Raw genomic sequence first — 56,685 nt, forward strand, 5'->3', positions numbered from 1 at the left:
TGATTGCCGGCGGCGTCGAAAGCATGAGCCGCGCCCCCTTCGTCATGCCCAAGGCCGACTCGGCCTTCTCCCGCCATGCCGAGATCCACGACACCACCATCGGTTGGCGCTTCGTCAATCCAGTGATGAAGAAGCAGTATGGCGTCGATTCCATGCCCGAGACCGGCGAGAACGTCGCAGAGGACTTCTCGGTCAGCCGCGCCGACCAGGACGCCTTTGCCGTGCGCAGCCAGAACAAGGCCGTCGCCGCGCAGGAAAACGGACGTCTCGGCAAGGAGATCGTTCCGGTCACCATCCCGCAGCGCAAGGGCGATGCCATCGTTGTCGCCAAGGACGAGCATCCGCGCGCCGGAACCACCATCGAGACGCTGGCCAAGCTGCCGACGCCGTTCCGCCAGGGTGGCACGGTGACCGCGGGCAACGCCTCCGGCGTCAATGATGGCGCGGCAGCGCTCATCGTCGCCTCGGAAGCGGCGGTGAAGAAATACGGCCTGACGCCGATCGCCCGCGTTCTGGGCGGCGCGGCGGCGGGCGTCGCCCCCCGCATCATGGGCATCGGCCCGGCGCCGGCGACCAAGAAGCTATGCGCCCGTCTCGGCATCCGCCCGGCCGATTTCGACGTCATCGAACTCAACGAAGCCTTTGCCTCCCAAGGCATCGCCGTGCTGCGCGAGCTTGGCATCGCCGAGGACGCCGGGCACGTGAACCCGAATGGCGGGGCCATCGCACTGGGCCATCCGCTGGGCATGTCGGGCGCCCGCATCGCCGGTACCGCGGCGCTGGAGCTCGGCCTGCGCGGTGGCAAGCTGGCGCTTGCCACCATGTGCATCGGTGTCGGTCAGGGCATCGCGGTCGCGCTCGAGCGCGCCTGATCCTTGTCCGCTCCGATCATGCAAACGCCCGGCATTGCCGGGCGTTTTGGTTTGGTCAGCCGATCAGGCTGATCAGGAAGCGCAGGCTGATCAGGAGCAGGAAGATACCGAAGGCGACTTCGAGCTTGCGCTTCGACAATGCGTGCGCCAGGCGGGCGCCCATGGGCGCGGTCAGCACGCTGGTCGGCACGAACAGGATCAGGCCGACAAGCGAGACATAGCCGAGCGACAGCGGAAACTGCAGCGCGGCCACGTCGGGATACTCCGCCGCGCGCGGCCAGCCGGCATAGATGTAGCCCAGCGCGCCGGGGATCGAGATCAGCACGCCGAGGCCGGACGACGTTGCCACCGCCTGGTGGATCGGCCGGCCGTAGAAGGTCATGAACAGGTTCGAAAGCTGCCCGCCGCCGATGCCCATCAGGCTCGACAGCACGCCGATCAGCCAGCCATAGGCGTTCATGATGAGCTTGCCGGGCATGTCGAGGCCGAGGCGCCACGAATCCTTGCCGAACAGCAGCCGTATCGCCGAAATGCCGGCGACGACGACGAACACCAGCTTGAACAGGTCCGGCGAGGCATAGCGGGCGATCACGCTGCCCATCAGCACGCCGAGCACCACGGGCACTGCCCACTGCTTCAGGATCGTCATGTCGACCGCGCCCTTGGCCCGATGTGCGCCAAACGAGCGGATCGAGGTCGGGATGATGATCGCAAGCGAGGTGCCGACGCAGAGCGGCATGCGCACCTCTTCCGGCACGCCGACCATGCGGAACAGCTCGTACAGCACCGGCACGATGACCGCACCGCCGCCGACGCCGAAGACCCCGGCAAGCAGGCCCGTGACGGCGCCCGCGCCCAACAGGGCGGCGCCAAGCCAGATGACTTCGAACATGGTGATGCCGGACATTTCGGGGAACTCGTGTTGGCGTGGCTGAACGGACAGGGTGTCGCCGGACACAAGGTGCCACGTCTGCATGCCCCAAGGTGAGAACGACACATATGGCATGAACCGGCGAGCCAGTCTCCCCCTACTGCAAGGTCAACCGGGCAACCTTCGAGAATGCTGCAACAGTTTTGCTGAAAACCACCCGGATGGGTGGTTGTGCCGAGAGTGCTATATACGTATGAATATAACGAATCCGCGGCCGGGCTGCGGCGTGCCAATCAGGGAGAGAATGACGATGTTCACGCGTAGGGGATTTGGTTTGCGGCTTGTCGCAGCTGCGGGCGGCCTGGCAGCCTTGCTGTCGCTCGGCCTGCCTTCGGCGCGTGCCGATGGCGACGTGGTCGTGTTCGCTGCCGCCAGCCTCAAGAACGCGCTCGACGCCGTCGATGCCGCCTGGAAGGCCGAGAGCGGCAAGTCGGCGACCGTGTCCTATGCCGCCAGCTCGGCGCTCGCCAAGCAGATCGAGGAAGGCGCTCCCGCCGACGTGTTCATATCCGCCGACCTCGACTGGATGAAGTACCTCGCAGACAAGAAGCTCATCAAGGACGGCTCGGACGTCAGGCTGCTGGGCAACCGCATCGTGCTGGTTGCGCCCAAGGATTCGGCCGCCAAGACCGACATCGCTGCGAATTTCGACCTTGCCGCGCTGCTTGGTGACGGTCGTCTTGCCATGGGCGACGTCAAGGCTGTGCCCGCCGGCAAATACGGCAAGGCCGCGCTCGAGAAGCTCGGCGTCTGGTCGTCGGTCGAGGGCAAGATCGCCCAGGCCGAGAACGTGCGCGCCGCCCTCAAGCTTGTATCGACGGGCGAAGCCCCGCTCGGCATCGTCTACCAGACCGACGCCGCGGCAGAGCCGGGCGTGAAGGTCGTCGGCGTGTTCCCGGAAGAGACGCATCCTCCCATCGTCTATCCGGTCGGCGTGACGGCGGACTCGAAGAACGCGGACGCGGCGGCGTACGTGAAATATCTTCAGTCCGCCAAGGCCAAGGAGCTGTTCGAGGCCCAGGGCTTCACCATGCTCGCGCCGGTGGCGTCCAACTAGAGCAATTCCAGGAAAAGTGTGCAGCGGTTTTCCGTCCGGAATTGCGCAAGAACAAGAGCATAGAGCGTTTTCGCGTTTCGAAGAAAAGCGGAAACCCTCTAGGGAGTGGTTTACCGCTTCTCGGCTAGGCTATCGCCACAAAGCAACATCCGTCCCATCCCGCACGGCGGGATGGGACGGGCTTTTTGAGGGAATGCGACCTGGAAATGCTGGACCTCACTCCGGACGAATGGAATGCGGTCCGCCTGTCGATCAAGGTCGGCCTGTGGGCGATGGCCGCCAGCCTGCCTTTCGGCATCGCCATTGCCCTGCTGCTGGCGCGCGGAAAATTCTGGGGCAAGTCGCTGCTCAACGGCATCGTCCATCTGCCGCTGATCCTGCCGCCTGTCGTCACCGGCTACCTGCTGCTCCTGAGCTTCGGTCGCCGTGGCCCCATCGGCTCGTTCCTCGACGAATATTTCGGCATCGTCTTCTCGTTCCGCTGGACCGGTGCCGCCCTTGCCTGCGCCGTCATGGGCTTCCCCCTGATGGTGCGCGCCATCCGGCTGTCCATCGAGGCGGTCGACCGGCGGCTCGAAGCCGCTGCCGGCACGCTCGGCGCAAGCCCGATGTGGGTCTTCCTCACGGTGACGCTGCCCTTGATCCTGCCCGGCATCGTCGCCGGCATGATCCTGTCCTTTGCCAAGGCGATGGGCGAGTTCGGCGCCACCATCACCTTCGTCTCGAACATTCCCGGCGAAACCCAGACGCTGCCGTCGGCGATCTACACCTTCACACAGGTGCCGGGCGGCGATGCCGGGGCGATGCGGCTGACGCTGATCTCCATCGCCATCTCGATGGCAGCACTCGTGGTGTCCGAGATGTTTGCCCGCCGCATCGGCCAGCGCATGGATTTCGAATGACGCTCTCCGTCGCCATCCGCCACCGCCTCGGCGCGCTCGACCTCGAAGCCGGCTTCGAAAGTGCCGGTCATCTGACGGCACTGTTCGGACCGTCGGGCTCGGGCAAGACCTCGCTCATCAACATCATCGCCGGGCTGATCCGTCCCGAGACCGGCCGCATCGTCATCGGCGGCCGGACCCTGGTCGACACCGCAAGCCGCCTTTTCGTTCCCGCCCATCGCCGCCGCGTCGGTTTCGTCTTCCAGGACGCCCGGCTGTTCCCGCATCTGACGGTGCGCTCCAATTTGCACTATGGCCGTTGGTTCACGCCGCAAGGCGAGCGCTACGCCGAATTTGGCCGCGTGGTCGAGATGCTCGGCATCGGCCACCTGCTCGATCGCCGACCGGCCCTGCTGTCGGGCGGCGAAAAGCAGCGTGTCGCCATTGGCCGCGCGCTGCTGGCGAGCCCTCGGCTTTTGCTCATGGACGAGCCGCTGGCTTCGCTCGACGATGCCCGCAAGTCCGAGATCATGCCCTATCTCGAACGTTTGCGCGACGAGACCAAAATCCCGATCGTCTATGTCAGCCACTCGATCGCCGAAGTTGCCCGCCTCGCCACCGATGTCGTTGTGATGGCCGACGGCAAGGTCGCCGCCGCCGGCCCGACGACCGAGATCATGCAAAGGCTCGACCTGTTGCAGCCGGAGGAAGTGGGCGAGGGCGGTGCCGTGCTCGACATGAAGGTGCTGCGCCACGATGAAAGCTTCGGCATGACCGTGCTCGGCGCCGCCGCCGGCGAAATGCGCGTGCCGCGCGTCGCGCTTGCCGAGGGCTCTGTCGTGCGCGTCCGGGTCCGCGCGCGCGACGTCATGATCGCGACCGAACGGCCTCACGGCCTCAGTGCGCTCAACATCCTGCCGGCGCGCATAGCCGAGATTGGTACGGTCAACGGCGCGCAGGTCGATCTTCGCCTCGACTGCAAGGGCGACATCCTGGTCTCGCGCATCACGCGCCAGTCGCTCGAAACGCTTGAGCTGGGCGTCGGGCGCGACGTGTTCGCGGTCATCAAGACTGTTGCCTTCGACCGTGCCAATCTATCTCCGGGGGCGCCGCCTGTGCTAACCAGCTGAGGACTGGAGTAGCCGATGCCGTCCCTGACCTTGCGCCTCTACCTCGACCCGAAGGGCCGCCTTGGCCCTGGCAAGATCGAACTTCTCGAACAGATTGCCGCCACTGGCTCGATCTCGGCGGCCGCGCGGGCCATGGAGATGTCCTACAAGCGTGCCTGGGACCTGGTCGAGGAGATGAAGGAGATGTTCGGCAAGCCGCTGGTCGCTGCCAAGACCGGCGGCAAGCATGGCGGCGGCGCCGAACTCACGCCTGTCGGCGAAGATGTCATCCGTCAGTTCCGCGACATGGAGCGCGCTGTCAACGAGGCGGCAGCGCCCCACATCCGGGCGCTGCAGGCCGAGGCCGAAACCCGATAGCTACTTGCCGAGCTCGATGGAGCGCAGCCGTGCCGCCTCGACGGCGTCGGTGAGCAGGTTCTTCAGGCGGTCTTCGCCCATAAGCACGTCGAGCGCCGCTGCCGTCGTGCCGTTCGGGCTGGTGACCTGGCGGCGCAGCACGGCCGGGTCCTCGCGGCTTTCCGCGGCGAGGCTGGCTGCGCCATAGACCGTCTGCATCGCCAAAAGCGCCGCCGTCTTCGGCGGCAGCCCGGCATTCTCGGCGGCAGCCGTCAGGCACTCGATGAAGTGGAAGATGTAGGCCGGTCCCGAGCCGGAGACGGCGGTCACCGCGTCCATCAGGCCCTCGTCGGCGATGGTGGCGACTTCGCCGCTGGACGACAGCAGGTCGCCGACGAAGTCCCTGGCCTTGTCGGTAACATGGTCGTTGCAATACAGCACCATCATGCCCTTGCCGATGGCGGCGGGCGTGTTGGGCATGCAGCGCGCGATCGGGGTCTGTGCGCCGAGGATTTCGCTGAAGGTGGCGACCGAGGTGCCCGCGGCGACGCTGACGAACGTCGCCCGGCCATTGCCGAAGCGGCGGTAGCCGGAGGTCACCTCGCGAATGACCTGCGGCTTGACCGCGATGACCACGACTTCGGGGTCGGCGTCTGCCGGGATGCCGCCGACTTCCGAGGCGACACGGCTGCCGAGTTCGGCGGCGCGGGCGCGCAGTTCGGCATTGGGTTCGACGACGAACGTCTCCGCGGGCCTGAGCTTGCCCGATTTCAGCCAGCCGGTGAGCATGGCGTAGCCCATGTTGCCGCAGCCGGCGAGGATCAGTCTGATGGTCATTCAAAGCCCTCCGAACATCCTGACATAGACCGTCTCGCGGCCATGCGGAAGGGCGGAAACGCCACTTCAGCGTGTGTCGTCCAGCCTCTTGCTGAAGGCGTTGGTGAAGCTGACGCTGCCATGCGCCCCGGCCTCGGCCAGCGCGACGTCCATGAAGCCGTTTGTGACCCGGACTACGGCAAAGCCGCCCATGTAGCCGGCCTTGGGCTTGAACAGGTCGAGCCCGTCGCGCCTGTAGACCATCGGCGTCTCGTGCTGGTGGCCGTGGAAGACGCCGATCACGTTCGCCCCGCCGATGACGGCCAGCAGGTCGCGCCGGTCGCCGTCGCTCCACCAGTGCGGCTTGCCGCTCCCGGCGTCATCGAACTGGCGGGCGCTCGGGTCCCATCTCTCGATCGAGAACGGATCCCAGCCATAGTGCTGGAACAGGATCACCGGCCTGCCGTCGCCGGCAAAGGTCTTGAGGTCCCGCTTCAGCCAGCCGAGCGCGCTCGGGGCATCCTTGGCCGTGTCGCCGGCGAACCTGTGCGTCTGCACGAGATGCAGCCCGCCCCAGTCCCAGGAATAGCAGTCGGACGGCGCGTCATAGTTGGTAGCGGGCACCGGTGGCTTGAAGAACACGCTTGGACGGTGGTTGATCTCGACATAGTCGCGCAGCTCGCGCCGGTACCAGTCGACCTGCGGCGGCGGCCCGTCCTGGTCCAGGTCGTGATTGCCGAGCCCGACATAGACCGGCACATGCACCCGGTCGGGGCCGCTGCCTTCCTGGTAGCGGTGGCTGAACTGCAGCAATTGGGTGCCTTCATGGGGTTGGGTCACCTGGCCGCCGCCGTCGTCGGTCATGTCACCGCCGACGACCAGGCCGAGCGGCCGGCCGATGCGCTGGCCGGCGCCTGCAAGGCCCGATTTCGCGCCGCCGATCTCGCTCGGCCAGTTCAACTCGCCCACCTTGTTCAGGGCAGCGATGTGCCGGCGCAGATTTTCGTCCGTCTTGCCTTCGGCCTGGCAGTTGGGGCTGAGCCCGCTTGCCATGCGGCAGGCATGGATGTCGGCGGCAAACAGGAATGTCGCGTCGGTCTTCGGCCAGGTGGCACCGCGCGCCGGCAAGCTCCGCAGCATGGGCAACATGGCCGCTCCGAGCGACCCGGCGAGCAACTGGCGTCTGGAAACGGCGGTGGCCATGGCGCGAGAATGTCGCGCCCGCCGGCCGGGATCAAGGGCCCAGGATCACGCCTTGCGGATCACGACGCGCGACACCAGCCGCAACCCCAGCACGCCGAAGACGAAGAACAGCCAGACCGGGTCGGCGCGGCGAAAGAAGAAGCTCTCCAGGAAGGCATTAAGCGCGGTGAACAGCACCACCATCATGAACATGTCGCCCAGGAAGACATTTTCCTTGGTCAGCGGAATGCGCATGTAGTCGCGCAAGGGGGCGATCAGGAAAGCGTAGATCGCCGTGACCAGCGCCGGGATGCCCATCAGCACGGCGAGGTCGAGATAGCCGTTGTGGCCGTGCACGATGGCACGGATGTCCCAGTCCTGGTCGAAGGCGCGCTCGCTCTCGGTCAGCAGCGGCGTGCCCCAGAAGCTTTCGTAGCCGTAGCCGAACCAGGGGTGCCGGGCCAGCATCTCGCCGGCATAGGCCCACAGGGTGGTGCGGCCGGTATAGGTGAGGTCGGGGACGAAATAGGCGGCAAGGTCCTTCAGCGGATCGATGAAGACGATGCCCAGCGTGGCGAGCGCCGTGCCGATGATCGCCGTTGCAAACAGCACCGTTGCGCCCAGTCGCATGCCGATCAGGCCAGGCAGGATGACGACCATGATCGACAGCGGCACCAGGCCGGCCGTGGTCTTGGAACCGGTATGGACCATGAAGAACATGGCGGCGGCGAACAGGATGGCGCCTGACCGGTGCCAGCCGCGCCGGAACAGATAGATGCCGGCGAAGCTGTAGCAGGCCATGACCGGGGCGGCGATGTTCTTGTGCGAGAACGCGCCACGCCACAGCCCGGCATGCTGCGGCTCGACGCCGTCGGCGCCGTGGATCGCCACGCTCGGATTGAGCGCCACGCCGGCGTAGCAGAGCCCGACGACGACGAGTCCCGAGACAGCGAGCACCGTCGAATAGGCATCGCCGTCGCGCGGCAGCGCCAGCACGGTCGCCATGGCCAGGATGCCGATCAGGGTAAACGACGCGGCACGGAAGGCAGAACCTGGATCGGTGGCCGTCAGCACCGAAATCATGAAGAAGCAGAGCAGGATCGCCCAGGGCAGGCTTGCCAGCGCGCGCAGCCGGTCAGGAGCGGCCAAGGTCAGGAGCGCAAGGATCGAAACTCCGCCGAGCGAGCCGAAGCCGAGCTGGTTGACGATGTCGCCGCCGCCGGCGACATCGGCGCCCGCCGGCTGGAATGGGCGGAACGACACGATCACCACGGTCAGCAGCACCGTCGCGATCGCCGTGGCGACGCCCGAACTGGTGAACGCCGCCGACAGCGGCGCCGCCTCAGTTCTTTTCAGGCTGCCGATATTGCTCATTGGCATAACCGAAATCGGCGAGCACGCGGCCCAGCGCCACATGGATCGGGTAGGCGGCGACCGAAGGCGAGCCGGTCCAGATCAGCCGCAGCAGCGCGCGCAAGGGCGAGAAGATCAGCAGTGTCAGGCTCTTCAGGAACACCCGTGTATTGGCCAGCGGCGCCCCGGAATACCGCTTCTTGGCGACCAGCGTCGAGATGACGCCGTTGCGCAGGCCGCGTGCCCGGATCCAGTCGGCCTCGACGCGCCGCGCCGGCACGTTCTCGAACAGCTTGGCTTCGGCGCACCAGGCGAGCCTGAAGCCGCGCCGGGCGGCCCGGCTGAGGAAATCCGAATCGCCGCCGCCCATGAAGTTGAAGCGCAGATCGAGGAAGGGCGGTCCCATCGCCAGCAGCACGCTTCGGGTGAGCAGCAGGTTGCCCGATGAAAACAGCGCCCGCACCGGGCCTGTGGTCGAGTAGGGCGGTGCAAACACCGGATGCGTCGCCCAGGCCTGGTGAGCCGGGTCGGCAAACACCGGGAGCTGCGGCCCCCCCACGATGTCGGCGTCGAGACGCAGTTGCGTGCTGCACATTGTTTCCAGCCACAAGGGATCGGCCAGTTCGTCGTCGTCGATCACCAGGAGCTGGGTGAAATTCGGAAACTGCAGAAGTGCCGTGTGCCAGCCGGCATTGTAGGCGCTGCAATTGCCGCGCTCATGGGCGATGATCACCATCCCGGCCATCTTGCCGCTCTCGAACAGGGGCAGCGCCGCGTTCAGGCCCTCGCGACCCTCGTCGTCGTTTTCCATGACGATGACCGCAAAGCGGCGTGCCGTCTTTTGCCTGGCGAGCGAATCGAGCGTTGCCAGCAATTGCTGTGGCCGGCGGAAGGTCGGCAGCGTCACCACCACGTCCACGGCGTCATTGGCCAGCGCAGGCGATTGGCCGGCGATGGTCACGGACTTGAGTGGTGGCAGGACGGTCATGGAAAAACGCCGGTTCTTGTGATGCCCTTGCCTAGCATCGGCACGATAACGGTCAGTTAAATAATGGCGCTCCGGAGGCTGTGCGCCAGTGGCGTTTGCAGGACAACGACCAGATTGCTTAATGAAGACTTCACCGCAGCCTGCTAGCCGTGGGACAGGAATCTATTGTGATGCATGTGCTGTTTGCCACATCTATCGTACCCGATGGAGCGCTTTCCTCGGGTTACGAGATCGCCAACCAGGCGATCATCGACGCGCTGCGCCGCAACGGCGTGCGCGTGACCGTGCTCGGCTTCGGCTGGCCGGGCAAGGCGCCATCCGACCCGGAAAACACCATCCTGCTCGGTTCGCTTGACGTGCGCACCGATACCGCGCCCTTGCCGCGCAAGCTTGCATGGCTGGCCAGTGCCGTTGCCTCCGGCCTGACATTCGCTTCGGCCAAGCTGCGCGTGATCCCCGAGGAAAGGGTGCGCGAGGCGATCGCGGCCGCCGGGCCGTTCGATGGCTACATCCTCAATTCGGTTCAAATGGCGGCTGCGTTCGAAGACGCCTTTCGCGACAAGCCCTCGATCTTCGTCGCCCACAATGTCGAGTTCCGATCCGCGACGGAAAATTCGCAGGCCGCCCGGGGCGCCTTCCAGCGCATCCTGTTCCGCCGAGAGGCGAGGCTGCTCGAGGTCATCGAGAAGCGACTGTGCCGCAATGCGCGTTTCGTCTTCACGCTGGCCGAGGAGGACCGCGCCGAACTCGGCGTCGCCTCCGAAACACGCTCGGTGGCGCTCCCGCTGGTCACCCGTTCCGATCTGCCGCCTGCGACCGGCACGCGCCGGATCGAGTGCGACGCGGGGCTTATCGGCACCTGGACCTGGGAGCCAAACCGCATCGGCCTCGACTGGTTCCTGGGCAAGGTGGTGCCGCATCTGCGTGCCGATTTCCGCATTCACATCGCCGGCAGCGTCCCGGCTGGCGTGTCTTCGCCGCATCCGGGCGTCAGCTTCGTCGGTCGCGTGCCCGATGCCCAGGCCTTCGTCCGGAGTGCCGCTGTCATCCCGCTGGTCAGCACTTCCGGCAGCGGCGTCCAGCTCAAGACCATCGAGACCTTCGAACTCGGCCTGCCGTCGGTGGCGACGGCGCATTCGCTGCGCGGCATCGCCCACAAGCCTCGGAACTGCATCATGACCGATGACCCCGCCGCCTTCGCCAGGGCGCTCCAACAAACTGTCGATCAAGCCGTGGCCGACGTCGACGGCAGCGATTTCCATCGTCGGCAGATCGCGGCCCTCGATCGTGCTGTAGCGCTCGGGCTCGCCACGCTTGGCGCCGGCACGCGCGAGGTTGCCGCTTGAGCATGACAATCTCCAAACCGGTTGCAACGTTCCGGCGCATCCTGGGCATCCGCGTCGCCAGCCTGCGGCGAGATGAGGCCGTCTCGCTGTTGTCCGGGTTCATCCGGGAAAAGACCTTTACCAAGGTCGGATTCCTCAATGCCCACAACGCCAATGTTGCCTGTTCCGACAAGGAATTTGCCGCAGCACTCGACGACTTTCTGGTCCTGGCCGATGGCATCGGCGTCGACATCGCAGCACGCTGGCTCTACGGCGCGCCGTTTCCGGCCAACCTCAATGGCACCGATTTCGTGCCTGCCTTGCTCGTGGCGGCCGACAAGCCGCTGACGGTGGCGCTGCTCGGTGCATCGCGCGAGAACGCCGAACGGGCCGCTGCGCGCCTCAGCGAGATCGCGCCGCAGCACCGGTTTGTCGTCATCCACGACGGATTTTTCACCGCCCAGGAAGAGCCTGCGATCATCGCCTCCCTGGCGGCGTTGAGGCCCGACATATTGCTCGTCGCCATGGGCGTGCCGCGCCAGGAATTCTGGATCGCCCGCAACTTGCGGCCGGAGCATTGCACAGTGCCGATCGCCGTCGGCGCTCTGCTTGATTTCCTCAGCGGGTCGGTGCCGCGCGCGCCGGCGTGGATGCGCCGGCTACGCCTCGAATGGCTGTTCCGGCTGGTCATCGAGCCCGGGCGGCTGTGGCGGCGCTACATCGTCGGCAATCCGCTTTTCCTGCTTCGCGTGCTGCGTCAGAAACTGGCCGGGGATTGCTCTTGAACGCAAGCGGCACGCCTGTTGTCGCCGACGCGGCGCTGGTGACGGCCAGCTACGCTGCCGATTTCGAGCGTTGCCGCCTGTTGTGCGAGACGGTCGACCGCCATGTCACCGGTGCGTCGCACCACTACCTGCTGGTCGAACACCGCGACGTGGCGCTGTTCCGCCAGTTGGAAAGTCGCCGCCGCACCGTCATCGACGAGCGCGAGCTGCTGCCGTCCTGGCTGCGGGACTTTCCCGATCCGACGAGCCTGTTCAAGCGCCGCATCTGGCTCAGCCTCAAGGCGCCGCCATTGCGTGGCTGGCATGTGCAGCAACTGCGCCGCATCGCCATCGCGGAGCGGATCGAGCAGCCGGCGCTCGTCTACGTCGATTCCGACGTCGCCTTCCTCAGGCCGTTCGACTGTGCCCGCTTCTGGCGCGACGACAAGGTGCGCCTGTTCCGTCGCGACGACGCATTGCTTCGCCCCGGCCATGAAAACCACCATGTCTGGTCGCGCAACGCCGCCGCCGTGCTCGGGCTCGAGGCGCCTGAAATCTCATCGCACGACTACATCTCGACCCTGATCGCCTGGCGCCGTTCGAGCGTGCGAGACATGCTTGCCCGTATCGAACAGGTCAGCGGCCGGCATTGGGTCGAGGCGGTGTCGGCGCGGCGCCGATTTTCCGAATGCATGATCTACGGCCGTTTCGTTGACGAAATCGCCGGCGGCGCCGGACATTTCCACGGTTCCGAGGAATTCTGCCGCGTCCACTGGACCGGCACTCCGCTGTCGGATGCCCAGTTCGAGGCCTTCGTTGCCGAGATGTCGCCCGAGCAGGTGGCGATCGGCATGCAGTCCTTCATCGGCACCGATCTCGGCCGGATCAGGAAGCTGGTCGGCGCCTGATCTAGATCGCCTTGGCTGGCCGGCGCAGTGCCGTGTATGTCACCGCCGCTGACGCCAGATAGAGCAGCGCGAACATCCCGTTCAGCGACCACACCAGGGTTTGCGTGTCGGCGACCTGCAGCAAAAGGCTCGACAGCAATGCCGCCTTGAGGGCGGCGAGCAGCGCCAGGTTGCCGGCGCGGATCAGCGTCTGCCCGCGCGCGAACAGCAGTTCGGCGTGATATTCGACGAGGTTGCGCAAGGCCGGCACGAACAGGGCCAGGCCGACGAGCGGCGCTGCCTCGGAAACGTTCCTGCCCAGGAAATTGGGATAGAAATGCAGCACCACGGCGAGGAACAGCAGCGCCGATGTCGAGACGACCAGAATTCCGGCCTCGATGCCGATCTTGACCTTCAGCCGCTCCAGCATCTGCGGCGCGCGCATCATCCGCTGCACCAGCATCATCGAGAATGTGCGGATTGGGATGGCGGTGAGGTCGACCAGCCGCATGACGATGGCATAGATGCCGGCGAGATGTGGGCCGCCCATAGCCAGCACCAGCAGCTTGTCGAACTCCATCTGCAGGTAGAACAGCACTTCCGCGCTGGCGACATAGATCGAATCGGAAAGCCGCCGCCAGTAGAGATATGGCGTCAGCCGAAGCTTCTGGCGCGGGTAGAAGACGCCGAAGGCAAGGGCGAGCGAAACGACGTTCGAGGCGACGTAGAACCAGGCCCAGGCCTCGAGGGTGGGTGTCGGCCAGAAGACGAACAGCGCGGCGGCCGCCGCCTTGATCGCTGCCGTCAGGATCGCCAGCGTCGCCGCGCGGCCGAAACGGCCAAGGCCGTTGTTGACGATCATCGCCACCTCGACCGGTCGCCACAACAGCGCTTCGGCGAAGATGACGATGGCAAAGATGCCAGCCGGCAGGGTGGTGGAAAAGAACAGCAGCCAGGTCAGCGCCGAGGCCGCCACCAGCACCGGCAGCGACAGGAGCGCCAGCATCAGGAAACCGGCGGTATAGCTTCCGATCAGCCGAGGCCTGATCGTGGCGGTGCGGTAGAGGGCAGAGATGAAGCCGAAGGCGAGGGTGCGCGACAGCATCACGCCGGCAGCGGACGCCGTGGCAAACAGGCCGAAATCGGCGATGGACAAGGTGTTGGCCAGTGCCACGAAATAGATCAGCGAGAAGATCAGCCGACCCGCCGAGCCGCTGACTGCCGAGAAATAGTCGCGCAGGAGCGCGCGCCGTTCCGAAAGGAAACTGCCGATACGGTCGCGCAGCGGCACGCGCGGTATGTCGTTGGCCTGGGTCATGATCCGGCCGCAGGATAGGGAGCAAAGCTTAATGTGCGGTTTTGCCAGCGCCCCCCCCCGGGCCATTGAGCGAGAAAATTAACCTTTTGTTTCCCATGCCTGTTTAGCTTGGGTTAAGAACCGGACGCTTGATCCGTCACAGTGCATGGAAGCAACCCAAGACATGGCCGATTCCGGGAACCGCGACGATGGGAGGCGCAAGGGATCGCTGCTTGCGCTGGCCCAGGACGATGCGGCTCCCAAGCGCCAGGGCGCCTCGCTGCTGTCGATGAGCACGGACGAGCATCCGGAAGTCGACGCGCAGGACGCGGCGACGCGCCATCGCATGGCTCGCATCCGCCGGGAGGCGGAGATTGCCGCGCGTCATTCCGAAGCGCAGCGCGCCGCCGAAATGGCTGCCGACACGCACACAGTGCGAACCCACGCTCCAACCCAGTCTGTCGACGATCCGATCGAGCCTGCCCCGTCTTCGCTGATCGGCGGCTGGCGCGCGAGGCTGCTCGGTCCGTCCCAGCCGGTCGTGGCGCCGGCAATCGTCGGCGCGGCTGAACCGCCGGTGGATGCCATCCAGTCGTTGGACGAACGGAACGACCCTGACGACATGCGCTGGAAGCCCTTGATCGACCCGATGAAGGTTATCGGCGGCATCGGCCGCTCCAAGCTGCTGATTGCGTCGACCACGCTTCTCGGCGCGCTTGCCGGCGTTGCGATCGCTCTGTCCATGCCGAAGATGTATCAGGCCTGGTCCGAGATGATCGTCGATCCGCGCAACCTGAAACTCACCGATCGCGAACTGATCGAGGGCGGCCTGTCGTCGGAGGCGACGCTGGCCATCGTCGAGAACCAGGTGCGCGTGCTGACCTCGGGCACCGTGCTGACCAAGGTGGTCGACAAGCTCAATCTCGCCGAAGATCCGGAATTCAACGGCACCGCCGGTGGCAGCGGTATCGATGTCAGGTCCCTGGTGCGCTCGCTGGTATCTTCCGGCGACGCCGGGAGCAGCGCCGTCGACAACAGGCACACGCTGGCGACCACCCATCTCGCCGAAGCATTGACCGTCGAGCGCGGCGGCAAGACCTTCGTCATCTCGGTCGGCGCCAAGACCGAGAGCGCGGAGAAATCGGCGCTGATCGCCAACACCATGACCGAGGTCTTCATGCAGACCTACGGCGAGCTGCAGTCCGGCAGCGCCGGACGTGCGACCGACGAACTGAACGCCCGCCTCGATGAATTGCGCAAGTCGGTCGAGGCCGCCGAGCGCAAGGTCGAGACCTTCAAGGCCGAGAACGATCTCATCGATCCGCAGGGGCGGCTGATCACCGACGACGAGATCCAGCGCGTCAACGACCAGCTGACCGCTGCGCGTTCGCGCACCCTGGAACTGAATGCCCGGGCCGCCTCGACCCGCAACCTCGGCATCGATTCCGTGCTGAGTGGCGCCTTGCCCGAGGCGATCAATTCGCCGGCGATCACCGAACTTCGCGCGCAGTATGCGGCACTCACCCAGGAGGCCGACCGGGCCGCGGTCAAGCTCGGCCCGCGTCACCCCGAGCGTCTCGCCGTCGAGGCCCAGCTGAGCGGCGCCCGTGAACGCATCTCAACCGAATTGCGCCGCGTCGCGGCCTCCATCCAGGTCGAGCTCAAGCGGGCCGTCCAGCTCGAGCAGGAACTCGCAGCCCGGCTGGCCCAGCTCAAGGTACGCCAGGGCGAGGTCGCCGACGAGCTGGTCACCTTGCGCGAACTCGACCGCGACGTCACCGCCAAGCGTGCCGTCTATGAACAGTACCTGCTCAGGGCACGCGAGACCGGCGAGCAGAAGGACATCAACTCGGCCAATGTCAGCGTCATCTCGGTTGCCTCGCCGCCGCTGGAATCGACGGGACCGTCGCGCGCCATGATCTCGCTGGCGGGCATGCTGGCCGGTTTTGCGATTGGCATCGGCCTCGGTGGTCTGCGCGGGGCACTCGAAAGCCTGCGGGAAACAGCCAATCGTCGCGCCCGGACCCGGCCCGCGCCGCGCCGCGCCGAACAGGACAACGAAAGTCGCCGGCCGTCCGATCCCGCCGAGGCCCCTGCGCCAAGGCTGGATGCTGAGCCGGCATCGCCATCGAAGGCCCAGGCAGCAGAGCCGTTCGCGGCCGCTGCGGCCGCGCCTGCCGCGCCGTCATTGTCGGCCCAGGTGCCGCCGCCGGCACAGCATGTTGGCTTCGCGCCGGCCTATCCGCCTTATACGCAACCCGGCTATGGTCCTCCGCCCACGGGTTACGCGGCGCCCTACGCCTACCCGCCGGCTGCCTCCGGATATCATCCCTGGCCGCCAGCGCCGCCACAGGCTCCCACGGCACCCGCGAGCGACCTGCCGCCAGCCGAGGCCGCGGCGCCGCGCAGCCAGATCGACGAAATCAGCGAAAGCCTGCGCGAGGTGCGCAAGGAGCTAAACCAGTTGCGCGAGCGCCGTTCGCGCCGCTACTTCTGAAAATTCTGCGCTGCGGTTTCGAGTTTACGGCACCGGACGCCGCAATGGCGAGGTTGCGGGTCGAAATTTTGATGACAATGCCGCGCCAACAGTGCCTGCATATGGAGTGAACATGGCTGAGATCATTGACGGAAAGATTGTCGCGGCAGAGGTTGTCGAAGGCGTCAAGAAATCAGCGGCCGCCCTTGCCGCGCACGGCGTGAAACCCGGCCTGGCCGTGGTCATCGTCGGTGAGGATCCGGCAAGCCAGGTCTATGTCGCCAACAAGTCGCGCACCGCCAAGGAGTGCGGCTTCCTGTCGGTCCAGCACACGCTCGCCGCCGATACGTCCGAGGCCGACGTCGTCGCGCTGGTTGAGGCGCTGAACGTCGATCCGTCGATCCACGGCATCCTCGTCCAGCTGCCGCTGCCGGGCCATATCGACGCCGGCAAGATCATCCAGACCATCGCGCCCGACAAGGATGTCGACGGCTTCCACTTCATCAATGTCGGCAAGCTCGCCACCGGCGAGGTCGACACCGCGCTCGTGCCGTGCACGCCGTTCGGCTCGATGCTGCTGATCGAGCGCAAGCACGGCAAGGACCTGTCGGGCCTCAGTGCCGTCGTCGTCGGCCGCTCCAACATCGTCGGCAAGCCGATGGCCCATCTGCTGCTTGCGGCCAACGCCACCGTCACCATCGCCCACAGCCGCACCAGGGACCTGCCGGCGCTCTGCCGCACCGCGGACATCCTGGTGGCGGCCGTCGGCAGGCCGGAGATGGTCAAGGGCGACTGGGTCAAGCCGGGCGCCACCGTCATCGATGTCGGCATCAACCGGATTCCGGCGCCCGAGAAGGGCGAGGGCAAGTCGCGGCTGGTCGGCGACGTCGAGTTCGCGTCCGCCGAAAAGAACGCGGGCGCCATAACGCCGGTGCCGGGCGGCGTCGGCCCGATGACCATCGCCATGCTGATGGCCAACACGCTGGTGTCGGCGCATCGCCACGCCGGCCTCGAATACAAGGGCCTCTGAGACATGTCGGCGGCGTTGTTGATCGCGGCGCCGCTTCCTTGCCCACATCGGCATCTTCTGTAGGTTTGGCCGCATGTCAGAACCTCACCCCGAAGGCCGCCAGTTCGCTTTCCTGCTCGTCGACAAGTTCTCGATGTTCTCGCTGGTCGCGGCGATCGACACCTGTCGCTCGGCCAACAGGCTGCTCGGCCGCGACGTCTACGGCTGGACCACAGTGTCTGCCGATGGCGAGGCGGTCATCGCCTCCAACGGCCTGCCGCTCAAGGTCGATTATTCGGTCGCCGACGTGCCCGCGGTCGACATCATGTTCGTCTGCGTCGGTGTCACAACCGAATTCCCCGGCAAGAGCAAGGTGCTCGGTGCGCTGCGTTCATGGGGCCGGCGCGGCGCTGCCCTGGGCGCACTCTCGGTCGGCTCCTACCTTCTTGCCGAGGCCGGCCAGCTCGACGGCTACCGCTGCACCATCCACTGGGAAAACCGTGCCGGCTTCATGGAAAAATTTCCCGACATCGAGTGCACCAACAACGTCTTCGAGATCGACCGCAAGCGCTACACCTGCGCCGGCGTCACCACCTCGATCGACCTGATGCTCGAGATCATCAAGCGCGACTTCGGCGCCAACCTCGCCAACGAGGTCGCCAACCAGTTCCAGCACGAGCGCATCCGCTCCGCCGGCGACCGCCAGCGCGTCGGCCCCGAGCGCGACCTCACCGGCAAGTCGGACAAGCTCAAGCGCATCGTCGAACTGATGGCCGACCATCTCGACGAGCCCTTGTCGGCGGTGCAACTGGCCAAGACCGCCGGCCTGTCGGTCCGCCAGGTCGAGCGGCTGTTCCTGCGCCACCTCAACGTCACGCCCGGCCGCTACTACATGCGGCTCCGGTTGGAGCGCGCCCGCGAGTTGCTGCGCCAGACCAACATGCCGATCCTCGACGTGGCGATCGCCACCGGCTTCACCTCGCATTCTTATTTCGCCCAGAGCTACCGGTTGCAATTCGGTCGCCCGCCGAGTGAAGAGCGCCGGACGACCTATTGAGCGCTGCCAGGGTTGTCAGCGGCGGGCCCCAAGTTTAGCTTCCTCGAACAAACGGGCTGAATCGGCGAGGGGCAGCATGAAGTCGTTTTTGCGTACCATCCTGGCGTCTGCACTGGTGCTGGGCGGAGCGATGTCGGCTCAGGCCGCCGACCGCGCCATCATCGTGCTCGACGCCTCGGGTTCGATGTGGGGCCAGATCGACGGCAAGCCCAAGCTGGAGATCGCCCGCCAGGCGCTCCGCTCGGTGCTCACCACCATCCCCGCCGACACCGAGCTTGGCCTGATGGCCTATGGCCACCGCGAAAAAGGCAGCTGTTCCGACATCGAGCTGGTGGTGCCGCCGGCGTCCGGTTCGGCAAGCGCCATCACCGCTGCCGCCGACAGCATGAAGTTCCTCGGCAAGACACCGCTTTCCGCCGCCGTCAAGCAGGCCGCCGAGGACCTCAAATACACCGAGGACAAGGCGACCGTCATTCTCATCACCGATGGGCTGGAGACCTGCAGCGCCGACCCGTGCGCGCTCGGCAAGGAGCTTGAGCAGTCCGGCGTCGATTTCACCGCCCATGTCGTCGGCTTCGGCCTGACGGCGGAAGAGGGCAGGCAGGTCGCCTGCCTCGCCGAAAACACCGGCGGCAAGTACATCCAGGCGTCCGATGCGAAAGGCCTGGAGGACGCGCTCGCCCAGACCGTCGCCGAGCCTGCGCCGGCTCCAGCACCGGCACCCGCCCCCGAGCCGGCAAAGCCCGAATTCAACTTCGTGCCCGAACTGGCGCTGGCCGAGGGCGCAGCAGCCCTCAAGGACGCCGGCAATGCCTGGGAAATCTACAAGGCCAACGCCGACGGCACCAAGGGCGAACGCCTGACCACCGAATACAACAACTACAAGGGATCGCTCGAGCCGGGCGACTACGTCATCCGCGCGACGCTCGGCGAGGCAGCCGTCGAACAGCCGTTGAAGGTCGAGGCCGGCCAGGCCTACAAGCCGCTCTTCGTGCTCAATGCCGGCACGCTGATCGTCAGGCCCCGTCCCAGCGACGGTGGCGACATCAACACCGGTGCGGCCGTCGTTCTCGATTTCCCCGGCGCGTCGCATCCGGCCACCTATTACGGCGAGACCAAGATCGTGCTGCCCGCCGGCGAGACCAAGGTGAAGGTCACCATCGGTCAGGGCGAGGCCAACGAGACGATCCAGCTCGCCGCCGGCCAGACCGTCGAGAAGGACATCATCGCCGGCGTCGGCCGCGTGGTGGTCAACGCGCTTTATGCGCAGGGCGGCGACAAGGTCGATGCCGGTGGCCTCGATGTCAGGGTCTACAAGGCGAAGAAGAAGATCGACGGCACGCGCGAGCAGGTCACCTATGGCTACGGGCCGGACAACAAGTTCGACCTGCCGGCCGGAGATTATGTCGCCGTAGCGCGCATGGATCAGGCCGAGGCCGAACAGCCCTTCAACGTTCGTGTCGGCGAGGCTGGCGACGTGACCGCCGTGCTCGGTGCCGGCGTTCTGGCGATCGATGCTCCCGGGGCAAAGGAGATCCGGGTCTACGCCGCCAGGAAGGACATCCAGGGCAACCGCAAGGAATTCGGCTACGCTTACGACCAGAAGCACCAGGCGACGCTGCCTGAGGGCGATTATGTCGTCGAGGCCGACCTGGGCGATGCCGGCAAGAAAGAGGGCTCCGCCAGCGTCAAGGCAGGCGAGCGCACCGAGCTGACCGTGCAGTAGGATTGTCTCGCGCTGCCTTTGCGGCTATGAAGGCGGCGCAACTCGAACGACAAAGGAGGGCTGCGTGATCGAGCATTTTTATCTCCACCGCCAGCGCGGCCCCGTCCACGCCCTGCAAATGCGTTTGCAGGGCTGACCTCGGACGAGACGCCAGTCTTACTGAAGCTGTTCTCTTTACCGGTCTGCCCTTCGTGGTGATGCAGCGCTGAGCCGTTCGCTCGTGCGTCCGCATCGTGAATTTCCCGCCGGACCCGGTTCCCCATTGATGCACCTTGTGAAGGTGCAGGCGACGGTCCGGACAGACCAGAGAACGAACATGGCTTTGATCAATCTGAGGTCGCTTGGCGTAACGCTCGGTGCTCCGCTTTTTTCCAATCTCAATCTTTCCATCGAGCCGGGCGACCGGCTCGGAATCGTCGCTGCCAATGGCCGCGGCAAGTCCACGTTGCTGCGAGCGATATCCGGCGGCTTCGAGCCCACTGCCGGCGACATCACCCGCTCGCGCGGCCTGCGCGTCGGCTATGTCGAGCAGGACGTCCCGGCGAAGCTTCTGGACGCAACGCTCTACGATGCCGTGCTCCAGGCCCTGCCGGCCGACCAGGTCGACAGCGAGAGCTGGCGTGTCGACGTTGTGCTTGGCGAACTCGACGTCCCTGAAGAGCTGCGCGAGCGCCAACTGTCCAGGCTGAGCGGCGGCTGGCAGCGCCTCGTGCTCCTGGCACGCGTCTGGGTGACCGAGCCGGATGTGCTTTTGCTCGACGAGCCAACCAACCATCTCGACCTGGCCCGCATCGGACAGCTGGAAGGCTGGCTCAACGCCCTGCCGCGCGACGTGCCGGTGGTGATCTGCAGCCACGACCGCGCCTTCCTCGACGCCGTGACCAACAGGACGCTGTTCCTCCGCCCGGAGAATTCACAAGCCTTCTCGCTGCCCTATTCCAGGGCACGCGAAGCGCTCGACGGGATCGACGCCTCGGACGCGCGGCGCTTTGAGAAGGACATGAAGACGGCGCAGCAATTGCGTCGCCAGGCAGCCAAGCTCAACAACATCGGCATCAATTCCGGCAGCGACCTTCTGGTGGTCAAGACCAAGCAGTTAAAGGAGAGGGCCGAACGCATCGAGGACAGCGCCCGGCCGGCCCATCTGGAGCGTTCGGCCGGCAGCATCAAGCTCGCCAACCGGGGCACCCACGCCAAGGTGCTGGTGACGCTCGACGACGCCCCTGTCACCACGCCCGACGGCACGCCGCTGTTCCGGACCGGCAAGCTGTGGGTCCGCCAGGGCGACCGCATCGTCCTGCTCGGCCGCAACGGCACCGGCAAGACGCGGCTGGTCAATATGCTCCGTCGCGCCATAGCCCAGCCCGATGTCGCGGTCGACGGCATCAAGGCGACGCCGTCGCTTGTTCTGGGCTATGGCGACCAGGGCCTGTCCGACCTTGCCGACAAGGACAGGCCGCTGGAGGTGCTGACGCGCCGCTTCGAGCTCGGCGAGCAGCGCGCCCGCACTTTGCTTGCCGGCGCAGGCATGACCGTCGACATGCAGTCGAACCCGATTGGCCGCCTGTCGGGCGGCCAGAAGGCTCGGCTCGGCATGCTGGTGCTCAGGCTCACCAACCCTAACTTCTACCTGCTCGACGAGCCGACCAACCATCTCGACATCGACGGGCAAGAGACGCTGGAGGCGGAACTGCTGAAGCACGAGGCCAGCTGCCTGCTGGTGTCGCATGACCGCAGCTTCGTCCGCGCTACGGGCAACCGCTTCTGGAAAATCGAGAAGCGGCGGCTGGTCGAAGTGGAGAGTCCGGAAGGGTTTTTCGCCGACGTGGCCAGGAACGGCGCGTAATTCGCACCCAAGCTGCCTGCCGAGGCTGTGGCTTCGGCAGGCATCGGGCTCATGCTATCGTCTGCCCGCAAGCAACCAGGAGGCCGTATGCGCTCGATCTTCACCGTCATCATGCTTGCTGCTGCGACCAATGCCGCGATGGCTTCCACCGTCACGCTCGACCTGCCGGGCGATGCCCCGGTCGAACGCAACGTCGTCGGCTACGAATGCGGCGACCAGTCCGTGAAGGCTGAGTACATCAACGCCGGCGACAACGCGCTCGTCGTGCTGACGCTCGGCGACCGGACGGTCGTCGCCGTCACCGTGTTGAGCGGCAGCGGAGCCAGATATGCCGGCCAAAACTACGTCTGGTGGACGAAAGGCGACAACGCTGACCTCTACGACCTGACCAAGGGCGAGGATGCACCGGCGGTGTTGTCTTGCGAGGCGGCGAAGTAGTAAGGACGTTTCGAGGACGTGGCGGCTATTCGGTCAGCCCTTCAGCAAGGCCACCGGCCTTCCTTCGGCGGTTAGAAGGCGGGCAGCCCTCTTGTCGAACGTGGCGAACTGTTCGGCGCCCCCTCTGTAGCCCTCGTGTGCCATCGCCGCATCGGCGAAGTCTCCGCCAGCCCGCATGTGAGCAAGGCCCGCAGCCACGGCGGCCTGATCGGCGGCGACCTGGCGCGAGTTCAACAGGCTTTCAATGCTTTGGGCAATCGATGAGCGCGCGACGCCCCGGCTCCCCAGAACCCAGACAAGCTCGCAGAAGATGATCAGGGGAATGACGACCAATTCGGCATCGGCCAGCAGTGCTTGTGCCACACGTGTTTGGCCAGGGTGGTCGGCGAGCATGGCGCGGGCGAGCACATTGGTGTCGACGGCGACTTTCACCGTTTGCCGGCCCAGCCGTCTGCGATGACCCTGTTCATTTCCTCAATGGTCAAAGGTGCTTGGTTGGGATCGTGAAGAATGCCGAAGATGACCTCGATGCCATGTCGTTTCTGCGGTGCTGCCTTGAGCACGACATTGCCGTCTGGCGCGAGATCCAGAAGGATCTTGTCGCCAGGCCTGACGCCGAGGTGCTTCAGCACCTCTTTCCTGACCGTGATCTGGCCTTTCGACGTTACCGTAAGCGTTTGCATGGCGCACCTCTGGCCAAAAAGTAAGGCAGAACTGCCTTACTTGCAAGCTGGGTCACGCCGTCCCGAAAACGCTCGCGCCGTGGTCGGCGCGGCCAGCCATCTGGCGGAAGCCGGCGAACAGCTCGCGTCCCATGCCATGTTCGTTGCCCGAGAGGTCGCAGACAGGCGCCGGGCGCAGCGCCAGGTCGCCGGCCGGCACCAGCACTTCCAGCGTACCCGCTTCGGCGTCCAGCCGGACGATGTCGCCGTCATGGACACGGCTGATCGGACCGCCCTCGAGCGCTTCCGGCGTGACGTGGATCGCGGCCGGCACCTTGCCGGAGGCGCCCGACATGCGGCCGTCGGTGACCAGCGCCACCTTGTGCCCGCGGTCCTGCAGGATGCCGAGCACGGTGGTCAGCTTGTGCAGTTCCGGCATGCCGTTGGCCTTGGGGCCCTGGAAGCGGATGACGGCGACGAAGTCGCGATCGAGCAGCCCGGCCTTGAAGGCGTCGTTGAGGCCCTGCTGGCTGTCGAACACCAGTGCCGGCGCTTCGATGATGCGACGCTCCGGCTTCACCGCGGACGTCTTGATGATGGCGTGGCCGAGATTGCCGCCCAGCACCTTGAGCCCACCGGTCGGCTGGAACGCCTTGGTGGCAGGGGCCAGAACCTTCTCGTCGCCGCTTATCTCGGGGGCGGCCTCGCGCACCACCGAGCCGTCGGCGCCGAGCTTGGCCTCCACCGCATAGGGACGCAGGCCTTCGCCCCACACTGTCTGCACATCCTCGTGCAGCAGTCCGGCATCGAGCAGTTCGCGGATCAGGAAGCCCATACCGCCCGCTGCCTGGAAATGGTTCACGTCGGAAAGCCCGTTCGGATAGACGCGTGCCAGCAGCGGCACGGCGTCCGACAGGTCGGAAATGTCCTGCCAGGTCAGGCGGATGCCGGCGGCCGCGGCCATCGCGATCAGGTGGATTGTGTGGTTGGTCGACCCGCCCGTGGCATGTAGGCCGACGACGCCGTTGACCACAGAGCGCTCGTCGATCATGCGGCCGGCGGGGATGTATTCGTTGCCGAGCGCGGTGATCGCCAGCGCCCGCTTGGCAGCCTCGCGCGTCAGCGCGTCGCGCAGCGGCGTGCCCGGATTGACGAAGGAGGCGCCCGGCGTGTGCAGGCCCATGATCTCCATCAGCATCTGGTTGGAGTTGGCGGTGCCGTAGAAGGTGCAGGTACCTGGGCCGTGATAGGACTTGGACTCGGCCTCCAGCAGTTCGGCGCGGCCGACCTTGCCCTCGGCATAGAGCTGGCGGATCTTGGCCTTTTCGTCATTGGGCAGGCCCGAGGTCATCGGCCCGGCCGGCACGAAGATCGCGGGCAGGTGGCCGAAGGTCAGCGCCGCGATCACCAGGCCCGGCACGATCTTGTCGCAGACGCCGAGATAGACGGCGGCGTCGAACATGTTGTGGCTGAGCCCGATGGCGGCCGACATGGCGATGACGTCGCGCGAAAACAGTGACAGCTCCATGCCCGGCTGGCCTTGCGTGACGCCGTCGCACATCGCCGGCACGCCGCCCGCCACCTGGGCGATGCCGCCTGCCTCGCGCGCCGCGTCCTTGATCAGCTGCGGATAGGTCTCGAACGGCTGATGCGCCGACAACATGTCGTTGTAGGAGGTGATGATGCCGATATTGGCGACCTTGTCGCCGCCAAGCGCCACCTTTTCCGCGGGGCTGCACACGGCGAAGCCATGGGCGAGGTTGCCGCAGGACAGCACGCCTCGGTTGGCCGTCTTGCCGGCGGCGTCATCGACCCGGCCGAGATAAATCTCGCGGCTGACCCGCGAGCGCTCGCGGATGCGATCGGTGATGGCTTGGATATCGTTCCTAGCGGTCATGACATCAGTCCTTTCAACTCGGGGCCCGAACCGGGAGGAGCGTCGGGCCTGGGGCATGGCCCTTGAAGGTCATGCCGTGTTCAACGCGTCGCAGCGCCATTCGGACGCCGCTGACGCCGGCGCCCGTCTCAGGGCGCCCAGTAGATCTCGGCGGCGCGGGGCGCCCGGTCGAGCACGGCACGGATCGGCAAGCCCGTCTCCGCCGCCAGCGCCGCCTCGATGACGCTGCGCTTTTCCGCGCCTTCGATGTGGACGACGACAAGTCCCGCGCCAACCAAGGCGGGCAGCGTCAGCGTCAGCCGCGGCTCACCCGCACTGTCGGCATGGACCGGCATGACGATGCGCGTCGACGCCGGGTCGAGCAGGGCGTCGAGCCCGTCCGCATCCGGGAAGAACGAAGCCGTGTGGCCGTCGCCGCCCATGCCCAGGATCGTCGCATCGAGCGGCCAGGGCAGGGCGCGGATGTCCGTATCGGCAAGATCGGCGCCCTTCTCGACCGTCGCAGCCTCGTGAAACAGCGGCGCGAAGCGTGCCTCGGATGCCTGGTTCTGCAGCAGCTTGGCCTTGGCCAGTGCCGCATTCGAACGCGGCGAACTCTCCGGCACGAAACGCTCGTCGACCAGCGTCACCGTCACCTTGCTCCAGTCGAGCGCCTCTTTCGACAGTGCGGCAAAGAAGCGGCCGGGCGTCGTTCCACCCGAGACGGCGAGGAACGCTTCACCGCGCCGCCCGATCGCCGCCCGCAGTACCTTGGCCACGGTGCTTGCCAGCGAGGCCGCCAGCTCGTCCCGCGTCGCAAACTCGTTCCAGTGGGGCGAAATGCCAGCCATGGCGCTCAATTGCTCTCGTGCCAGGTGCGGCCGTCGCGCTCGATCAGCGCGATCGAGGCCGACGGGCCCCAGGTGCCGGCAGTGTAGCCCTGGGCTTCCTGGCGGCTGCCTTCCCAGGCATTCTGGATCGGATCGATCCACTTCCACGCCGCCTCGACCTCGTCGCGGCGCATGAACAGCGTCTGGTTGCCGCGCACCACGTCCATGATCAGCCGCTCATAGGCATCCGGCGCGCGGCCGTCGAACGACTGGGCGAAGCTCATGTCGAGCGGGATCTGGCGCAGGCGCATGCCGCCCGGACCCGGATCCTTGATCATGATGAACTGCTTGACGCCTTCGTCTGGCTGCAGGCGGATGACCAACTGGTTGTTGAAGATTGGCCCCGCACTTTCGCCGAAGATCGAATGCGGGATCGGCTTGAACTCGATGACGATTTCCGAGACGCGCGACGCCAGCCGCTTGCCCGTGCGCAGGTAGAACGGCACGCCGGCCCAGCGCCAGTTGGCGATCTCGGCCTTGATGGCGACGAAGGTCTCGGTCGTGCTCTCGGCGCCCAGCTCCTCGATGTAACCCTTGACCGGACCGCCGGCGGAGGCGCCGGCGCGGTACTGGCCGCGCACGGTCTGCTTGGGCGCCTCGTTGCCGTTGACCCGCTTCAGCGCGTTGAGGACCTTCAGCTTTTCGTCGCGCACCGCATTGGCGTCCATCGAGGCAGGCGCCTCCATGGCAACGAGGCAGAGCAGTTGCAGGATATGGTTCTGCACCATGTCGCGCAGCGCGCCCGCCTTGTCGTAATAGGTGACGCGGTCCTCCAGTCCGACGGTCTCGGCCACGGTGATCTGCACGTGGTCGATATGGGCGGAGTTCCACAGCGGCTCGTAGAGCGCGTTGGCAAAGCGCAGCGCCATCAGGTTCTGCACCGTCTCCTTGCCGAGATAGTGGTCGATGCGGAAAATCTGGTGCTCGCCGAAATCGTCGCCGATGATGTCGTTCAGCGCCCTGGCGGACTCGAGGTCGCGGCCGATCGGCTTCTCGACGACGATGCGCGAATCCGGGGTCACCAGCTTGTGTGCCTTGAGGTTGTCCGAGATGTCGCCGAACAGGCTTGGCGCCACCGCGAGATAGAAGACGCGGATGCGCTTGCTGTCGCCGATGGATTTCTTCAACTCGCCAAACCCGTCGCCGGATTTGGCATCGACGGTGATGTAGCTCAGCCGGTCGAGAAAGGTCTTGAGCTCGGCTTCCTCGATATATTCCGGCTTCACATGGTCGGAGATCGCCTTCTTGGCAAAGGCGCGGAATTCCTTGTCGTCCATCTTGGTGCGCGACGCGCCGATGATCCGGGTCGGCTCGGAAAACTGGTGGTCGCGCTGGCGGTGATAGAGCGCCGGCAGCAGCTTGCGCTCCGACAGATCGCCGGTGCCCCCGAAAATGATGAAGTCGAAAGGATCGACGGGGATGATCTGGCTTGTCATGTTCTATCCGTTTCCAGGACGGTCGTGATGTCGCCGACCGATATATGCTAATCGATTTAAAAACGCCAGTGCCCCGGTGTCACAGTTTCGTTTTCGTCCCGGGATCGCCTCCGCCGAGCATAAGGCTTCGCCGCTGCCGTTTCCAATGCGAAGCCTCTGGCCCAGTGCATAGGGCGCACGATTTCGTGCCCAGCATTGCGATGAACTGTGACGACCGCTAGATCGGACGTGAAGAAAATCGACAGGGCGGCAAGATCATGCGTCTCAAGGACAAGGTTGCGATCATCACCGGCGCGGCGGCCGGCTTCGGCGAGGGCATGGCGAGGCGTTTTGCCGAGGAAGGTGCCAAGGTCGTCGTCGCCGACCTGAATTCCAGGGAGGCCGAGCGGGTCGCCGCCGAAATCGGCAACGATGCGATTGCGGTCACCACCGACGTTTCGCAGCGTTCCGAATTCGACGAACTGGTCTATGCCGCCAAGAGCGCCTTCGGCCGCATCGACATCATGGTCAACAATGCCGGCTACACCCACCGCAATGGTGATCTCGTCGATGTCGAGGAAGACGTCTTCGACCTCATCACCGCCGTCAACATGAAGGCGATCTATCATTCGGCGCGCGCCATCGTGCCGATCATGGAACGCCAGGGCGGCGGCGCGATCCTGACCACGGCCTCGACGGCGGGCCTCAGGCCGCGGCCGGGGCTGACCTGGTACAATGCCTCCAAGGGCTGGGCGATCACCGCCACCAAGTCGATGGCGGTCGAACTGGCCCCCAAGAACATCCGCGTCAATTGCCTGTGCCCGGTCGCCGGCGAAACCGGCATGCTGGAAAAATTCATGGGCAAGGACACGCCCGAGATCCGCGAGAAGTTCAAGGCCTCGATCCCGCTCGGCCGCTTTTCGACGCCGCTCGACATTGCCAATGCCGCCTTGTTCCTCGTCTCCGACGAGGCCTCGCTGATCACCGGCGTGGCCATGGAAGTCGATGGCGGGCGCTGCATCTGAGCGTTTTCTGCCGCGGGGTAACCGCGTTTCGGCCTGAAATCGGGGCGACAAAGCTTGACCGGCGATGTCGGAGCCCTATTCCAATGGTTGAAAACCAGCAGGAAACGCCATGCACAGGGTTGCGATCAGCGGTACCGGCATCTTCACGCCGGAGGAAGTCATCACCAACTCCGAGTTGGTGGCCTCCTACAACGAATATGCCCACCGCCAGAACAAGCTCCATGCCGACGCCATCGAGGCCGGCGAGCGCGAGCCGATGGCGATGTCGTCGGAGGAGTTCATCGTCAAGGCCTCCGGCATCGAGCGCCGTCATGTCATGTCGAAGTTCGGTATCCTCGATCCCGGCATCATGCATCCGGTGCTGCCCGAGCGCGCCGAAGACGAGTTGTCGCTGATGGCCGAGATTTCGGTCAAGGCGGCCGACAAGGCGATGAAGAAGGCGGGCCTGACCGCCGCCGACATCGACGCCGTCATCTGCGCTGCCTCCAACCACGAGCGCGCCTATCCGGCCATCGCCATCGAGGTGCAGCAGGCGCTCGGCATCAAGGGTTTTGCCTTCGACATGAACGTCGCCTGTTCCTCGGCGACCTTCGGCATCCAGCTTGCATCGGACATGATCCGCACCGGCTCGGCCCGGGCGATCCTGATGGTCAATCCCGAGATCACCTCCGGCCACCAGGAATGGCGCGACCGCGACTGCCACTTCATTTTCGGCGATGTCTGCACCGCCGTCGTGCTGCAGCGCGCCGACGGGGTGAAGGCGGGCAACGCCTACGAGGTGCTGGCCACCCGTTGCCTCACCGAATTCTCCAACAACATCCGCAACAACAACGGCTTCCTGCGCCGCACCCGCGAAGGCCACATGGCCGATCGCCGCGACATGCAGTTCCACCAGGAGGGCCGCAAGGTCTTCAAGCAGGTGGTGCCGATGGTGGCGGAACTGATGCTAAGCCATCTCGCCGACCAGGGCATCGAGCCCCAAAACCTGTCGCGGCTGTGGCTGCACCAGGCCAACAAGGGCATGAACGACCTGATCGGCCAACGGGTGCTCGGCCGCGAGCCGAGCCGCGAGGAGCAGCCCAACGTGCTGCAGGACTACGCCAACACCTCGTCGGCCGGCTCGATCATCGCGTTCTCGAAATTCTCCGACGATCTGCCGACGGGCAGCCTCGGCGTCATCTGCTCTTTCGGCGCCGGCTATTCCGCCGGCAGCGTCATCGTCAGGAAGCTCTAGGCTTCTCCGCGCAGCCGCTCGACCACCTGGTCGGCCATGCGTTCGCAGCGCCAGCCATTGAACGGGAACAATTCGGCAAAGCCCGTCGACAGTCTTCGTTCGATGGCGGTCCGCATCAGCCGGCGCGCCCGAAACAGGCGTGTCTTGACGGTCTCGGGCTTGATCGAGAGCTGTGCCGCCGTCTCTTCGATGCTCATTTCCTCGACATCGCGCAATATGAAGACGAGGCGGAAGGTCTCCGGCAATTCGTCGATTGCCTGTTCGAGCAGTTCGCGCGCTTGCCCGCGAGCGAGTTCGGCGTCGGCGCCAGGCGGGGTCAGCGATGTCGGAAACATGATTACCTGGCCTCCGGTGGCTGCGGCAGCGATGTCCAGTTCCTCCAGTTCGGCGACAGGCCGTCGCTTGCGGATGCGGGTGAGCGCTTCGTTGAGCGCGATCCGGGTGATCCATGTCGAAAACAATGCGTCGCCCTTGAAGCTGTCGAGCTTGGTAAACGCTTTGACGTAAGTTTCCTGGACCACGTCCTCCGCCTCCGCGTCATCGCGGGTCACCGTGCGGGCGACGCGGAAAAGCCGCTGGTTGTTGCGCTTGATGAGCACGCGGATGGCGTTCTCGCCCCCTTGGCGCGCCAGCGCCACCAACTCCTCGTCACGAAACCTGTCGAGATCGACCTGCTGTTGCAGCATCGCGAGTTGCATGTCGTCGCCTCCATCTCTTGGTCCGTCGGGCAAACCCGTCCCTTGTGGACCTATGCTGGCGCCATGCCGATCATGCGGCACATGGTGCTAGTCATATACCCCGGGGCAGGGCCAACGTCACCGCCAAGGAACGCCAGACGTCGGATAGTCTGGGCGTTGGCAGTTTCATGCCATTGGACGCGGCCTGCCGGAAAAGGTTCCCGATTGCCGCGAGGGGCGAGCCTGGTGCCTGGCTAGATCCGGTCCCTCAGCGCGAACCAGTTGAGCGCCAGGAACAGCAGCGGCGTCCGGAAACGACGGCCGCCGGGGAAGGGCGGTGTCTTCAACTCCTCGATCAGCTTGAGCCGGTCGCGGTTGCCGGCGATGGTCTCGGCGTAGAGCTTGCCGAAGAAGTTCGACAGCATCACGCCATGGCCGGAATAGCCGCCGACGGAGATGACGTTCGGCATCACCTCGCGCACGAACGGCTTGCGCGGCACGGTGATGCCGACATAGCCGCCCCAGCCGTGGGTGATCTCGACGTCCTTCAGCGCGGGATAGATCTCGGCGATCTGCTTGCGGATGTGGATGTGGATGTCCTTGGGGTCGTTGACGCCGTAGATCTCGCGTCCGCCGAACAGGAGGCGGCCGTCCCTGGACTTGCGGAAATAGCGCACCACGAAGCGCGAATCGTCGACCGACTCGCCGCCCGGGATCACTTTCGAATCCGTGCCCAGCGGCACCGTCGCACCGATGAACGAGCCGATCGGCATGATGTGCGATGCGCTGATCGGCTCCAGCTTGCCGCCATAGGCGTTGACCGCGATCAGGCACTTCTGCGCCGTAATGGTGCCGTTGGGCGTCGTCACCCGCACCTTGCCGCCCTGCGAGGTGATCCCGGTCGATTGCGTGTTTTCAAAGATGTGAGCGCCGGCGGCGGCGGCCACGCGTGCAGTCCCGATCACCAGCTTGAGCGGGTGGATGTGGCCCGTTCCAGTGTCGCGCGTACCGCCGTAATAATGCGTCGAGCCGAGCCGCTCCGCCGTCTCCTTCGCGTCCATGAAGGTGATGTGCGGATAGTTGAAGCGGCTGGCCATGATCTCGGCATGGGCCTTGTAGTCGTCGACATAGCGCGGCTTGTGCGCCACCGACATCTGTCCGGGCATGTAGTCGATGTCGATGCCGTTGGCCGCCGAGAATTCCAGCAGATGCGCCTTGGCGTCTTCGGCGAGGTCGAACAGCGCCTTGGCGCGAGTGAAGCCGTATTCGCCCTCGAGCTCTTCCGCCCACGCCCGCTGCCCGGTGCCGAGCTGGCCGCCATTGCGCCCCGAGGCGCCGTCGCCGAAGCGGTGCGCCTCGATCAGCACGACATTGGTGCCGGCCTTGGCCAGATGCGTCGCCGCCGAAAGCCCCGTAAAACCGCCGCCGATGATGACGACGTCGGCCTGACGATCGCCGTCGAGCGCCGGGTACTCAGGTCGCGGCCCGGCGGTGTCTTCGTACCAGGAAAGGCCGGGGGAGATGGGGGAGAGGTAGGGCATGGTGCGGAGAGAACTCCGGGATTGCGGGGAGCGAATAGTGAATAGTGAGTAGTGAGTAGTGAGTAGTGAATTGGGGAGCGGTGAGTAGTCGGCAGAGCCTTTCTCTATTCGCTACTCACTATTCCCTATTCGCTTCCTTCACACGTTCAGCAACAAATACTCCCGCTCCCACGGACTGATCACTTCCATGAAGGTTTCGAACTCGGCGCGCTTGATCGCCGCGTAGGTCGAGGCAAAGGACTTGCCGAGCATCGTTGCCAGTTCGTCGTCGCTTTCGAACAGGTCGACGGCCTCCAGCAGGCCGCGCGGCAGGTCGATCTCGTCCTCGTTGGCCGTTGTCAGGATGGGCGGCTCGGCCGGCAGCTTGTTGTTCATGCCGATCAGGCCGCAAGCGAGCGACGCGGCGAGCGCGAGATAGGGATTGGCATCCGACGACGGGATGCGGTTTTCGACACGCCGCCCCGCCGGGTCGGAGCGCGGCACGCGGAAGGCGGTGGTGCGGTTGTCGTAGCCCCACTTGTTGTTGACGGGAGCCGAGGCAGCCTGCGTCAGGCGACGATAGGAGTTCACATAGGGCGCCAGCATCACCAGCGCATTCGGCACATGCTTCTGCATGCCGCCGATGAAATGGAAGAACGCATCGGTCTCCGCGCCGTCCGCGGCGGTGAAGATGTTCTTGCCGGCCTTCTTGTCGACGATCGACTGGTGGATATGCATCGCCGAGCCTGGCTGGCCCTGGATGGGCTTGGCCATGAAGGTGGCATAGGTATCGTGCTTCAGCGCCGCCTCGCGGATCGTGCGCTTGAACAGGAACACCTGGTCGGCGAGCTCGATCGGGTCGCCGTGGCGCAGGTTGATCTCGAGCTGGCCGGCGCCCTCCTCGTGGATCAGCGTGTCGATCTCCAGCCCCTGGGCCTCGGAGAAGTGGTAGATGTCGTCGATGAGTTCGTCGAACTCGTTGACGCCGGCGATCGAATAGCCGGCGCCGCCGCCGATCGGGCGGCCCGAGCGTCCCACGGGCGGGGTCAGCGGATAATCCGGATCGGGGTTCTTGCGGACCAGGTAGAACTCGATTTCGGGCGCGACGACCGGCCGGAGGCCGAGCTTGTCATAGGCTGCCACCACGCGCTTCAGCACGTTGCGCGGCGTGAACTCGACAGGACGGCCGTCCTGGTGGACGAGGTCGCAGATCACCTGCGCGGTCGGATCGTCCTCCCACGGCACCACGGACAGCGTCGACAGGTCGGGCACCAGCTTCAGGTCGCCATCGTCCTCGGGATAGGCGAAGCCGTTGCCATCCTCGGGGTAGACGCCCGAGATCGTCATCATGAACGGTGCCGACGGCAGCGCCAGCGAGGTGTTGGAGGTGAATTTGCTTGACGGCATCATCTTGCCGCGGGCAACGCCGGCCTGGTCGGGCGTGATGCACTCTATGTCCTCGATGCCGCGCCATTCGAGCCATTCGGAGGCTTCCTTCCAGTTCTTCACGCCGCGCTTGTTCTTCACAAATGCGGGCGTGCGGGCGCGAGCCCCCCGAGTGGTCGGACGGACTTCCTTCTTTGCAGGCGGCATCATTCACCAGGTTGTCGTTGCGGATTGCCGAGTATAGCCGGGCCCAACGAAGGAAGAAAAGGGGGGCAAATCAGCGATTCCCGCCTGTTGTGAGGTTGAGAATGCTGGTTTTCGGGCGGTTCCTGGCCTAGATCATCGCCATGACCTCCATCTCTACCCGCCTCACCACCATCGGATTCGATGCCGACGACACGCTGTGGCAGAACGAACAGTTCTTCCGCATGACGGAGCGGCATTTTGCCGAGCTTCTCGCCGAGCATGGCGAGCAGGATCAGCTCATGTCGCGCTTGCTGGAGGCCGAAAAGCGCAACCTCGGCACCTATGGCCTCGGCATCAAGGGCTTCACGCTGTCGATGATCGAGACCGCGATCGAGGTGACGCAAGGCCTCGTGCCGGCTTCGGTCATCGAGAAGATCCTCGCCGCCGGCCGCGAGATGCTGAGCCACCCGATCGAGACGCTGCCGCATGTCCAGGACACGCTCGAAACGCTTGCCGGCAGCTACCGCCTGGTGCTGATCACCAAGGGCGACCTGTTCGACCAGGAGCGCAAGCTGGCGCAGTCGGGCCTCGGCGATTTCTTCGACGCCGTCGAGATCGTCAGCGACAAGTCGCGCCCCACCTACGAGCGCATCTTCGCGCGCCACGGCGACGGTCCCGACAGGGCGATGATGGTCGGCAATTCGCTGAAATCGGACGTCGTGCCGGCGATCGAGGCCGGCAGCTGGGGCGTCTACGTCCCCCACGACCTGACCTGGGTCTACGAACACGTCGACGAGCCGACCGCCGCCGAGCGCTTCCGCAAGCTGCCGCATCTCGGCGAACTGTCGGAGCTCCTGAAGGGCCTCGCCTAACCTCAGCCGCGGCCGATCAGTTTTTCGACGATGGGCTGCAGCCGCTCCGGGGTGATCGGCTTGGCGACCACGATGTCGACGGCACTCGGCAGCGACAGGCTCTCTGGCGTGCCCGCCCGGTTGGACAGCAGGATCACCGACGGCAGGTTGCTGCCCGATGCCAGCCGCAGCGACATGATCGAAGGCATCAGCGCATCGCAATCCCTGTTGTCGCTTCCACCGTCCAGGATGATCGTGCCCGGTGCCAACTTGCGCAACACTGACGCGGCGGTGTCTGGTGCCTCGGAGATCGTCTTGAGGCCCGAGCGTTCGACGATCTTGGCGACGACGACGCGATTGATCGGCGAGCGGCCGACGACCAGCACCTTCGACAGGTCGGCGATCTGGCAGTCGGCAGTGCGCGCATTCGTGCCCGGGCCATGGCTCGGGCTGAGGTCATTCCGCTTCATTGGCTTGGCCGACAGCTGGGGGGCGTTTGTTCAATGCGTGGTTGCGCTCGGTCCCGTAGGTTTCGCGTCATGTATGAGAAGTGTCAAGTATTACACTCAAAATGAGGTGCGACTTTAGTCGTAAATTTCAGCATTCCCGCATGTTGGCTCTAGACCAGGCCGCAGTAGCCTCAAAGCAAATCCCGCCCACGGCATGGCCGCGGACGGGATCTGGGGGGCATGGGTAGGCGGCTTTAGCCGTGCGGTTGCTGGGTAACGATGACGGGGATCAGCAGATCGCCCCAGTTTCCGTTGCCGCCATGGTGGCGGGCCGAGCGGACCAGTTCCACCGAAACGCCGGCCTCGACTGCCTTCATGACCGACTGGTTGAGCCGGTGCAGGTCGTTGGCGACGATACGGATCACGGCCTGCTGGTCGGCGCTCATCGTGGTCGCCTGTTCTTCGGCTCGTTCCTTGACACGGGTACGCGGTGCCATCGTGGTTCTCCTCGGTGTTGCCTTTGCCCTGTTGGGCGTTGCCTCTGGCCGGTGCCCGGAGGCGGTTGCCTCCGGGGCTTTTGCTGTCGCCAGGCCTATTCGGCGGCCGGGCGGAACTGTTCGGTTTCGGTCGACTCGTGCATCGCGGTCGTCGACGACTTGCCGCCGGTGATCGCCATCGACACGGCGTCGAAGTAGCCGGTGCCGACTTCGCGCTGGTGCTTGGTCGCGGTGTAGCCGTTCACTTCGGCGGCGAATTCCGCTTCCTGCAGCTCCGAATAAGCCGCCATCTGGCGATCCTTGTAGCCGCGGGCCAGTTCGAACATGCCGAAGTTGAGCTGGTGGAAGCCAGCCAGCGTGATGAACTGGAACTTGTAGCCCATCGCGCCCAGCTCGCGCTGGAACTTGGCGATCGTCGCGTCGTCGAGGTTCTTCTTCCAGTTGAACGACGGCGAGCAGTTGTAGGCCAGCTTCTTGCCCGGATGCGCCTTGTGCACGGCTTCGGCGAACTTCTTGGCCTGGGCGAGGTCCGGCTTGCCGGTTTCCATCCAGATCAGGTCGCAGAACGGAGCGTAGGCGATGGCGCGCGCAATGCAGGGCTCGATGCCGTTCTTCACCTGGTAGAAGCCTTCCACCGTGCGGCCGGCATCCTTGTCGACGAAGGGCTGGTCGCGCTCGTCGATGTCGGACGTCAACAGCTTGGCGGCTTCCGCGTCGGTGCGGGCGACGATCAACGTCGAAGTGCCCATCACGTCGGCGGCGAGACGCGCCGCGTTGAGGTTGCGGATGTGCGCCGCGGTCGGGATCAGAACCTTGCCGCCGAGATGGCCGCACTTCTTTTCCGAAGCGAGCTGGTCTTCGAAGTGCACGCCGGCAGCACCCGCCTCGATGAAGGCCTTCATGATCTCGAAGGCGTTGAGCGGGCCACCGAAGCCGGCTTCCGCGTCAGCCACGATCGGGGCGAACCAGGTGTCGACCGACAGGCCCTTGCCTTCCGAGGTCTCGATCTGGTCGGCGCGCTGCAGCGTGCGGTTGATGCGCTTGACCAGCTCGGGCGCGGCGTTCGCCGGGTAGAGCGACTGGTCCGGGTACATCGCCGAAGCCGTGTTGGCGTCGGCAGCAACTTGCCAGCCCGACAGGTAGATTGCCTTGAGGCCGGCGCGGACCTGCTGCATCGCCTGGTTGCCCGACATGGCGCCGAGTGCGTTGACGAAGTCTTCCTCGTGGATCAGCTTCCACAGGCGGTTGGCGCCCATCTCGGCCAGTGTCTGCTTGATCTGGACGGAGCCGCGCAGCCGCTTCACGTCCTCCGGCGAGTAGGGGCGCTCGATGCCGTCGAAGCGGCCTTCCGGGGCTGAAGGGACGAGGTTGTAAAAATCGGTCATTGTCGACTCCGTCTGGTCACTTGGTTCTAGGGGCGATCACCGCGTCTTGGGTTTTTGCGGCGATTTCTATGTGACTTGTTTTACATTCCAGCGCCAAAGCGGCCAGAAAATTCAACAATTTGCGGCCGACTTTAGGGAAAACCTGTATTGTGTTTGACAGATGGTCGCTGTAAAATTGTAAAAAATGTAAAAGGATGGGTAGGGCCAAACCCCTACTTTCGTTGTAAAAATAGTGTAAAAGCCGATGGCCGAGCAGAAAATCTTCGCCGGACCGCGCATCCGGCGCATCCGCAACCAGAAGGGCCTGACCCAGACGGCGATGGCCGAGGGGCTGGGTATTTCGCCGTCCTACCTCAACCTCATCGAGCGCAATCAGCGTCCGCTGACCGTCCAGCTCATTCTCAAGCTTGCCTCCGTCTACAAGGTCGATCCCGACGAGTTGCAGGGCGAGGCGCGGGGCTCGATCGCCGTCCTGCGCGAGGTCTTCGCCGATCCGCTTCTGGCTGGCGAGCTGCCGGGCGACCAGGAGCTTGTCGAGATCGCCGAGGCCGCGCCCAATGCGGCGGCGGCGGTGATCAAGCTGTTCCGTGCCTATCGCGAGCAGGCCGAGCGCCTGTCCGACCTGACCGAGCTTCTGGCGCGCGAGGGCCACACCACCGCCCTGTCGGGCGCGCGCCTGCCGATCGACGAAGTTCACGAGGTCTTCGAGCGCCGGCCCAACCATGTCGCCTCGCTGGAGGAGGAGGCCGAGGCCTTCACCTCGCTGCTCGACCCTGGCGACGACCTGTTCGGCGCCTTGAAGGGCTGGCTTCGGCGCGAGCACGGCATCGTCGTCAAGGTGCTGCCGGTCGCCACAATGCCCAACTGGCGCCGCCGCTATGACCGCCATTCGCAGCGCCTGTTTCTGTCCGAACGCCTGTCGCCGTTCGACCAGCTGCGCGAGGTGGCGATGGAGGCCAGCCTGATCCGAATGCAGGTGGCGGTCGCAGCCGAGCTGCAGTCACTGAAGCTCACCTCCGACGAGGCCCGGCGGCTCGCCCGCTTCGAGCTTGGCCGCTATGCGGCACATGCGTTGATGATGCCCTACCAGGCGTTCCACTCGGCCGCCCAGCGCGCCCGCTACGATGTCGACGTGCTGCGTTCGCGCTTCGGCGTGTCGTTCGAGCAGGCCGCCAACCGGCTGACCATGCTGCAGCGGCAGGGCGCCTCGTCGGTGCCGTTCTTCATGCTCGAGGTCGACAACGCCGGCAACCGCTTCCGCAAGGCCGGCGCGCAAGGGTTTCCGCAAAGCCGCTTCGGCGGCGGCTGTCCGAAGCTGCCGGTCCACGCCGCCTTCACCCAACCCGGCCAGATCTTCGTCGAGGCCGTCGAGATGCCCGACGGCGCCGAGTTTCTGTGCGTCGCCCGCACGCTGGAAGGCCCGCAAGGCGCCTTCAGCGAACGCCCGCGCCGCACGGCGATCCTGCTAGGCTGCGACATCGCCTTCCGCGACGAGATCGTCTATGGCGCAGCCTTGCCGGCCCAGGCCGTCGGCGCCAAGCCGGGCGCTGTGGCGGCGACGCCGATCGGGCCTGCGTGCCGGCTTTGCGAACGCTCGGGCTGCCTGTCGCGCGCCGAGCCGCCGATCACCAGGCCGCTCGGCCTCGACGAGATGGTGACCGGCCTGTCAGCCTTCGATTTTCAATAGGCGGCGCGGCGTCAGGCCGTCAGCTTGGCAAGCGCCTCGGCGTCGTCCTCCTGCCAGGTCCCGGACAGGGCGAGGGCGTGGGCAGTGGATGAATCCACAGGGCGTCCGTAGAGGAAGCCCTGCGCTTCGTCGCAGCGGCGGTCCTTCAGGAACGCCGCCTGGAAATCAGTCTCCACGCCTTCGGCAAGCACCGGGATCGACAGCTTGTGGCCGAGCTCGATCACTGTCTCGATGACGCTCGTCGCCTGTGCCTGGCGGCCGAGCGCATTGAGGAAGGTGCGGTCGACCTTGATCTTGTCGAAGGGGAACGAAAACAGCGTCGACAGCGACGAATAGCCGGTACCGAAATCGTCCATGGCGACGCGTACGCCCAGCGCCTTGATCTTGCGCAGCACCAGCAACGCCTGGCCGGGATTTTCGATCAGGATGGTCTCGGTGATCTCGATCTCGAGACGGGAGGCCTCGAGGCCGGTCTCGGCAAGGATTTCCGTCAGCCGCTCGGCGAAGTTCGGACGCATCAGCTGTACCGGCGACACGTTGACGGCGACGCCTGTCGGTGCCGGCCATTGCGTCGCCTCGCGGCACGCCTGTCGCAGCACCCAGTCGCCGATGTCGACGATGATGCCGGTCTGTTCGGCCACGGGAATGAAGTCGGCAGGCGAGACCTCGCCGAGTTGCGGGCTGGTCCAGCGCAGCAGCGCCTCGAAGCCGAGCAGCCGGCGCTGCTTCATCGAGATCTGCGGCTGGAACACCAGGCGCAGCGCACCCTCGGTGATCGCGCTGCGCAGGCCGATGGCGATCTGCCCGCGGCGGCGGCCGTCTTCGTCGGCGTCCGCGTCGTACCAGCACCAGCTGCCGTCCTGCAGTTTTTTGGACCGGTACATCGCCAGATCGGCGCGCATGGTCAGCTCGTCGATGCTATCGCCGTCTTTGGGATGGACCGCGATGCCGATGCTGGCGCTGGTCGAGAAGCTTGCCTTGCCGAGTTCGTTGGGGCGCGAGAAGGCGTCCGCGATGCGGGCGGCGAACTCCTCGACCTCGTTGTCCCGGCTGAAGGATTTCACCGCGATGAACTCGTCGCCGCCGATGCGGGCGAAAAACTCGCCCGCGACAAGGGCCGCGCGCATCCGCGCCGTCGTCTGGGTCAGCACCGCGTCGCCGGCTGCGTGGCCGTAGACGTCGTTGATTTCCTTGAAGCGGTTGAGGTCGACGGCAATGATCGCAAGCGACGTTCCGGCGGCCTTCTTCAGCCGCAGCGGCAACTCGTCGCGAACCGCGGCCCGGTTGGGCAGGCCTGTCAGCGGGTCGTGCATGGCAAGATGCCTGTAATGCGCGACCGCGTCCTGTTCGCTCTGCTCCTCAGCTAGGTGGGTGACCGCTCCCAGCACCACCACCAGGATGGTCACGGCGACGACCAGCAGTGCCAGCACACTGTCCGACATCAGCTGGCCGGGCACGGCGACGCGCGGGTCGGGCGTGATCTGCACGGCGCCCATGGCCGAGAAATGCATCATGCCGATGCCGAGGATCAGCGCCGCAATGCCGGCAATCTGGCTTCGGCGGGTCTCGCCGCGCGCCACCCGGTTGGTGGCGACCATGCCGAGCAGGGCACCGGCAACGATCGAGAACGTCACCAGGCCGGGATCGTAGGAGACGGTGCCGGCAACGACGAAGCCGCGCATGCCGGTGAAATGCATGAGCGCTATGCCCATGCCGATCACGCCGCCGCCGAGTTCGATCGACGGGCCGCGCTCGCCGCTCGCGGCGATCATGAAGCCGGCAAGCGAGGTGACGATGGCCAGGGCCAGCGACAGCACGGTGAAATTGGGTTCGAAGCCGTGCTCCACATTGGGGATGAAGCCCAGCATCGCCAGGAAATGGGTCGTCCAGATCGTCATGCCGCCGGCGACGCCGGCCATGAACACGAAGGCTGCGTGCTTGGCGCGGCTGACGTTGCGGGCACGCGAAAACAGCCGCATCGACACCATGCTGCCGATGGAACAGATGAGCAGCGCCGCACCGACGAAGCGGTAATCGTGTTCGACAACGAGGCAGTTGAGTACGGTCAGCATGAGCGATCCCCGGGCAGGCGGCCGTTATCGGGGCTAATTCTTGCCGATCCGTTTCGCTGCACCGCAGCACGATCGAATCTGGTGAATTGACCGTGAACAAACACCCGGGCCGAGGACGCGCCTCGGTTCCGAGCCCGGACTGGTCAGCCGCGCCGCCCGAGCACCAGCGCGGCGATCGCGGCCATGACCGCTATGCCGCCGACGGCGAGCCCGGCATAGACATAAGTGCCGGCAAATCCAAACGCTGCGATCATCGGTTGGCTGACGAAGGGCGAGATGAACTGGCCGGCAAAGACGCTTGCCGTCATGCCCCCGGCGATGCGGCCGCGCATGTCGGGAGCCGCCGCTGCCATGGCGGCGGCGGCGATGTTGGGCATCATCATGCCGAGTCCCAGGCCGACCACCCCGGCCGCCGCCAGCACGTGCGCGAGCGTGTCCGCCAACCCAAGGAGGATATATCCAGCGGCCGTCAGGCCGAAGGCGAGACCGAACACGCCGGTCAGCCGGAGCCTTGCGCGCAACCGGTCATAGGACAGGGCGACGACCGCCCCCACCAGATTGCCGACGCCAATCGCCAGTCCCGCCACGGCGGGCGATCCGATGCCCATGGCGTTGAGATGGAACGGCAACTGCGTCGGCAGCAGGTAGAAGGCGATGCTGTTGATCGCCGCTGCGGCGTAGACGGCGATGACGGCCAGCCACAATGTCCCGCCGCCGCCCGGTGCGGATGCCACGGTGGCGGACGGCCTAGCCCGAACCGGCTCGTTGATGAAGGCCAGCACCGCCGGGATCAGCAGCAGCGACAGACCATAGACGGCAAAGGGCGCGCGCCAGTGCATCTCGGCCAGCAATCCGCCGCCGGTCAGGAACAACAGTCCGCCAAAGCCGACGAAGGCCGACTGGTAGCCCATGAAGCGATCGCGGGCGGGTCCGCTGAAATAGTCGCCGACAAGCGCGGTTGCGGTGGTCATGATGCCGGCCACCGCAACGCCGAGCAGCGCCCTGCCGATCAGCAGCCCCATGAGCGAATCGCTCATCAGGCCCGACATGCCGCTCAGTCCATAGAGCAGCGCGGTGACGATCAGCAGCGGCCGCCGGCCGAAGCGGTCGGCCAGCCCGCCTGCGAAAGGCGCGCACAGCACGATGAACAGCGCCGGCAGGGTGAGCACGAGCCGGGTCAGGATCTCGACATTGGCGCTGCCCGCGAAATGGCTTTCGATCGCCGGCAAGGAGGGGGCGATGGTCGCGCCCGACATGATGGTGAGCGAGCTGACCAGCAACAGGGTCGCATTGCGGCCCGCATGGCGCTCCGGCACCGGCGTCGTCGTCGCGACCTGGATCTGCTGGGCGATGGTCATGCTGCTACCTCTATGTAGGGCGTGTTGGCGCGGGCCTCGCGCAGGTTGATCGCCCACCACTGCAGGCGTGCCAGCAGGACGGCAAGCGCCCGGCGCGGTTCGCCCGGTTCGATCAGCGCGCCGCTGGCATCGAATTTCTTCGAGGCGAAGGCAAAGCTCACCGTGTCGCGTATTGCCACGACGTGGAGTTCGGCGAAGACCAGCCGCAACTGCTCGATGGCGCGCAGGCCACCTGAGATGCCGCCATAAGAGACGAAGGCAAGCGGCTTGGCCTGCCATTGGACGCTGTGGGCGTCGATCAGCGCTTTGAGGTCGGCGGTGTAGCCGTGATTGTATTCGGGCGTCACGATGATGAAGGCATCCGCATCGCCGAGACGTTCGGCGATATCGTGGCGGTTGTGGCCGAGATCGCGGGGATCGACAAGCTCGAGCGCGAAGTGGTCGTGCCGGCGGATCTCGGATGCGACCCATTTGGCCACGACGTCGCAGAAGCGGCCCTGGCGGGCGCTGCCATAGATCACGGCGAGCTTGGTCTTCGGGGGCATTTCAGCGTGGCTCCATGTTTCAATGCGGGCGTCGGAGCGCTGTCTGTAAAACCTCAAGCTTAGTTGAGGTCAAGCGCTTAATTGCCAAGCCGGGGGCTTTCTCGGATGCTCATGCGAGTGCCCTAATGAGACAGGGGCTCTGGACCTCGCCAAGCCATCGCCGCTCGGCTATCGGTGGCCAGGCGTGTGCGGTCCAATCACGCCCAGGGGAGGCGACGGACGCACGCATGAGCGAACAGGCAACGACATCGCGACCGGGCTCGACCGGCAGCTCGGGCGAGCAGCGCATTGGCGTGTTGCTCGTCTTCCTGTCGGCGCTGATGTGGAGCCTGGGCGGCGCCATTGCCCGCTTCATCGAGGCTTCCGACAGCTGGACCGTGGTGTTCTGGCGCTCGTTCTGGGCGGCTGCTTTCCTGCTGGCCTTCATGGCCTGGCGCGACGGCCTGCGCGGCACGCTGCGATTGTTCCGCGAAATGGGTATTCCCGGCCTGCTCGTGGCGATCTGCTTTGCCACCGCCTCGACCTCGTTCGTCGTGGCGCTGAGCTACACCACCGTCGCCAACATCCTTCTGATGCAGGCCGGTGTACCGCTGCTGGCGGCGCTGTTTGCCTGGATATTGTTTCGCGAACGCGTGGCCGCCGCGACATGGGTGGCGATCTTCGCGGTTATCTCGGGCGTCGCCATCATGGTCTCCGAATCGCTCGACGGCGCCGTGTCGCCCATTGGCGACGGCCTCGCCTTGCTGATCGCCGTGGCGTTCTCCATTGCCACCGTCATCACCCGCCGTTTCGCCCATGTCAGGATGACCCCCGCCACCTGCCTCGGCACCCTGATCGCCGCGATCTTTGCCGCCTCGCAGGCGTCGATGTTTGTGGTGACGCCGCGCGACATGGGTTTCCTGTTCGCTTTCGGCGCGCTCAATCTCGGCCTCGGCCTCGCCTGCTTTGCCACCGGCGCAAGGCTCATCCCGGCGGCCATTGCCGCGCTGATCGGAACGTTCGAGACGCTGCTCGGCCCGATCTGGGTCTGGCTCGTCCACGCCGAGGTGCCGTCGACCCGCACCATCGTCGGCGGCGCCGTCATCTTCTCCGCCCTGCTCGTGCATCTGACCTTGGAATTCAGGCGCCAGGCACGGCCCCAAAGGCCGGGCGTCACGGGCGTCCCCATGCCTGACTGAGCGATGGCTTGTTTGCCATTGACAATGCTACCGTCCGGCGGGCAGGCTGAGCCCCGAGGGTAACAACAACACAGGCGTATCTTGCCAGGTTCCACTGCCGGGGCTTCGGTGTCCGCAGCTGTAAATCGCCATAACGTTTGCGCCGAGCTGCGAGCCGGCGGGAGCGCGCTACCTTCATCACTCGATTTTTGTAGGATCAGGATGTGCCGGGACGGGCGCGTCCGTGAAAGGAGACTGCCATGAACCGTAGAGCGCTTTGGCTGACCGCCGCGTCAGCCTTGATCGCTGTTGTATCGACCGCATCCGCATCCAACGCCCAGGAGCGGGTCGTCAACGTCTACAACTGGTCCGATTACATCGATTCCTCGATCATCGAGGACTTCACCAAGGAGACCGGCATCAAGGTCGTCTACGACGTCTATGATTCCAACGAGATTCTCGAGACCAAGCTGCTCGCCGGCGGCAGCGGCTACGACGTGGTTGTCCCGACGGCCAGCCCGTTCATGGCGCGCCAGATCCAGGCCGGCGTCTACCAGAAGCTCGACAAGTCCAAGCTGCCGAACCTCGCCAACATGTGGGACGTCGTCAGCCAGCGCACCGCCGCCTACGATCCGGGCAACGAATACTCGGTCAACTACATGTGGGGCACGGTCGGCATCGGCTACAACGAAAAGAAGGTCAAGGAAGCGCTCGGCATCGACAAGATCGACAGCTGGGACGTGGTCTTCAATCCCGAGCAACTGGCCAAGCTCGCCGATTGCGGCGTCTACGTCCTCGATTCGCCGACCGACATCTTCCCGACGACGATGAACTATCTCGGCCTCAATCCGCAGTCGACGGCGCTCGATGACCTGAACAAGGCGGAAGAAGCCCTGCTCAAGATCAGGCCGTCGATCCGCAAGTTCCACTCGTCGGAATACATCAACGCGCTCGCCAACGGCGACATCTGCCTGGCTGTCGGCTGGTCGGGCGACGTGTTCCAGGCGCGTGACCGCGCCGCCGAGGCGGACCAGGGTGTCGTCGTCGATTACGTCGTGCCCAAGGAAGGTGCCGAGATGTGGTTCGACCAGATGGCGATTCCGGCCGACGCACAGCACGTCGCCGAAGCGCACGAGTTCATCAACTACATGATGAAGCCCGAGGTCGCGGCCAAGGCGTCCAACTATGTCTACTACGCCAACGGCAACAAGGCGGCACAGCCTCTGCTCGAAAAGGACATCATCGAGGATCCGGCGATCTATCCGGACGATGCCATGCTGGCGAAGCTGTTCACCGTCGCGCCCTACGATCCCAAGACCCAGCGCACGGTCACCCGCAGCTGGACCAAGATCGTCACGGGACAATAACGGTCCACGGCTATCCCGGCGCCTCTGGCGCCGGGATTTGGCTTCGGGGCAAGGGGACGGAGGGGACCATGAAATCGCTCGGCAACATCCGCAGGGAGTTTGCGCCCTGGAACCAGCCTGACGCCAAGCCCTACATCCAGTTCAAGAACGTCACCAAGCGTTTCGGCGACTTCACGGCCGTCAACAACCTGTCGCTGTCGATCTATGAGCGCGAGTTCTTCGCGCTGCTCGGCGCTTCGGGCTGTGGCAAGTCGACCTTGCTGCGCATGCTCGCCGGCTTCGAGGAGCCGACGTCGGGCCAGATCCTGCTCGACGGCCAGGACCTGCGCGGCATTCCGCCCTACCGGCGACCGGTCAACATGATGTTCCAGTCCTATGCGCTATTCCCGCACATGACGGTCGAGCAGAACATCGGCTTCGGTCTCAAGCAGGACGGCATGGCCAAGGCCGATATCGACACGCGCGTCGCCGAGATGCTCAAGCTGGTCAAGCTCAGCCAGTTCGCCAAGCGCAAGCCGCACCAGCTTTCGGGTGGCCAGCGCCAGCGCGTAGCGCTCGCCCGCGCCGTCGCCAAGCGGCCCAAGGTGCTGCTGCTCGACGAGCCGCTCGGCGCGCTCGACAAGAAGCTGCGCGAGGAAACCCAGTTCGAGCTGATGGACCTGCAGCAAACGCTCGGCCTGACCTTCGTCGTTGTCACCCACGACCAGGAAGAGGCCATGACCATGGCCGACCGCATCGCCATCCTCGACAAGGGCGAGGTGATGCAGGTGGCGACGCCAGCCGAGGTCTATGAGGCGCCGGGCTCGCGCTTCGTTGCCGACTTCGTCGGCAACATCAACATGTTCGAGGGCAAGGTCGCCGAGCGTGACGGCGCCGGCGCCACCATCGCCAGCGCCAATGGCGTCACGATCCGTACCGCCAATGCCGGCGACGCGCCGGCGGGAACCGAGGTGACCTTCGCCATCCGGCCAGAGAAGATCAAGGTCTCGTCGAAGAAGCCCGAGGGCGGCGACAATGTCCTGGAAGGCGAGGTCTACGACATCGCCTATCTCGGCGACATGACCATCTTCCACGTCCAGCTCGGCAATGGCCAGGTGGTCAAGGCAAGCTCGCTCAATGCGACGCGCGGCACCGAGGATCCGCTGAGCTGGGACGACAAGGCGTGGATTTCCTTCCGCAACGACGCCGGCGTCGTTCTGACGCGATAGGTGGAGATATGACGCGCGCCCTGTCCGCCATCACCAACCGCCTCGTCATCCTCGTTCCCTATCTCTGGCTGCTGTTCTTCTTCCTCATTCCGTTCGTCATCGTCTTCAAGATATCGCTGTCGACGACGGCGATCGCCATGCCGCCCTACACCCCGGTCCTTGGCCTCGCCGACGGCTTTTCGGGGCTGATGTCGCAGATCGGCGAGTTCAGCTTCGACAATTACCTGTGGCTGACCCAGGACGCGCTCTACTTCAACGCCTACGTATCGAGCGTGGTCATCGCAGCCATCTCGACGTTCCTCGCGCTGCTGGTCGGCTATCCCATCGCCTATGGCATGGCCCGCGCCCCGGCGACGATCCGGCCGACGCTTTTGATGCTGGTGATCCTGCCGTTCTGGACCAGTTTCCTGATCCGAGTCTACGCCTGGATCGGCATCCTCAAGCCCGAGGGGCTGCTCAACCAGATGCTGCTCGGCACCGGCATCATCGACCAGCCGCTGGTCATCCTCAACACCCATACGGCGATCTTCATCGGCATCGTCTACTCCTACCTGCCGTTCATGATCCTGCCGCTCTATTCGGCGCTGGAGAAGATGGACTATTCGCTGATCGAGGCGGCGCAGGACCTCGGCTGTCCGCCGATTTCGGCCTTCTGGAAGATCACGTTCCCGCTGTCGCTGCCCGGCGTCATCGCCGGATGCCTGCTGGTCTTCATCCCGGCGGTCGGCGAGTTCGTCATCCCCGACCTGCTCGGCGGCTCGCAGACGCTCATGATCGGCAAGACGTTGTGGAACGAGTTCTTCGCCAATCGCGACTGGCCGGTTTCGTCCGCGGTGGCCGTCATCCTGCTGCTTTTGCTGGTCGTGCCGATCATGTTCTTCCAGCAGGCGCAGGCGCGCGCCCAGGAAGAGGGGCGCTGACATGAACGCGAGCTGGAGCCGTTTCAACATCACCGCCATCGTGCTGGGATTTGCCTTCCTTTATCTGCCGATCGTGCTGCTGGTCATCTTCTCCTTCAACGAATCGAAGCTGGTCACCGTCTGGGGCGGGTTCTCGACCAAGTGGTATGTCTCGCTGTTCAACAATCAGGGCCTGATGGACGCCGCCTGGGTCACCATCCGCGTCGGCCTGGTCTCGGCGACCCTGGCGACCGTGCTCGGCACGCTCGCGGCCCTGGCGCTCACCCGCTACACACGCTTCCGCGGCAGGGTGCTGTTCTCGGGCATGGTGTTCGCCCCGCTGGTCATGCCCGAGGTCATCACCGGCCTGTCGCTGCTTTTGCTGTTCGTCGCCGTCGGCCTCGACCGCGGCTTCTTCACGCTCACGCTCGCCCACATCACCTTTTCGATGTGTTTCGTGGCCGTGGTGGTGCAGTCGCGGCTGGTCACCTTCGACCGCTCGCTCGAAGAGGCGGCGATGGATCTCGGCGCCCCGCCGGTCAAGACCTTCTTCCAGATCACGCTGCCGGTCATCCTGCCGGCAATCATTTCCGGCTGGATGCTGGCCTTCACGCTCTCCATCGACGATCTGGTGATCTCGAGCTTCACCTCGGGGCCGGGCGCGACCACGCTGCCGATGAAGATCTACAGCCAGGTCCGGCTCGGAGTGACGCCTGAGATCAACGCCGCCTGCACCATCCTGATCGGCATCGTCGCCATTGGCGTCATCGCCGCCTCGCTGGTCAACAAGCGTCGCGAAGTCCAGCGCCTGCGCGACGAGCAGGCCGCGCAGCGGGGGTAGGCAACGCTGTTCCCGGCGGCCCCGCGGCGGTCCTCTCCTCGCTCAGGGATTGGGGGCGGTGACGGCTCTCGGCTTGGCCACCATCTGCACCTGGCCGCTGACGGTCACGGACATGTCGCGGTCGTTTCGGTTGCTCATGTTGACGCTGCTGCTGACGCCCGTGATTTCACAGCTCTCGGCAAATGCCTCGACGACGAGTTCGCAACTGTTCTTGATCATCCGGTAGACGGACTCTACCGCCGCCTTTTGCTGCGCTTCGATGTCCTGCGACTTGTCGAACGGCATGGAAATCGTGATGTTCGATGACAAGGCGATGTACCCGTCGGGCGCGCGACCGCCTCTCATTGGCATCGTCTGCGCCCATGAAACTGCGTTCGATGCGATCAACATGGCGGCTGCGAGGTAAAATATTCTCATTTCTATCTCCAATCGAAGTCACCATAAGATGACGTGATGATCGAACGAAGGATAAAGTCCATGCTGAAGATTTTATGCATCCGGTAGATTTGGATTTGTCTTGAGTATCGATGGCAAGACGGAATTGTCGGTTGGCGGCACGGCCAACAGATCCGGACTCTTTCAGGTGAAGATGGACTCGGAACATGCGGCGGTCGCAGTCGACCGGCCGGTCCGCAAGCATCTGCTGATCTTTGGGAGAACCCGAAAAGGGTAACCTTTCCAAGGGTGTGTCGCTGGATAAGCCAAAGTCGCCGTGATAGCGTCATGGCGATCAACTTTGAGGAGTAGGGGTAATGACGCGTTTTCTCGCTACGGCTGCAGTTTTGTCTTTCGTCGCATTGGCCGCTACGGCCTGTAACACCCCGCAAGAACGTGCCGTTGGCGGCGGTGCGGTGGGTGCGGTCGGCGGCGCCCTGGTCGGCCAGGCCATCGGCGGCAACACCGGCGCAACCGTGGCGGGCGCGGTCATCGGCGGTCTCGCCGGCGCCATGATCGGCGCGGGCACCGCTCCCGGCGAATGCCGCTACCACCAGTACGACAACCGTGGCCGCCCGATGTACGACCGCAACGGCAGGCCGGTGACCTACCTGGCCCCCTGCCAGTAACAATCGCCGCGACGATACATTCGTCCTCGGAAACAAAAAAACGGCACGCTTCGACCGAGGCGCGCCGTTTTCTGTTTCGTGCGTTGCTGCCGGCTGCCCGGCGGCGATTCGTGGAAAGGGTGCGCGGTCCGAATCGTGCTGCCGGAGGGACGAGCCATTGCGAGGAAGATCGGCTGACGCGCAACGCCGGCAGGAAAACCTGGCCTGGCCGCTCGCGATGATGTCGGGAAAGGAGAATGGTACGGTTGGGTGGGCTCGAACCACCGACCTCCGGATCCACAATCCGGCGCTCTAACCAACTGAGCTACAACCGCGTGCCTTGCTCTGGCGCAGCGTCCTTACGGACAATTCCAACACATTTCAAGAGCTTTGCGAACCATCCACTGCGGCGATTTGTGCCCGCGGCGCGAAGTCGCTGAATTCAGCGGGATATCGACCCCGCAAAAAAGAAAAAGGCCGGCGGGAGGAGGTGCCGGCCTTTTCCTTTGGTGACCAGCGGGAGGAGGTGCTGGCCGCTTCGCCCGGCAGGCAGAGGGAGGAGGAACCGCCCGCCGGGTATCTTGTTCGGTCGCGATCAAGCGGCCTTGAGGTCTTTCAGCGCCTTTTCGAAGGCGGTCTTGACCGGCTTCGAGACGTCTTCGGCGGCCTTCGAGGCAACGGCCTGGAATTCCTTGGCCTGCTCGACGGTCTGCTCGACGCGGCTGCGCAGATAGGAGGTCTGCAGTTCGACGACTTCCGACAGCGACTTGGCGCCGGCGAGGGCCTCGAGGTGCGAGAAGCCGGCCTCGGCATTGCTGCGCAGGGCGGCGATCGCCTTGAGCGACAGCTCGCTGGTCACGCTGCGGGCGTTCTCATAGCTGGTCTCGATGGTCTTCTGGGCCTCTTCGGCGCCGGTCTTGAGCTTGGTGTAGGCTTCCTTGGACTGCTCGACGCCCTTTTCGGCGAAGACGCGGAACTGGTCGGTGGCCTTGGAAACGTCGAAGCTCGGCATTTCGATGGTGTCTGCGAATTCTGCGGTTTTGGTCTTGGACATTGTCTCACCCTGTGACTGGACGGGGTGGCGTCACCCGTCTCGTTTATTCGCATGTCTCATATAGGGCATTTCATTGTGCATTGCAATAAGAATGTTGCAGTGCACAATTTGCGGCCGCTGCGAGGTTAACCACGTGGCGAGAATAATCTCGCTCCATGACACCTGTTTGCTAGACCTTGGCGATGACGGCTTTTATTAACAAAGCGTTAATTACGAGAATGCGTGCCTTGCGGGTTATGTGAATGCCGTCAGCAGCCTATTCCTTCATCGACGTCGCGGTGGTCGATCGTGTCAGGCAGCGTTTCGCTGCCGGCGACGCCATTGTCGTGCTGACTGCCGACCTCGAGGACGTGGTCTGGGCCAATGGTCCGGGTGCCGCCGTGCTCGGCTATGACGACATCGATGCGGTCATCGGCGCGCCCGCGCGCCTGGGACTGGCGGCCCGCCGCCAGATCGCGGCGACCTCGGGCTTTCCTGAAATCGGCAGCGACCGCGCCATCATGGTGCGGGTGGCGTCGGGCCTGACCAGCCGCGCCGTTGCCTTCATGGCCAGTTCGGTCCGGCTGCCGGATGGCGAAACCGCGATCATGCTTGCGGTGCCGGCAGGCAAGCCTGCGAAGGACGTTGCCGCCAGCGCCATTAGCGGCTTCACCGAGCCGGGGCATTTCCTCGCCTTTGTCGACGGCCGTGGCGAAATTGAAGCGGCGACCGAAGGATTTGCCGAGCTTGGCATCGCCACCTCGACGCTTGCCGGCCTGGTCTCTGCCGTCAGCCGCGAACGCGACCGCATGATCAAGCGGGCCATTCCCGCCGCCGGCGGCTATCTGCCCGCCGGCATGGCGCGGCTTGCCGACGATCCGGCGCGGCATCTGCTTGTCGTCATCGACGAACGCGTCGAGGTCAGTGAAGACGGCCCCGTCGAGCAGACCCCGCTCGCGCCTGTGCCGGAACCTGTCCGCAGCGCCGATGCCCAGCCGATGCAGGCGACCGCCCCGGTACAGCCGCCGGCCGCCGCGCATGCCGACCACGATCATTGGTATTTCAGCCCGGAGGAACGCGAAAGCCGGGCAGGGGCCGTGGTCCGCGAAATGGCCGCGGCGCAACAGCCGCCCAAGGTTGCCGAGCCGGGCTCTGTCGCCGAACTCGTGGACAGGTCGCCGGTGGAGGCTGCCGAGGTCGCCGCACCGCCGGCGAAGCGCGCCGAGCCGCTGGCGGACCGATCGGCGGCACCGGTCCGCTTCGTCTGGCGCACCGATGCCGAGGGCCGTTTCAGCGCGATTTCGCCCGAATTCGCCGCCGTCGTCGGCGAGCATGCCGCCGATGTCATCGGCCGGCGCTTCCAGGACGTGTCGAACACCTTCGAGCTCGATCCATCGGGCGAAATCGCCGGCCTCTTGCAGCGCCGCGACACCTGGTCGGGCCGTTCGGTGCTGTGGCCCGTCGCCGGTTCCGAACAGCGAATCCCGGTCGATCTGGCAGCTTTGCCGGTCTATGGCCGCGACCGCAGTTTCGAGGGTTTCCGAGGGTTCGGCGTCGCACGCCCGGCCGAAGCCGTGATCGACCACGAGCGCATCGGCCTGGCGCTGGTGCCCAACGGCGCGCCGCTGGACGCTGCAACCGAGGCCGCGCCCGAAGCGGAAGCTCCATCATCGGCCACCGAACCGCCGGCCGTCGAGCCTGCCGGGCAATCGCAAGCCGAGGCTGGTCCATCCAACGAGCCCGCGGCAGAGGCACCGGCTCCCGCCGACCCCTTCTCCGGCGAGGTGCCGGCGCTGGAAATCGAACCGTCGCATGATCGCCGCTATACCGACAAGGTGATCCGGCTTGCCGAGCACCGGCCGGCCGCGCCGGAGGAGCCTGCCAACGGCAAGGGCCTGTCCTCCGTCGAGCGCAACGCCTTCCGCGAGATCGGCGAAAAGCTCAAGCGGGCAAGCGAGATCGTCGCTGCGCGGCAGCAGCCGACGTCCTCGGCACCGGAAGCCGAAGTGCCCGCAGCCGGCAATGGCGAAGCGGCGTCGGCGGAAATCGCCGGCTATTCCGAAGCGGCCGCCGCCGAACTTGCCGAGCATGCTGCCCCTGAAACCGCCCAGCCCGAAGAGCCGGCATCGGCCGAGGTCGTGGCGCTGTCGTCCATGAGGGCAAGCGAACCGGAGGTGCCGGGCGAACCTGCGGTCGACCGCGAGACAACCGTAAAGCCCGCGCTGCGCACCGAGGACGTCATTCCGTCATTCTCGGGCGGCCGCGACACGCCCGTCGATGCGCCGATCCTCGAGGAATTGCCGGTGCCGGTGCTCATCCATGCCGGTGATGTGCTGCACTACGCCAATGCCGAGTTTCTCGACCTGACCGGTTACGGTTCGGTCGACGAACTGGCCCGGGCCGGTGGCCTCGACGCGCTGTTCGCCGAAAGCTACGGCAATGAGCCGGGCTCGGACCATGATCTGAAGCTGAAGACCCGGGGCGGCGAGGAATTCCCGATCGAAGCCGTGCTGCGCTCGGTGCCTTGGCAGGATGGCAAGGCGCTGATGCTCGTCGTGCGCCGCATCAGCGATGATGACGACCTCGACGCCTCAGACCAGATCGCCGAGCTCGAAGAGCGCCTCGCCGAGATGCGCACCATCATCGACACCGCCACCGATGGCGTCGTGCTCATCGACCGCGATGGCGCCATCCGCTCGATCAGCCGCCCGGCCGAGGCCCTGTTCGGTTTCGATAGCGACGAGGTCACCGGCAAGCAGTTCCACTCGCTGTTCGCCATCGAGAGCCAGCGCGCCGCGCGCGACTATCTCGTCGGCCTGTCCGAGCATGGCGTGGCAAGCGTGCTCAACGACGGCCGCGAGGTCATCGGCCGCGAATCGCAGGGGCGCTTCATCCCGCTGTTCATGACCATCGGCCGGCTGCCCAACGACAGCGGCTTCTGTGCCGTCGTCCGCGACATCACCCAATGGAAGCGTGCCGAGGAGGAACTGACCCAGGCGCGCGCCCAGGCCGAGCGCTCGTCGTCGCAGAAGACCGACTTCCTCGCCCGCATCAGCCACGAGATCCGCACGCCGCTCAACGCCATCATCGGCTTCTCCGAACTGATGGTAGACGAGAAGTTCGGCCCCGTCGCCAACGACCGCTACCGCGACTATCTCCGCGACATCAACCGCTCCGGCAACCATGTGCTCGACCTGGTCAACGACCTGCTCGACATCTCCAAGATCGAGGCCGGTCAGCAGGAGATGGACTACGAGGCGGTGTCGCTCAACGATGCGCTCGCCGAGACCGTCGCCATGATGCAGCCCCAGGCCAACCGCGAGCGCGTCATCATCCGCTCCAGCTTCGCCTCGCGGCTGCCGGAAATCGTCGCCGACCGGCGCTCGATCCGCCAGATCGCGCTCAACGTCCTGTCCAATGCCGTGCGCTACACCCAGGCCGGCGGCCAGGTGATCGTTTCCACCGCCTACGAGACGTCGGGCGACATCGTCATGCGGGTACGCGACACCGGCATCGGCATGAGCCAGGCCGAGATCGAACAGGCGCTGAAACCGTTCAAGCAGATCAACTCGCTGAAGCGCGGCCGCGGCGACGGAACCGGCCTCGGCCTGCCGCTGACCAAGGCGATGGTCGAGGCCAATCGTGCCCGATTCACCATTGCCTCGACCCCGGGCGAGGGCACTCTGATCGAGGTCACCTTCCCCTCGACGAGGGTTCTTGCGGAGTAGCCTGGGCCGGGCAGGGTGCGACATTTTGTGCACATCTGCGTGATGTCGGCTGGCCGTTGTTAGAATTTGTCGAACAAGCCATTGAATCCGGTGCAAAACAGTCCAGTTTAGAACATTTCTAAACTATTGAATTTGCTGGCCTTTAAACTTGACCGCAAGTGTCACAATGGCCATAGGGAAGGGGGCCTCGCAAGCGAGGCTGCCATTTGTTCCTCGAGGGACTTTGCCCCCTTTGGCCAGGAGAGAAAAAATGAAATTTGGAAACGCCAGGTCGGCACTTGCCGGCGGCGCCCTTGCGATTGCGGCGCTCTTCACCACCTCGGCGCTCGCCGACGGCGTGGTCAACATCTACACCTATCGCCAGCCCGATCTGATCAAGCCCGTTCTCGATGCCTTCACGGCCGAGACCGGCATCAAGACCGAAGTGCTGTTCCTCGACAAGGGTCTTGAGGAGCGCATCCAGGCGGAAGGCCAGAATTCGCCTGCCGACGTCATCATGACCGTCGACATCGCCCGTCTCACTTCGGCCAAGGAAAAGGGCGTCACCCAGCCTCTGGTCGACGACGAAATCAACAAGCTGCTGCCGGCCGAGTATCGCGATCCGGAAGGCAACTGGTTCGGCGTCACCAAGCGCGCCCGCGTGATCTACGCCTCCAAGGAGCGCGTCAAGGACACGGCGATCACCTATGCCGAGCTCGCCGATCCCAAGTGGAAGGGCAAGATCTGCATGCGTTCGGGCCAGCATGACTACAACCTGGCCCTGTTCTCGGCGGCGATCGCCCATTGGGGTCCTGAGAAGACCGAAGAGTGGATGAAGGGCCTCAAGGCCAATCTCGCCAAGAAGCCCGACGGCGGCGACCGTCCGCAGGCTGGCGCCATCGCTGCCGGCGAGTGCGACATCGCCATCGGCAACACCTACTATGTCGGCCTGATGCGCAACAACGAGAAGGACCCGAAGGAAAAGGAATGGGGTAACGCCATCAACGTGCTCTTCCCGACCTTCGAGAACGGCCTGACCCACGTCAACATCTCGGGTGCAGCGCTCGCCAAGAACGCGCCGAACCGTGACAACGCCGTCAAGCTGATCCGCTTCCTGGCCAGCCACGAGGCCCAGCAGGTCTACGCCGAGAAGAACTACGAATATCCGGTCGAGCCGGGCCTCGAGCCGTCCGAGACGGTCAAGGCCTTCGGCGAGCTCAAGGCCGACACGCTGCCGCTGGTCGACATCGCCAAGGGCCGCAAGGCTGCCTCCGAAATGGTCGACCGCGTCGGCCTCGACGACGGCCCGAGCAGCTGATAGGCGGGTACATGAACTGAAGAAGAGCCGGGCCGGGCAATCGGTCCGGCTTTTCTGCATTGCTGGGGAGCGGCCTTGCCGACGACAAGCGGAACAGGTCAGGGGACTTCGGGCGGGGCGTTTGCCGCGGACGCCCGAGCCTTGCCCGTCAGGCGCCCGCGCCATCCGCTGCTCGGCACGCTGGCGCTCGCCATCGGTATCGTCGTCATCCTGCCGGTGCTGTCGCTCCTCTTCGTCGCCCTCTCCGGCACCGGCGAGGATTGGCCGCATCTGATCGAAAACGTCTTGCCCGGCGCAACCCGCACCACGCTTGCGCTGCTGGTCATGGTGGCGGTGCTGACCTCGGTTGCCGGCGTCGCCTGCGCCTGGGCGGTCGTCGCCTATGATTTTCCGTTCCGCCGCATGCTGTCCTGGGCGCTGGTCCTGCCGCTCGCCGTGCCGCCCTATCTCGCCGCCTATGCCTTCGGCGAGTTCTTCCACTACCAGGGCCCGGTGCAGAGCATGGTCCGCGCCATCTTCGGCTTCCAGACCATCCGCGACTACTGGTTCCCCGACATACGCTCCACCTGGGGCACCGCCTTCGTGCTTGCCTCGGTGCTTTATCCCTACGTCTATCTGACCACCCGCATCGTCTTCCTCATGCAGGGACGCAACATCGCCGATGTCGCGCGCACGCTCGGTGCCTCGCCGGCGCGGGTGTTCTGGCGCGTGCTTCTGCCCGTGGCGCGGCCGGCCATCGTTGCCGGCGTGGCACTGGTGCTGATGGAGAGCATCAACGACATCGGTGCCGCCGAATATTTCGGCGTCCGCACGCTGACGGTCGCCGTCTACACCACCTGGCTCAACCGCGGCAGCCTCGAAGGCGGCGCCCAGATCGCCATCCTGATGCTGGTGCTGGTCGTCCTGCTCCTCGTTGCCGAGCAATGGGCGCGCCGCCGCCAGCGCTTCCATGCCGGCCGCGGCACCCACCTCAAGGTCCACCCGCCGCGCATCGCACTCAAGGGCTGGACGCGGTTCGCCATGCCCGTCGCCGTGCTCTTGCCCATCCTCAGCGGCTTCGGCGTGCCGATCACCATCTTCGGCCAGTATGCCTCGCGCCGCCTCGAACAGTTTGCCTCGCCCGACGTCGCGCGCGCTTTCGTCAACAGCTTGATGACAGCCTCGATCACGGCCGTCGTCACCGTCGCCATCGCGCTGTTCCTGCTCAATGCCCAGCGCCTGTCGAAGACGCGCAGCATGGCGGCGATGGTGCGGCTGGCCTCTGTCGGCTATGCGCTTCCGGGCGGCATCCTCGGCCTCGGCCTGCTTTTCGTGCTCGCCCGCTTCGACAATTCGGTCGACGCCTTCGCCCGCGCCTGGCTCGGCGTCTCCACCGGCCTGCTGCTCACCGGCTCGGCTGCCGCCGTCATCCTCGCCTGCACCATCCGCTTCATCGCTCTCGCCGAGGGTGCCATCCGATCCGGCATGGAAAAGCTCCCGGGCAGCCTCGACGAGGCCGCCCGCAGTCTCGGCAAGACGCCGGCGCAGAGTGCCACCAGCGTGCTCCTGCCGCTGCTCAAGCCGGCGATCCTGACAGCCGCCGTCCTGGTGTTCGTCGACACCGTCAAGGAGCTGTCGGCGACCATCCTGCTGCGCCCCTTCGGCTTCAGCACGCTCGCCACCCATGTCTATGAAAACGCCTCGCGCGGCGTGCCGGAGGAAGGTGCCGTCGCGGCGATCGTCATCATCATCACCGCCATGGTGCCGGTGGTGCTGCTTTCCGGTGCCCTGGTGCGCGACGCCGAGGCATCGCTCTAGCTTCTCCCAGAAACGGCAAAGAAAAAGGCGCCAGATGGCGCCTTGAAAGGAGATGCTGTTTACAACGGGGACTTGAGCTAACGTGCCATCCTCGAAGACGAGGAAAGGGATTTCTCCCTTCAAGTTAGGTCCGACTATCGGGGTCGAACCTTAACAGCTCCTTACCGCGATGATGATAAGTTTACGAAAGTGTACCACTCCTGAAGTTGAGGTAAATTTGGCCTTCATC

At 65.2% G+C, this 56,685-nt stretch carries 49 protein-coding genes and 1 tRNA gene (1 of these 50 cut by a window edge); 27 read left to right on the plus strand and 23 right to left on the minus strand.

The annotated features are described in order from the left end of the window. Positions 1-872, plus strand: partial view of a 3-oxoadipyl-CoA thiolase gene (gene pcaF / locus GGR00_RS20475; RefSeq protein WP_055977950.1) — the 3' portion only. 334 nt of this gene lie to the left of the window's left edge; 872 of the gene's 1,206 nt are visible here — the last part of the coding sequence; the start codon falls outside the window, past its left edge; its stop codon occupies positions 870-872. A 55-nt stretch (positions 873-927) separates the two neighbouring features. On the opposite strand, the gene GGR00_RS20480 is transcribed toward pcaF, so the two are convergent. Then, positions 928-1,779, minus strand: a complete 852-nt coding sequence (locus tag GGR00_RS20480) for a sulfite exporter TauE/SafE family protein (RefSeq protein WP_055977954.1) — start codon at positions 1,777-1,779, stop codon at positions 928-930. Positions 1,780-2,053: 274 nt separating this feature from the next. Between GGR00_RS20480 and modA the strand changes: the two genes are divergently transcribed. The 4 genes from modA to GGR00_RS20500 all read left to right on the plus strand — a co-directional run bounded on the left by modA (position 2,054) and on the right by GGR00_RS20500 (position 5,228). Next, on the plus strand, positions 2,054-2,860 hold the full coding sequence (gene modA / locus GGR00_RS20485; RefSeq protein WP_184700724.1) for a molybdate ABC transporter substrate-binding protein: 807 nt from the start codon (positions 2,054-2,056) through the stop codon (positions 2,858-2,860). A gap of 206 nt (positions 2,861-3,066) precedes the next feature. Next, on the plus strand, positions 3,067-3,762 hold the full coding sequence (gene modB, locus GGR00_RS20490; protein WP_184700726.1) for a molybdate ABC transporter permease subunit: 696 nt from the start codon (positions 3,067-3,069) through the stop codon (positions 3,760-3,762). Then, positions 3,759-4,871 carry a molybdenum ABC transporter ATP-binding protein gene (gene modC / locus GGR00_RS20495; RefSeq protein WP_184700728.1) on the plus strand — a complete coding sequence of 371 codons (1,113 nt, stop codon included), beginning with the start codon at positions 3,759-3,761 and terminating at the stop codon, positions 4,869-4,871. Before modB ends, modC begins: the two co-directional genes overlap by 4 nt. A gap of 15 nt (positions 4,872-4,886) precedes the next feature. Next, entirely contained in the window at positions 4,887-5,228 is a 342-nt protein-coding gene (locus tag GGR00_RS20500; protein WP_055977966.1) for a winged helix-turn-helix domain-containing protein, read from the plus strand. On the opposite strand, the gene proC is transcribed toward GGR00_RS20500, so the two are convergent. From proC to GGR00_RS20520, 4 genes are all read right to left on the minus strand, one after another. Continuing rightward, a complete protein-coding gene (gene proC, locus GGR00_RS20505) occupies positions 5,229-6,044 on the minus strand; it encodes a pyrroline-5-carboxylate reductase (RefSeq protein ID WP_184700730.1) in 816 nt (271 codons plus the stop codon). A gap of 66 nt (positions 6,045-6,110) precedes the next feature. Further along, complete coding sequence (locus tag GGR00_RS20510) at positions 6,111-7,172, minus strand: metallophosphoesterase (RefSeq protein ID WP_343065603.1); 1,062 nt, start codon at positions 7,170-7,172, stop codon at positions 6,111-6,113. A gap of 99 nt (positions 7,173-7,271) precedes the next feature. Then, positions 7,272-8,579 carry an O-antigen ligase family protein gene (locus tag GGR00_RS20515; protein WP_055977975.1) on the minus strand — a complete coding sequence of 436 codons (1,308 nt, stop codon included), beginning with the start codon at positions 8,577-8,579 and terminating at the stop codon, positions 7,272-7,274. Then, complete coding sequence (locus tag GGR00_RS20520; protein WP_184700733.1) at positions 8,548-9,546, minus strand: glycosyltransferase family 2 protein; 999 nt, start codon at positions 9,544-9,546, stop codon at positions 8,548-8,550. Before GGR00_RS20520 ends, GGR00_RS20515 begins: the two co-directional genes overlap by 32 nt. 170 nt (positions 9,547-9,716) lie before the next feature. Between GGR00_RS20520 and GGR00_RS20525 the strand changes: the two genes are divergently transcribed. Genes GGR00_RS20525 through GGR00_RS20535 form a run of 3 tightly spaced genes read left to right on the plus strand, consistent with a single transcriptional unit; the run spans position 9,717 to position 12,543 of the window. Further along, positions 9,717-10,892 (plus strand): glycosyltransferase, encoded by a 1,176-nt coding sequence (locus GGR00_RS20525; protein ID WP_055977983.1) that lies wholly within the window; start codon positions 9,717-9,719, stop codon positions 10,890-10,892. 2 nt (positions 10,893-10,894) lie between these two features. Then, entirely contained in the window at positions 10,895-11,656 is a 762-nt protein-coding gene (locus GGR00_RS20530; RefSeq protein ID WP_055977986.1) for a WecB/TagA/CpsF family glycosyltransferase, read from the plus strand. Further along, positions 11,542-12,543 (plus strand): DUF6492 family protein, encoded by a 1,002-nt coding sequence (locus GGR00_RS20535; protein WP_377863800.1) that lies wholly within the window; start codon positions 11,542-11,544, stop codon positions 12,541-12,543. Before GGR00_RS20530 ends, GGR00_RS20535 begins: the two co-directional genes overlap by 115 nt. A gap of 1 nt (position 12,544) precedes the next feature. Here the strand turns inward: GGR00_RS20535 and GGR00_RS20540 are convergent, their stop codons facing one another. Next, a complete protein-coding gene (locus GGR00_RS20540) occupies positions 12,545-13,840 on the minus strand; it encodes a lipopolysaccharide biosynthesis protein (protein ID WP_184700735.1) in 1,296 nt (431 codons plus the stop codon). A 163-nt stretch (positions 13,841-14,003) separates the two neighbouring features. Here GGR00_RS20540 and GGR00_RS20545 point away from each other — a divergent pair, with 163 nt between their 5' ends. The 6 genes from GGR00_RS20545 (at position 14,004) to GGR00_RS20570 (ending at position 22,371) form a co-directional block, all read left to right on the plus strand. Next, on the plus strand, positions 14,004-16,316 hold the full coding sequence (locus GGR00_RS20545) for a GumC family protein (RefSeq protein ID WP_184700737.1): 2,313 nt from the start codon (positions 14,004-14,006) through the stop codon (positions 16,314-16,316). Positions 16,317-16,428: 112 nt separating this feature from the next. Continuing rightward, the gene (folD, locus tag GGR00_RS20550; RefSeq protein WP_055977995.1) at positions 16,429-17,325 is read left to right on the plus strand and encodes a bifunctional methylenetetrahydrofolate dehydrogenase/methenyltetrahydrofolate cyclohydrolase FolD; all 897 of its coding nucleotides are present in this window, start codon (positions 16,429-16,431) and stop codon (positions 17,323-17,325) included. A gap of 73 nt (positions 17,326-17,398) precedes the next feature. Further along, positions 17,399-18,361, plus strand: a complete 963-nt coding sequence (locus GGR00_RS20555; protein ID WP_055977999.1) for a GlxA family transcriptional regulator — start codon at positions 17,399-17,401, stop codon at positions 18,359-18,361. Between the two features lie 76 nt (positions 18,362-18,437). Beyond that, positions 18,438-20,087: a vWA domain-containing protein gene (locus GGR00_RS20560; protein ID WP_184700739.1), complete on the plus strand. Its 1,650-nt coding sequence runs from the start codon at positions 18,438-18,440 to the stop codon at positions 20,085-20,087. Between the two features lie 316 nt (positions 20,088-20,403). Then, a complete protein-coding gene (locus GGR00_RS20565; RefSeq protein WP_184700741.1) occupies positions 20,404-21,933 on the plus strand; it encodes an ABC-F family ATP-binding cassette domain-containing protein in 1,530 nt (509 codons plus the stop codon). Positions 21,934-22,020: 87 nt separating this feature from the next. Further along, positions 22,021-22,371 carry an MliC family protein gene (locus GGR00_RS20570; protein WP_184700743.1) on the plus strand — a complete coding sequence of 117 codons (351 nt, stop codon included), beginning with the start codon at positions 22,021-22,023 and terminating at the stop codon, positions 22,369-22,371. A gap of 33 nt (positions 22,372-22,404) precedes the next feature. Here the strand turns inward: GGR00_RS20570 and GGR00_RS20575 are convergent, their stop codons facing one another. The 5 genes from GGR00_RS20575 to zwf all read right to left on the minus strand — a co-directional run bounded on the left by GGR00_RS20575 (position 22,405) and on the right by zwf (position 27,235). After that, positions 22,405-22,803, minus strand: coding sequence for a PIN domain-containing protein (locus GGR00_RS20575; protein WP_184700745.1), 399 nt, complete (start codon positions 22,801-22,803; stop codon positions 22,405-22,407). Beyond that, positions 22,800-23,054: an AbrB/MazE/SpoVT family DNA-binding domain-containing protein gene (locus GGR00_RS20580; RefSeq protein ID WP_184700747.1), complete on the minus strand. Its 255-nt coding sequence runs from the start codon at positions 23,052-23,054 to the stop codon at positions 22,800-22,802. The genes GGR00_RS20575 and GGR00_RS20580 overlap by 4 nt, the downstream gene beginning before the upstream one ends. A 52-nt stretch (positions 23,055-23,106) precedes the next feature. Beyond that, complete coding sequence (gene edd / locus GGR00_RS20585; protein WP_184700749.1) at positions 23,107-24,930, minus strand: phosphogluconate dehydratase; 1,824 nt, start codon at positions 24,928-24,930, stop codon at positions 23,107-23,109. 128 nt (positions 24,931-25,058) lie between these two features. Continuing rightward, on the minus strand, positions 25,059-25,760 hold the full coding sequence (pgl, locus tag GGR00_RS20590; protein ID WP_184700751.1) for a 6-phosphogluconolactonase: 702 nt from the start codon (positions 25,758-25,760) through the stop codon (positions 25,059-25,061). Positions 25,761-25,765: 5 nt separating this feature from the next. Then, the gene (gene zwf, locus GGR00_RS20595; protein ID WP_184700753.1) at positions 25,766-27,235 is read right to left on the minus strand and encodes a glucose-6-phosphate dehydrogenase; all 1,470 of its coding nucleotides are present in this window, start codon (positions 27,233-27,235) and stop codon (positions 25,766-25,768) included. A 257-nt stretch (positions 27,236-27,492) separates the two neighbouring features. Here zwf and GGR00_RS20600 point away from each other — a divergent pair, with 257 nt between their 5' ends. Both GGR00_RS20600 and GGR00_RS20605 read left to right on the plus strand, forming a co-directional pair. Continuing rightward, positions 27,493-28,239, plus strand: a complete 747-nt coding sequence (locus GGR00_RS20600; RefSeq protein WP_184700755.1) for an SDR family oxidoreductase — start codon at positions 27,493-27,495, stop codon at positions 28,237-28,239. Between the two features lie 109 nt (positions 28,240-28,348). Further along, on the plus strand, positions 28,349-29,473 hold the full coding sequence (locus GGR00_RS20605) for a beta-ketoacyl-ACP synthase III (RefSeq protein ID WP_184700757.1): 1,125 nt from the start codon (positions 28,349-28,351) through the stop codon (positions 29,471-29,473). On the opposite strand, the gene GGR00_RS20610 is transcribed toward GGR00_RS20605, so the two are convergent. The 3 genes from GGR00_RS20610 to GGR00_RS20620 all read right to left on the minus strand — a co-directional run bounded on the left by GGR00_RS20610 (position 29,470) and on the right by GGR00_RS20620 (position 33,266). Next, a complete protein-coding gene (locus GGR00_RS20610) occupies positions 29,470-30,171 on the minus strand; it encodes an RNA polymerase sigma factor (RefSeq protein WP_184700759.1) in 702 nt (233 codons plus the stop codon). The genes GGR00_RS20605 and GGR00_RS20610 overlap by 4 nt on opposite strands. A gap of 233 nt (positions 30,172-30,404) precedes the next feature. Next, positions 30,405-31,691 carry an NAD(P)/FAD-dependent oxidoreductase gene (locus GGR00_RS20615; RefSeq protein WP_184700761.1) on the minus strand — a complete coding sequence of 429 codons (1,287 nt, stop codon included), beginning with the start codon at positions 31,689-31,691 and terminating at the stop codon, positions 30,405-30,407. A gap of 138 nt (positions 31,692-31,829) precedes the next feature. Then, positions 31,830-33,266: a glutamine synthetase family protein gene (locus GGR00_RS20620; protein ID WP_055978021.1), complete on the minus strand. Its 1,437-nt coding sequence runs from the start codon at positions 33,264-33,266 to the stop codon at positions 31,830-31,832. A gap of 137 nt (positions 33,267-33,403) precedes the next feature. Between GGR00_RS20620 and GGR00_RS20625 the strand changes: the two genes are divergently transcribed. After that, on the plus strand, positions 33,404-34,114 hold the full coding sequence (locus tag GGR00_RS20625) for an HAD family hydrolase (protein ID WP_055978023.1): 711 nt from the start codon (positions 33,404-33,406) through the stop codon (positions 34,112-34,114). 2 nt (positions 34,115-34,116) lie between these two features. Here the strand turns inward: GGR00_RS20625 and GGR00_RS20630 are convergent, their stop codons facing one another. From GGR00_RS20630 to aceA, 3 genes are all read right to left on the minus strand, one after another. Next, positions 34,117-34,563: an ANTAR domain-containing protein gene (locus GGR00_RS20630; RefSeq protein ID WP_055978024.1), complete on the minus strand. Its 447-nt coding sequence runs from the start codon at positions 34,561-34,563 to the stop codon at positions 34,117-34,119. Positions 34,564-34,796: 233 nt separating this feature from the next. Continuing rightward, entirely contained in the window at positions 34,797-35,039 is a 243-nt protein-coding gene (locus GGR00_RS20635) for an SMc00767 family acetate metabolism repressor (protein ID WP_018426579.1), read from the minus strand. 95 nt (positions 35,040-35,134) lie between these two features. After that, positions 35,135-36,424: an isocitrate lyase gene (gene aceA / locus GGR00_RS20640; protein WP_055978026.1), complete on the minus strand. Its 1,290-nt coding sequence runs from the start codon at positions 36,422-36,424 to the stop codon at positions 35,135-35,137. Positions 36,425-36,668: 244 nt separating this feature from the next. Between aceA and GGR00_RS20645 the strand changes: the two genes are divergently transcribed. Continuing rightward, a complete protein-coding gene (locus GGR00_RS20645; protein WP_055978029.1) occupies positions 36,669-38,111 on the plus strand; it encodes a helix-turn-helix domain-containing protein in 1,443 nt (480 codons plus the stop codon). 11 nt (positions 38,112-38,122) lie between these two features. Here GGR00_RS20645 and GGR00_RS20650 read toward each other — a convergent pair whose 3' ends face one another. The 3 genes from GGR00_RS20650 to GGR00_RS20660 all read right to left on the minus strand — a co-directional run bounded on the left by GGR00_RS20650 (position 38,123) and on the right by GGR00_RS20660 (position 42,086). Beyond that, a complete protein-coding gene (locus tag GGR00_RS20650) occupies positions 38,123-40,183 on the minus strand; it encodes a putative bifunctional diguanylate cyclase/phosphodiesterase (RefSeq protein ID WP_184700763.1) in 2,061 nt (686 codons plus the stop codon). A 143-nt stretch (positions 40,184-40,326) separates the two neighbouring features. Further along, on the minus strand, positions 40,327-41,541 hold the full coding sequence (locus GGR00_RS20655) for an MFS transporter (protein ID WP_184700765.1): 1,215 nt from the start codon (positions 41,539-41,541) through the stop codon (positions 40,327-40,329). Then, positions 41,538-42,086, minus strand: a complete 549-nt coding sequence (locus GGR00_RS20660; protein WP_184700767.1) for an NADPH-dependent FMN reductase — start codon at positions 42,084-42,086, stop codon at positions 41,538-41,540. The genes GGR00_RS20655 and GGR00_RS20660 overlap by 4 nt, the downstream gene beginning before the upstream one ends. A gap of 227 nt (positions 42,087-42,313) precedes the next feature. Here GGR00_RS20660 and GGR00_RS20665 point away from each other — a divergent pair, with 227 nt between their 5' ends. The 5 genes from GGR00_RS20665 (at position 42,314) to GGR00_RS20685 (ending at position 47,558) form a co-directional block, all read left to right on the plus strand. Beyond that, entirely contained in the window at positions 42,314-43,264 is a 951-nt protein-coding gene (locus GGR00_RS20665) for a DMT family transporter (protein WP_055978036.1), read from the plus strand. 239 nt (positions 43,265-43,503) lie between these two features. Then, positions 43,504-44,610, plus strand: a complete 1,107-nt coding sequence (locus GGR00_RS20670; RefSeq protein WP_055978038.1) for a polyamine ABC transporter substrate-binding protein — start codon at positions 43,504-43,506, stop codon at positions 44,608-44,610. A gap of 68 nt (positions 44,611-44,678) precedes the next feature. Further along, the gene (locus tag GGR00_RS20675) at positions 44,679-45,818 is read left to right on the plus strand and encodes an ABC transporter ATP-binding protein (RefSeq protein WP_055978040.1); all 1,140 of its coding nucleotides are present in this window, start codon (positions 44,679-44,681) and stop codon (positions 45,816-45,818) included. 8 nt (positions 45,819-45,826) lie between these two features. Next, a complete protein-coding gene (locus tag GGR00_RS20680) occupies positions 45,827-46,738 on the plus strand; it encodes an ABC transporter permease subunit (protein ID WP_055978043.1) in 912 nt (303 codons plus the stop codon). A gap of 1 nt (position 46,739) precedes the next feature. Then, positions 46,740-47,558 (plus strand): ABC transporter permease, encoded by an 819-nt coding sequence (locus GGR00_RS20685; protein WP_055978045.1) that lies wholly within the window; start codon positions 46,740-46,742, stop codon positions 47,556-47,558. Between the two features lie 42 nt (positions 47,559-47,600). Here the strand turns inward: GGR00_RS20685 and GGR00_RS20690 are convergent, their stop codons facing one another. Beyond that, a complete protein-coding gene (locus GGR00_RS20690) occupies positions 47,601-47,948 on the minus strand; it encodes a hypothetical protein (protein WP_156381297.1) in 348 nt (115 codons plus the stop codon). A gap of 362 nt (positions 47,949-48,310) precedes the next feature. Here GGR00_RS20690 and GGR00_RS20695 point away from each other — a divergent pair, with 362 nt between their 5' ends. Continuing rightward, positions 48,311-48,622, plus strand: a complete 312-nt coding sequence (locus GGR00_RS20695) for a hypothetical protein (protein WP_055978048.1) — start codon at positions 48,311-48,313, stop codon at positions 48,620-48,622. Positions 48,623-48,859: 237 nt separating this feature from the next. Here GGR00_RS20695 and GGR00_RS20700 read toward each other — a convergent pair. Together GGR00_RS20700 and GGR00_RS20705 are read right to left on the minus strand one after the other, a co-directional pair. After that, positions 48,860-48,936: transfer RNA gene (locus tag GGR00_RS20700), tRNA-His, on the minus strand. Between the two features lie 260 nt (positions 48,937-49,196). Further along, positions 49,197-49,655 (minus strand): phasin, encoded by a 459-nt coding sequence (locus tag GGR00_RS20705; RefSeq protein ID WP_055978059.1) that lies wholly within the window; start codon positions 49,653-49,655, stop codon positions 49,197-49,199. 242 nt (positions 49,656-49,897) lie between these two features. On the opposite strand from GGR00_RS20705, the gene GGR00_RS20710 reads away from it, so the two are divergent. The 3 genes from GGR00_RS20710 to GGR00_RS20720 all read left to right on the plus strand — a co-directional run bounded on the left by GGR00_RS20710 (position 49,898) and on the right by GGR00_RS20720 (position 56,456). Continuing rightward, positions 49,898-53,362 carry a PAS domain S-box protein gene (locus tag GGR00_RS20710; RefSeq protein ID WP_184700769.1) on the plus strand — a complete coding sequence of 1,155 codons (3,465 nt, stop codon included), beginning with the start codon at positions 49,898-49,900 and terminating at the stop codon, positions 53,360-53,362. 250 nt (positions 53,363-53,612) lie between these two features. Further along, entirely contained in the window at positions 53,613-54,659 is a 1,047-nt protein-coding gene (locus tag GGR00_RS20715) for a Fe(3+) ABC transporter substrate-binding protein (RefSeq protein WP_184700771.1), read from the plus strand. Positions 54,660-54,983: 324 nt separating this feature from the next. Next, complete coding sequence (locus tag GGR00_RS20720) at positions 54,984-56,456, plus strand: ABC transporter permease (protein ID WP_377863849.1); 1,473 nt, start codon at positions 54,984-54,986, stop codon at positions 56,454-56,456. The last annotated feature ends 229 nt before the right edge of the window (positions 56,457-56,685 follow it).

The sequence above is a fragment of the Aminobacter aganoensis genome (genome assembly GCF_014206975.1).
In the GTDB taxonomy this organism is placed as follows: Bacteria; Pseudomonadota; Alphaproteobacteria; order Rhizobiales; family Rhizobiaceae; genus Aminobacter; species Aminobacter aganoensis.

Coding starts and splice junctions, on each gene's coding strand:
- GGR00_RS20480 (WP_055977954.1), bottom strand. CDS start 1,779: ATGTCCGGCATCACCATGTTCGAAGTCATCTGGCTTGGCGCCGCCCTG.
- modA (WP_184700724.1), top strand. CDS start 2,054: ATGTTCACGCGTAGGGGATTTGGTTTGCGGCTTGTCGCAGCTGCGGGC.
- modB (WP_184700726.1), top strand. CDS start 3,067: ATGCTGGACCTCACTCCGGACGAATGGAATGCGGTCCGCCTGTCGATC.
- modC (WP_184700728.1), top strand. CDS start 3,759: ATGACGCTCTCCGTCGCCATCCGCCACCGCCTCGGCGCGCTCGACCTC.
- GGR00_RS20500 (WP_055977966.1), top strand. CDS start 4,887: ATGCCGTCCCTGACCTTGCGCCTCTACCTCGACCCGAAGGGCCGCCTT.
- proC (WP_184700730.1), bottom strand. CDS start 6,044: ATGACCATCAGACTGATCCTCGCCGGCTGCGGCAACATGGGCTACGCC.
- GGR00_RS20510 (WP_343065603.1), bottom strand. CDS start 7,172: ATGTTGCCCATGCTGCGGAGCTTGCCGGCGCGCGGTGCCACCTGGCCG.
- GGR00_RS20515 (WP_055977975.1), bottom strand. CDS start 8,579: ATGAGCAATATCGGCAGCCTGAAAAGAACTGAGGCGGCGCCGCTGTCG.
- GGR00_RS20520 (WP_184700733.1), bottom strand. CDS start 9,546: ATGACCGTCCTGCCACCACTCAAGTCCGTGACCATCGCCGGCCAATCG.
- GGR00_RS20525 (WP_055977983.1), top strand. CDS start 9,717: ATGCATGTGCTGTTTGCCACATCTATCGTACCCGATGGAGCGCTTTCC.
- GGR00_RS20530 (WP_055977986.1), top strand. CDS start 10,895: ATGACAATCTCCAAACCGGTTGCAACGTTCCGGCGCATCCTGGGCATC.
- GGR00_RS20535 (WP_377863800.1), top strand. CDS start 11,542: ATGGCTGTTCCGGCTGGTCATCGAGCCCGGGCGGCTGTGGCGGCGCTA.
- GGR00_RS20540 (WP_184700735.1), bottom strand. CDS start 13,840: ATGACCCAGGCCAACGACATACCGCGCGTGCCGCTGCGCGACCGTATC.
- GGR00_RS20545 (WP_184700737.1), top strand. CDS start 14,004: ATGGCCGATTCCGGGAACCGCGACGATGGGAGGCGCAAGGGATCGCTG.
- folD (WP_055977995.1), top strand. CDS start 16,429: ATGGCTGAGATCATTGACGGAAAGATTGTCGCGGCAGAGGTTGTCGAA.
- GGR00_RS20555 (WP_055977999.1), top strand. CDS start 17,399: ATGTCAGAACCTCACCCCGAAGGCCGCCAGTTCGCTTTCCTGCTCGTC.
- GGR00_RS20560 (WP_184700739.1), top strand. CDS start 18,438: ATGAAGTCGTTTTTGCGTACCATCCTGGCGTCTGCACTGGTGCTGGGC.
- GGR00_RS20565 (WP_184700741.1), top strand. CDS start 20,404: ATGGCTTTGATCAATCTGAGGTCGCTTGGCGTAACGCTCGGTGCTCCG.
- GGR00_RS20570 (WP_184700743.1), top strand. CDS start 22,021: ATGCGCTCGATCTTCACCGTCATCATGCTTGCTGCTGCGACCAATGCC.
- GGR00_RS20580 (WP_184700747.1), bottom strand. CDS start 23,054: ATGCAAACGCTTACGGTAACGTCGAAAGGCCAGATCACGGTCAGGAAA.
- edd (WP_184700749.1), bottom strand. CDS start 24,930: ATGACCGCTAGGAACGATATCCAAGCCATCACCGATCGCATCCGCGAG.
- pgl (WP_184700751.1), bottom strand. CDS start 25,760: ATGGCTGGCATTTCGCCCCACTGGAACGAGTTTGCGACGCGGGACGAG.
- zwf (WP_184700753.1), bottom strand. CDS start 27,235: ATGACAAGCCAGATCATCCCCGTCGATCCTTTCGACTTCATCATTTTC.
- GGR00_RS20600 (WP_184700755.1), top strand. CDS start 27,493: ATGCGTCTCAAGGACAAGGTTGCGATCATCACCGGCGCGGCGGCCGGC.
- GGR00_RS20605 (WP_184700757.1), top strand. CDS start 28,349: ATGCACAGGGTTGCGATCAGCGGTACCGGCATCTTCACGCCGGAGGAA.
- GGR00_RS20610 (WP_184700759.1), bottom strand. CDS start 30,171: ATGCAACTCGCGATGCTGCAACAGCAGGTCGATCTCGACAGGTTTCGT.
- GGR00_RS20615 (WP_184700761.1), bottom strand. CDS start 31,691: ATGCCCTACCTCTCCCCCATCTCCCCCGGCCTTTCCTGGTACGAAGAC.
- GGR00_RS20620 (WP_055978021.1), bottom strand. CDS start 33,266: ATGATGCCGCCTGCAAAGAAGGAAGTCCGTCCGACCACTCGGGGGGCT.
- GGR00_RS20625 (WP_055978023.1), top strand. CDS start 33,404: ATGACCTCCATCTCTACCCGCCTCACCACCATCGGATTCGATGCCGAC.
- GGR00_RS20630 (WP_055978024.1), bottom strand. CDS start 34,563: ATGAAGCGGAATGACCTCAGCCCGAGCCATGGCCCGGGCACGAATGCG.
- GGR00_RS20635 (WP_018426579.1), bottom strand. CDS start 35,039: ATGGCACCGCGTACCCGTGTCAAGGAACGAGCCGAAGAACAGGCGACC.
- aceA (WP_055978026.1), bottom strand. CDS start 36,424: ATGACCGATTTTTACAACCTCGTCCCTTCAGCCCCGGAAGGCCGCTTC.
- GGR00_RS20645 (WP_055978029.1), top strand. CDS start 36,669: ATGGCCGAGCAGAAAATCTTCGCCGGACCGCGCATCCGGCGCATCCGC.
- GGR00_RS20650 (WP_184700763.1), bottom strand. CDS start 40,183: ATGCTGACCGTACTCAACTGCCTCGTTGTCGAACACGATTACCGCTTC.
- GGR00_RS20655 (WP_184700765.1), bottom strand. CDS start 41,541: ATGACCATCGCCCAGCAGATCCAGGTCGCGACGACGACGCCGGTGCCG.
- GGR00_RS20660 (WP_184700767.1), bottom strand. CDS start 42,086: ATGCCCCCGAAGACCAAGCTCGCCGTGATCTATGGCAGCGCCCGCCAG.
- GGR00_RS20665 (WP_055978036.1), top strand. CDS start 42,314: ATGAGCGAACAGGCAACGACATCGCGACCGGGCTCGACCGGCAGCTCG.
- GGR00_RS20670 (WP_055978038.1), top strand. CDS start 43,504: ATGAACCGTAGAGCGCTTTGGCTGACCGCCGCGTCAGCCTTGATCGCT.
- GGR00_RS20675 (WP_055978040.1), top strand. CDS start 44,679: ATGAAATCGCTCGGCAACATCCGCAGGGAGTTTGCGCCCTGGAACCAG.
- GGR00_RS20680 (WP_055978043.1), top strand. CDS start 45,827: ATGACGCGCGCCCTGTCCGCCATCACCAACCGCCTCGTCATCCTCGTT.
- GGR00_RS20685 (WP_055978045.1), top strand. CDS start 46,740: ATGAACGCGAGCTGGAGCCGTTTCAACATCACCGCCATCGTGCTGGGA.
- GGR00_RS20690 (WP_156381297.1), bottom strand. CDS start 47,948: ATGTTGATCGCATCGAACGCAGTTTCATGGGCGCAGACGATGCCAATG.
- GGR00_RS20695 (WP_055978048.1), top strand. CDS start 48,311: ATGACGCGTTTTCTCGCTACGGCTGCAGTTTTGTCTTTCGTCGCATTG.
- GGR00_RS20705 (WP_055978059.1), bottom strand. CDS start 49,655: ATGTCCAAGACCAAAACCGCAGAATTCGCAGACACCATCGAAATGCCG.
- GGR00_RS20710 (WP_184700769.1), top strand. CDS start 49,898: ATGCCGTCAGCAGCCTATTCCTTCATCGACGTCGCGGTGGTCGATCGT.
- GGR00_RS20715 (WP_184700771.1), top strand. CDS start 53,613: ATGAAATTTGGAAACGCCAGGTCGGCACTTGCCGGCGGCGCCCTTGCG.
- GGR00_RS20720 (WP_377863849.1), top strand. CDS start 54,984: ATGGTGGCGGTGCTGACCTCGGTTGCCGGCGTCGCCTGCGCCTGGGCG.